Consider the following 57671-nt stretch of genomic DNA (forward strand, 5'->3'; position numbering starts at 1 on the left):
GCCGCCCCCCCCCCCCCCCCCGCCGGCGGGGCCCCCCCCCCCCCCCCGCGCCCCCCCCCCCCCCCCCCCCCCCCCCCCCCCCCCGGGGGGGGGGGGGGCGCCCCCCCCCCCCCCCCCGCCACATTGGGTGCGCTGGACGCACCCAACGCCACATTGGGGCGCATGACCGGCCGTCACCGCACATCGGCCGGCACTAGCCGGTCTTGCGGACCAGCCCCGTGTAGCCGACCAGCGCGAGCGTCGCCAGCGCCCAGATCGCGGCCTGGACCGCCCAGATCGCCACGGTGAACACCTGGCCCGCGTCGAGTCCGGTGTTGAGGTCGCAGCGGCCGCGCACCCCCGGTGACAGAGGCAGCCCTCGGTCCAGCCCGACGCCGATCAGCTCCACCGTCGTGCACGGCGTGCCCCTCGCGGCCGTGAAGTCCGCGACGCGCTCGGCGGCGTGGTGGCCGCCCTCGCCCACCTGACCGGCCCAGAGCCCGAGGGCGCCGGCGGCGGCCACCGCGAGCAGCAACGCCGCCGCCGTGCGGCGGGCGCGGTAGCCGTAGCCCGCGAGGGCGCCCCACAGCCAGTGGAAGCGCCGGGCCGGCCAGCCGCCGATCCCCTCGGGCGCCCAGCGCTGGAGGTCGCGCTGCTGGGCGATGAGGACGTGCCGGGCGTTGCCGTCGTGCCCCGACGCGCGTTCGACCGCGGCCAGCTGCTGGTACGGCCCGGGCCGGTAGTCGGCGGTGTGCCACCGGACCAGGTGCAGCCACTCCGGCCAGGTGGAGGCGCCGAGCGCGCCGAAGCGGAACCCGTCGAGGTCGATCGTCCCGGGGTGCGGGCCGCGGGCCGGTTTCGCGCAGACGACGTCGGCGGGGAGGAAGACCGCGCCGTCGACGACGGCGTCCTCCAGGCTCAGCAGGGTTCCCTCGCCGGTGTGGGCGAGCTGGGCGCCGAGGAGGTTCAGCTGGCCGGTGACGTGCGCGGCGAGCAGCCGGACGGTGGCCTCGTCGCCGGCGCCGGTGGCCCGGATCCCGCTCAGCGACAGGCTTTCCGCCACCTGGCAGCGATCCGCCTGCAGCGCGGGTCCGGCGTCGTTGGTGATCTCGGCGCCGTCGAAGCTGACCTGGCCTTCGATCCGCACGCCGGACAGGCTCACCGTCGCCCACCCGGCCGAGCAGGTCGCCTTCATCCCGGTGAAGTCGAGGTAGTTGCCGACGCGCGAGGCGTCCGCGAGGAACGCGGGACCGGACGCGTTGGCCAGTTCGGCGCCGTCGAGCAGCAGCTGGCCGGTGATCTCGGTGCCGTGCAGCCGGACCGCGCCCTCCTCGCCGGCGCCGGTGGCGGTCATCCCCGACAGGGCGAGGTTGCCCTCGACGTGCAAGCCGTCGGCGTACAGGGCCGGGCTGCCGTCGTTGGTCAGCCGGGCGCCCTGGAGGTCCACCCGGCCGCCGATCCGCGCGCCGATCAGCCGGACCGTGCCCGGCTCCCCCGACCCGCTCGCGGTCAGCTCGTTGGCGCGGAAGTTGCCGTCGACGCCGAGCCGGTCGCCGCTCAGCGCCGCCCCGGTGTCGTTGGAAAGTTCGGCGCCGTCGAGGTAGAGGTTGCCGGCGACGTGGGCGCCGAGCAGGCACAGCGCGCCGTACTCGCCCGAGGCCCGCGCCTCGAGGCCGTCGGCGTGGAAGCTGTCGCCGACCCGGATGCCGTCGGCGCTCAGTCCCCGGCCGCGGCGGTTGACGACCACCGCGCCGCCGGCGTTGAACTGACCGCCGATCCGCGCGCCGACCAGGCTGATCGCGCCGTCGTCGGTGGCCGCCGCGAGGGCGGTGACGCCGTCGAGCCGCAGGTCGCCGGCGTGCAGGCGGTCGGCCTCGAGCGCGGGGCCGGTTTCGTTGGTCAGCACGGCTCCGGTGAGGTCGGCTTCGCTGCCGATCCGGGCGCCGATCAGGCGGAGCGCGCCGTCCTCACCGGCCCCGGTGACCTTCGCCGAGGTCAGCCGCAGTTCGCCCGCCACGTCGAGCCCGTCGGCGTGCAGGGCGGGCCCGTCCCGGTTGGTGAGCACGGCGTCGTCGAAGGTGACCTGGCCGGTGAAGTGCGCGTTGAGCAGGCGGACCGTGCCCAGGTAGCCGTCGCCGGCCGCCCGCAGGCCCGCGCACCGCAGGTCGCCGCCCGCCAGCCCGTCGAGGTACACCGCGGGCCCGTCTTCGCCGGTGACGTCGGCGTCGCCGAGGTGGACGCGGCCGCCGATCCGGGCATCACGCAGGCAGATCGCGCCGAACTCGCCGGAGCCGGTCGCGCGCACGCCGGTGAGGTGGAGGTCGTGCTCGATCCGGACGCCGTCGCCGTCGAACCCGGCGATCCGGCTGCCGGACAGGTCGAGCCACGGGAGCCGGGCCCGCCGCACGCTGACCGGGTTCACGACCACGCAGCCGGTCAGGGTGAGGCCGGCCGCGGCGTCGACGTGGTCGAGGTCCAGCGTGCCGGCGATCCGGGCGTTCCCGACGCGGACGCCCCGCGGGTCGAGCGGGCCGCGGCGGCCGAGCAGCAGCTCCCGCAGCACCTCGGCGCGGATCGGGGCGTCCGGAGTCGCGACGCCGCCGCGCCGGGCGTGCTCGACCAGGTCCCGCTCCGCGTCGGTCAGCCGGTCGAGCACGGGCAGCGGCGGGAAATCGGTCACCCCGGCAAACTACCGGTCCAGCGGGCGCAGTGCGGCCAGGAGCAGATCCGCGTAGTGATCACCGATCTGGCGGGCGGTCAGCGACCCGCCGCGCCGGTACCACGAGCCGAGGTGGTGCACCGAGCCGAAGAAGAAGTCGACGACGACGTCGGCCGGCTTGTCCGCGCGGAACTCCCCCGACGCCTGGCCCTCTTCGACCAGTCCGCGGAAGCGCTCGTGGTACTTGCGGCGCTCGGCGCGCACGGCCTTCCGCTTGTCCGGCGACAGCTGGTGCATGGACTGCAGGAAGATCGTGTTGTCGTCGAGGTTGTCGATGCTGGAGACGACGACGTCGGACGCGGCGGCGGCGAGCCGTTCCCGCAGCGGCGCGCCGGAGTCGGCGACGCTCTCCAGCTGCCGGGTCTGCTCGCGCAGGACCCGGGCGTAGATTTCGTAGAGCAGGTCGTCCTTGGAGTCGAAGTAGTGGTACATCGCGCCCTTGGTGACGCCCGCGGCCTCGACGATCTCCTGGACGGACGTGCGGTCGAAACCCTTCTTCGCGAACAGCTTCGTGGCGTGCTCCAGCAACCGCCGGGGCACGGCGGCCTGGTCGTCACCGGCCGCTTCGCCGGGCTTGCGGGTGCTTGCTCGGGTCACGGCAAGATCCCCTCTCCGATCGGACGCACCAGGATAACGGCTCAGGACCCGGGCGCCAGGAACCGCCGGGGGTTGTCCACGAGCATCGTCGTGATGTCCGATTCGGACACCCCGCGCGCCCGCAGCGCGGGCAGCACGTCCCGGGTGATGTGCAGGTAGTGCCAGTTCGGCGTGAGCACCGGCAACTGGTCGGCGGGCAGCCAGTCGATGTAGCAGGACGCGTCGTGCGAGAGCACCATGCTGCCCGCGTAGCCGCGTTCGCACATCGCCGCGACGGTGGCGACGCGCTGCTCGAACGGCAGCAGCAGGTCGAGGCCGAACCGGTCCATGCCGAGCAGCGACCCGCGGTCGGCGAGCTCGGTGAGGTAGCCGAGGTCCGTCGAATCCCCGGAGTGCCCGATCAGCACCCGGCCCAGGTCGACGCCCTCGTCCTCGAAGATGTTCTGCTGCTCCAGCCCGCGCCGCGTGCCGGCGTGCGTGTGCGTCATGATCGGCGTGCCGGTCTCGGCGTGCGCCTTCGCCACCGCGCGCAGCACGCGTTCGACGCCCGGGGTCACGCCGGGTTCGTCGGTGGCGCACTTGAGGAGCCCGGCCTTGACGCCGGTGCCGGCGATCCCGTCCCGGATGTCCCCGACGAACATCCCGACGAGCGGGTCCTCGCCCTGCAGCAGCGTGCCGGGCCCGCGGAAGTGCAGGTAGTGCGGCACGTCGTTGTAGGTGTAGAGCCCGGTGGCGACGACGATGTTGACCTCGGTCTCCGCGGCCACCCGCTGCACGCGCGGGATGTACCGGCCGAGCCCGATCACCGTCGGGTCGACGATCGTGTCGATCCCGGCGTCCTTCAGCTCCTTCAGCCGCCGGATCGCCTCGGGAACGTGCTCGTCCTCGCGGAACCCTTCGTGCTCCGGGTAGTTCTCGGCGAATTCGGGGCTGAGCACGAAGAGGTGCTCGTGCATGAGCACCCGGCCCAGCGCTTCCGGCGCGATCGCGCCGCGGACGGTCTCGACCACGCCGCTACCCCCTGGCCCGCAGTTCGCGGCGGAGGATCTTGCCGCTGGTGGTCTTCGGCAGCTCGTCGAGCACCACGACCGTGCGCGGGTACTTGTAGGCGGCGAGCCGTTCCTTGCACCACGCCACGAGTTCCGCCGGATCGGCGGCCGCCCCCGGCGCGGGGCTGACGTACGCCTTGACCGTCTCACCGCGGTACTCGTCGGCGATCCCGACGACGGCGGCTTCGCGGACGGCCGGGTGCGTGTAGAGGACGTCCTCGACTTCGCGCGGCCAGACCTTGAAGCCGGACGCGTTGATCATGTCCTTCTTGCGGTCGACGACGTAGACCCAGCCGCGCTCGTCCATGAACCCGATGTCGCCGGTGAGCAGCCGCCCGCCGGGCAGGGCTTCGGCAGTCGCGTCCGGCCGGTTCCAGTAGCCCGAGACGACCATCGGGCCCTCGACGGCGATCTCCCCCGGCTGCCCGAACGGCAGTTCTTCGCCGTTCTCGCCGAGGATCCGGACGATCGTGTCCGGCACCGGCAGGCCGATCGAGATGGTGCCGGACTCCGGGTCGATCGGCGCTTCGAGGGTGCCGGGGACGACGACGCAGCCCGCGGTGGTTTCGGTCAGGCCGTACCCGTTGTGGATGTAGTGCCCGGTCTTCGCGCGGAACGCCTCGACGACGGCGGGCGGCAGCGCGGCGCCGCCGGAGTACAGCAGCGCGAAGGACGCGAAGTGGTCGCGGCTGAAGGACGGGTGGGCCATCAGCGCCATGTACGCCGTGGACGGCCCGACCGTGTACGACGGCCGGTGCTCCAGGAAGGCGTCGAGCACGACGCCGGGCTCGAAGCGGTAGGCCAGCGCGAGCGTGCCCTCGATGTCGATCGCGGAGCCGACTTCGCAGACCATGCCGGTGATGTGGAACAGCGGCGCGAGCCCGAACAGCGTGGAACCGGCGGGCAGGCCGCTGAACGAGCCGAGCCCGGCGGCGTTGGTGCCGATGTTGCCGTGGGTGTTGGTGGCGCCCTTCGGCGTGCCGCTGGTGCCGGAGGTGTAGCTGATCAAGGCGGTGTCATCGAGCGCGAACGCGGGTTCCGGGGGCTTCGGACCCGGCGTGTTCGCGGCTTCGAGGAGTTCGGTGGCGCCCGGGGTCTCCTCCTTCTCGACCTTGGCCAGCACGCGCTCGTCGTCGCGGGTCTGGAACTCGAGTTCGCTGGTGGTGAGCGAGATTTCGACGGAGCTGCCCTCGACGGTCTTGGCGATGTAGGCGTTCCAGCCGCGCTGCGAGCAGACGATCGCCTTGACGCCGGCGTCGGTGAGCACGTGGGTGAGCTCGCGCTCGCGGTACATCGGGTTGACCGGGACGACGATCCCGCCGGCCTTCCACGCGCCGAGCAGCGCGATCACGAACTGCGGGATGTTCTGCAGCACCAGGGCGAGCCGGTCGCCCCGCGCGAAGCCGTGGCCGGTCAGGTAGCGGGCGACGCCGTCGGAGAGCTCGTCGAGCTCCCGGTAGCTCAGCCGCGCGTCGAAGTACGCGATCGCGACCCGGTCCGGGACGTGCTCCACGGCGCGGCGGAACGTCTCGGGCAACGTCGTCGGTGTCGCCGGTCCCGCCTCCCGCACGCGCTCGTCGTAGCTCGCGAGCCAAGGCTTCGCGTCGTACCAGCTCATCCAGTGACCTCCTTTGGACACCGACCAGTCGGTATGCCGACGCTAGGAGGCGACGGCGGCCACGTCAAGACCCGGCTTTCGCCCCGAATCGCACAAGCCGCCTTTCACCGGAATACACGGATCCCGGTTCGGAATGGTTCAGCATCTCCCCGTTTTCCTTTTCACACTGGACAAATCCCTGCTGGAGCCGCCACGATGACCTTCGCGGCCCCGTCGGCCGCACCATTCGGAACAACCGCGCGCTGCCCGTGTGGACCCTCTCTGTTCACGCTAACTTGGAGTGATTCATGCCTGCTACCGGTGGACGGCACCGCCTCTCTCGGCGGACGAAGATCGCGACGGCGGCCCTCGGCCTCGGGATCGCGGCGGGAGCGCTGGTGATCGCGACGACCGTCGGCGACCCCGGCGCCGCCAGCGCGGCGTCGGGCGGGCAGATCAGCTGCCCGGACGTGGCGAGCCGGCTCCCCGCGGTCCCGGCCCAGGCGCAAGCCGAGGTCCAGCGCAACCTGGACCTGCTGAACACCCAGATCGCCGAGGCCGACAACCGGCTCGTCACGACCGAAGGGCAGGGCGGCCCCAACTTCGTCCAGAACGCGATCCTCGGTCCGCTGCAGGACAAACGCGCGTCGACGATCGACCGGATCGCCATCGCGATCGGCCGCCAGGGCGAGAAACCCCAGGGCCTGGGCGGCTTGGCGACGTGCGCACTGGGTGGCGCCGGATCCGCGCCGACCACTCAAGCACCCGCTCCGGCGCCCGCGCAGGGCGACGAGAACACCGCGTCGGGCCAGATCACCTGCCCCGACGTGGAAAGCCGTCTCCCGGCGATCCCCGCCCAGGCGCAAGCCGAGGTCCAGCGCAACCTCGACCTGCTGAACACCCAGATCGCCGAAGCCAACAACCGGCTCGTCACGACCGAAGGGCAGGGCGGCCCCAACTTCGTCCAGAACGCCATCCTCGGCCCACTGGAAGACAAACGCGTCGCGACGATCAACCGCATCGCCACGGCGATCGGCCGCAACGCCGACAAACCCCAAGGCCTGGACGCCCTCGCCCCCTGCACCCGCTGACCCGCTCGTGAGTGTTGAGTCGGGTTCTAACCCGACTTAACACTCACGAGCGTGCTGATGCGGAGGAAGGCGGTCGCGGTCATCGTCAGCCGGGCTTCCGCGGTCACCACGGGATCGAACTCGAGCGTCGTCGGGTCGTTCGAGCCGCTCCCCCACGTGATCCGGAGGTTGCGCACCGGCTCCCACCCGCGCGCGGTGCGGACCGCGACCTCCGCTGCCGACGGCAGCGCGTGCTTCGCGTCGACGACGAACCGGGCGGTGAGCACGCCGATCCGCCGCGGCGCGGGCCAGGCCAGCGACACCCAGTCCCGGGCCCGCGGCCGGCTCACGGCGGTCAGCGTCGCGGTTGCCTGCTTCAGGTAGAAGTTCGACCAGCCGGTGGCCGGGTCTCCGTCCAGCATCGCCGACGGCAGCGTGTCCGGCGCGCCGGAATAGCTCGCGTCCGCGGCCGCCGCCACGACCGGCGCGGGGGACTCCACCGCCCGCGCTCCCGGTCCGTTGCGCTGCCCGGAAGCAGTGCCCGGCAAAGTGATCCGGCCGGACGCCAGCCCCGGCGCGGACGCCGTCACGGTGATCGGGCCACGGCCGCCGGTCGCCGCGATCACCGCGACCGCGTGCCCCTTGAACGCCGGGATCGTGGGCTGCTGGTAGCTCTGGGCCAGCTCCTGCCTGCCGTTGTCCACCCCGGCCACCCGGCCCGGGCCGCGCACGCCGAACCGCAGCACCGGTTCGCCCACGGGCACGACCACGCCCCGGTCGTCCACAATGGACGCCGTCACGAACGTCATCGCCCCGCCTTCGGCCCGCTCCGGCGCGAACAGCGTGATCGCGTGCGCCGGCCCGGCGGTGACGACCCGGTCGCGGGCCACCTCACGGCTGCCGTCGCGGGCGATCGCGGTCAGCGTGCCCGGTTCGAACGGCACCGTCCACGTCAGGTGCAGCTTGCCGCCGCTGCCGTTCGGGCTGGTGTAGCTGCCCGAGGGGTCGTTCTTGTCGTCGCCGGACGGCTCGGTCGTCTCCAGGTACGGCCGTCCGTCCACAGTGGTCTTCCGGTCGAACTTCTTCACGCCCAGAGAGCGGCCGTTGAGGACCAGCTCGACAGTGTCCACAGTGGAGTAGACCCACACCGCGACCGGTTCGCCCGGCCGGTGGTCCGTCCAGTCGGGCGCCAGGTGCACCATCGGCCCGGTCGTCCACTGGCTGCGGAAGAGGTGGAAGGCGTCCTTCGGCAGGCCCGCGCTGTCGATCGCGCCGAAGAACGACGTCTTGACCGGGAAGACGTCGTACGGCGTCGGCTCGCCGAGGTAGTCCTGCCCGGCCCAGAGGAACTGGCCCTGGCAGAACTTCCGGTCCCGGTCCTTCTTCAGCGAGTACTCGCCGCTGAACGTCCACGAAGCCAGGTTGTTGTCGTAGGACGACGCCGCCCGCTTGCCCGGCGTGTGGTTCTCCCCGGTGTTGAGCAGGTCCGGGTCCTGGTACACCCCGCGCGTCGAGGTTTCCGACGACGATTCCGACTCGAAGAAGAATTTGTCCGGGTACTTTGCGTGCAGCCCGTCGATCGACTGGGCGGTGTTGTAGTTGACGCCAAGGCCGTCGAGCTGCCGCAGGATCAGGTCCTGCGGCGAACCCGGCGCGGGCACGCTCCGGTAGCGGTCGGACCCCATGATCACCGGCCGGGTCGGGTCGATCGCCCGGACCGCCGCGATCAGGTCCGCCGCGATCGCCGGCCCGCCCGCCATCGACGCGTCCGGCACCTCGTTGCCGATCGACCACAGCACGACCGACGGCGAGTTCTTGGCCGCGTGCACCATTTCCGCGATGTCCCGCCCGCTCCACGCGTCGAAGTCGCGGTGGTAGTCGTACTCGACCTTGCCGGTCCGCCAGCAGTCGAACGCCTCGACCATCAGGAGGATCCCGAGCCGGTCGCAGACCGCCACCAGCTGCGGGTCGGGCGGGTTGTGCGCGGTGCGCAGCGCGTTCACGCCCATCGCGAGCATCAGCCGCATCTGGTGCTCCAGCGCGGCCGCGTCGACGACCGCGCCGAGCGCGCCCTGAGACGAGTGCAGGTTGACCCCGCGCAGCTTCATCGGCACGCCGTTGAGCGAGAACCCGTCGTCCGGGTGGAACTCGAAGTGGCGGAAGCCGAAGTCCGTGATGGTCGTGTCGAGCACCCGCCCGGCCACGACGACGTCGGTGCGCACCGCGTACCGCTGTGGCCGCCCGGTCGACCACAGCTGCGGCCGGTCGACGACCGGCGCGCACACCGCCGTGGCCGTCCGGCCGGGGAGCACGGCCACGGTCGCCGAGCCCGTCGCCGCCACCCGGCCCGCGGCGTCGGTGACCGTCGTGCGCACCTCGGCCGCCACCGTGACGGCGGAGTCGTTCACGACGTCCGTGGCCACCCGCACGGTCCCCCGGCCGGCGGCGATGTCCGGCGTGGTGACGAAGGTGCCGTGCCGGGCCACGTGCACCGCCTCGGTCACGACCAGCCGGACACGGCGGTAGATGCCGCTGCCGGAGTACCAGCGGCTGCTCGGCAACGGGTTCACCGCCCGCACGGCGAGGACGTTCGGCGTCCGCCCGTCGGTGTGCAGTTTGCCGGTGAGGTCGAAGGCGAAGCCGGTGTAGGCGTAGGGGTGGTTGCCGAGCAGCTCGCCGTTCAGGTACACGTGCGCGTCCGAGTAGACGCCGTCGAATTCCACCGAGACGCGCTGGCCGCCGAGCGAGGGCGGCAGGGTGAACGTCCGGCGGTACCAGCCGAGCCCGCCGCGGAAGAAGCCGGACGCACTGCTCGTGCCGCCCCGCGTGGTCGGCGGGAGCTCGATGCTCCAGTCGTGCGGGACGTCGACGGTCTGCCACGCCGAGTCGTCGAAGCCGGGCCGCGGTGCGTCGGCGAAGCGGCCGTCCGGGTCGGTGACGCCGTCGGGGTTCGCGAGGGCGAACCGCCAGCCGGTGCCGAGATCGGTGCTGCGCCCGGTGAGCGCGAGGTCCGGCCGGGCGAGCGCCTCGGCGGCCCGGGCGACCGGCGCGATCGCGGAGGTGACGACGGCGGCGCCCGCTCCCCCCAGTACCTGGCGTCGGCTCGGTCGCGGCGAGTTCGGCATCGGGGCAGTCCCTTCCGGCGGCGGCGCTGACGGGGCGGAAGGCACTATCGCACAAGGGTTTCCACTCGATCAAAGGCTTCGATCATTTCGATCTCAGCACGTCCGCCGGACGTACCCGGCCGCCCCTTCGGGAACGACGTCGCGGTCGCGGCGGACGATGCTGAGCGAACCGCCCCAGCGGGCGCACGCGGTCGCGAGGCCCTCGTCGGTGTACTCGATCACGACGACTTGGTCGCCGAACGCGGCCGTGTACTCGTCGCAGTTCTCCTGCTCGCCGCATTCTTCGGCCACGGCGAAGTCGAGCCCGTTTTCCCCGCGCCGCCCGGCCAGTTCGGACGTGTTCTTCTGCCCGATGGCCAGGCCCTTCTCGTGCGCGTGCGCGGACAGCAGGCGCACGAAAGCCTGCGCGTCGGCGTCGGAGAGGAGGCCGTGCGAGCGCGTGTAGCTGTCGTAGTTGTCGGGCTCGACCGCCCGGAAGCCCTTGACCGCGCAGTCGTCCACCCAGCGGTTGACCTTGGCCGCGACGCGCTCGCGCTTGCCGGCCGTCCGCAGGTCGAGCAGGGCCTCGTGCCAGTCCTCGTCGATCACCGGCTCGCCGTTCGCGTCCCGGAGCACCAGGTCGCCCCACTCCGCCTCGGCACCCGGCTGCGCCTGGAACGCGTTGACGTAACAGATGGTGTAGCGCCCGGCGGCGGGTGCGGCGGTGTGGTCGCGGCTGACGACCTCGACGCCGTCGGCGGGCGGGTAGGCACCGCCGAGCTGGTAGTCGAAGCCCGCCCGTACCGGCGGGAGGCTCACGGCGGACGGCGTGACCGCTTGCCCGCCCGCCGACGGCGTGGCGGGCGAGCAAGCGGTGACGGCCGCGAGCAGGCAGAGCGTGCCGACGAGGGTTCTCACCACCCCGACTCTAGAAGCCCGCTCAGTTCGGGCCGAGCAGGGCCGCGACGTTCTTCCGGTCCGCGCCCAGCCGCACGTACAGCCCGGCCCACTGCCGGTCGGCCTCGGTGGGCGCGACGCCGTCGCAGTACGCCTTGCTCCCGTTGGCCGTGTAGTAGCGGAGCAGGGCGAGGGTGTCGTCGGTGCGCCGGACCGCGTCGTCGGTGTACCGGGGCCCGGGTGCCTCCGGCTGGTGCTTCAGGCAGCTCAGCTGCCGGGGGGTGCCGCCGTCGGTTTCGTCGTCGAAGCGCGGGCCGGGCCCGGGAGCCGTCGCGGTGCACGCCGTGGCGATGGCGGCGCAGAGCACCAGGACGGCGGCGCGGAACGCGTTCATCGGGTCCCTCCCAGTTTCGCCAGCGCGGCCCGCGCGGCCGGGGCACCGGTGGCGGAGAAGTGCGGGTTGATCCGCAGCGCCTCGGTCAGCGCCGCGACGGCCTCGGGCGTCCGGCCGAGCCCGGCCAGGATCATGCCGCGGTGGTAGGCGACCGCGGCACTGCGCCAGCCCGTGCTCGCGGCGCGGTCGGCGTAGCTGAGCGCTTCGGCGTCACGGCCGTTCAGGTGCAGGGCCCAGGCGACCGCGTCCGCGACGAACACGGGCTGCCGCCGCGCCCACTCCGCCTGGGCGAGTTCGAGGGCCTGCCGGGCGTTGCCGCGGTCGACGGCGACCAGGGACGCCTCGAGGTCGATGTTGGCCCCGGACTCGGCGTCGACCCGTTGCTGCCGCTCGATGACCGCGTACTGGCGGGCCGCCGGTTCCGGCGCACCCGCCGACGTCAGCAGCAGCGCGTACTCCTGCAGGTTGTCGAGGTTCGGCTGCCGGGTGACGAGGTCCTCGAACCCGGCCAGCGCCTCGCCGGTCCGGCCGCGGGCCGCCAGCACCGTCGCCCGCCCCTGCAGCAGCGGGCCTGCGTCGGGGACCGCGCGCAGACCCGCGTCGAAGTGGCGCTGCGCGGTGTCGAGGTCGCCGTTGTCGAACGCGAGCTTTCCCAGCAGGTGACGGCAGAACACGACGTCGCCGGGGTCGACGGCGTCCGCGAGCGCCCGCTCGAGCGCGTGGCGGGCGTCGTCGACGCGGCCGTGCAGCTCGAATTCGTACGCGGCGCGGGTGAAGGACGAGACGCCCGGCTTGAGGTCCAGCATGCGCTGCAACGCCGTCGTGGCGGCCTCGGTGTCGCCGAGCTGGGTGTAGGCGTCGGTGAGCACGCCGTACACCTGCGCGTTGTCCGGCAGCACTTCCCTGGCCTTGACGCCCCAGTCGCGGGCGGCGGCGAAGTCGTGGCGCGCGTTGGCGAGCGCGCCCAGGCCGGCCAGCGCGATCCCGTTGCCGTCGGGTTGCTGCGCCACGGATTTCCGCAGTGCTTCCTCGGCTTTGGGGTAGTAGGTGGGATCCGCCTTGGCGCGCGCCGCCTCGACGTACGCGGCACCGAGCTCGGCCCAGGTCCGCGGATCTTGGTCCCGCTTCGCGAGCTTTTCGCGCGCGGTCGTGATCGCCCGGTCGAGGGCGCTCGGCGCACCGGCCGCGACGACGGCCGGCTCCGGTGATCCGGTCGAGAGCAGCACGGTGGCACCGATGGCGAGCAGGCCGGCGCCGACGACGACGGCGACGCGGGCTCGCGGTCCCCGGCGCCCGGGCGGTGGGGTATCGGACATCGGATATCCCTTCCACGAAGAGGTGGCCGCGCGGGTCGTGAGTGGTAAGTCGGGTTCTAACCCGACTTACCACTCACGACCGGCCGCGGCGGACCGGCGGACTAGCGCCGTGAGTTGACCGCGGTGTTGTTGGGCAGCGCGACGTACGGGAACGTCGTGCCGAACGCCACGTTGTTCGCGTCGACCCGGTCACCCGCGGCGAGCGCCGCGACGGGACCGCTGACCGCGGCGCCCTCCAGCACCTGCAGGCTGATGTCGAGCACGTCGTCGGCCAGCCGGCGGCCGTTCGGGAACCCCTGGCGGTCGCCCCCGAGCAACCCGAGCCGGCTGGGCTGCGCGGCCGGCGCGATGGACGTGTTCAGCCGCAGCTGCTCCGACGGCGCGAAGTTCGCCGGGTTGACGTCGAGGTTGTTCAGCTGGGAGTTGAGGTCCAGGTTCCCGAGCTGGGTGCCGAACTTCGTGGTGATCCCGTACAGGAAGATCTCCACGAGGTCGTTGCGCGGCGTGGCCGGCGCGGGAATGCCGTAGATCCGCTGGACGAGCGCGGGCACCTCCGGGAAGTTGATCCGGTTCACCAGCGCGGGCACCGTCCGGTCCTGCTCCGGCAGCAGCGAGTTGAACTTGTCCTTCAGGCCCGCGGGCACCACGACTTCGTTGACCAGCGGGTTGCCCAGGCGCGACACCTGGACCTCCGAGCCGCTCGACTGCTGCACCCCGGGGGACCGCAGCGTGATCGAGTAGCGCTCGGTGTCGCTCCAGACCCCGATGTTCGGGTTCCGGGTGGGGTTGCCCCCGAGCGTCAGCGCGCTCTTGGGCACCTGCAGCGCGACGGTGTTCACGTTGTAGCCGGCCACCGTGTCCTGCCCGACCTCGGACAGGTTGCCGCCGTAGAGCAGGTCGAAGACCCGCAGGTCGAGGAAGAACGGGTCGTCGGCCTGCCCGGCGAAGCTCTGCCCGCCGCCGGGGATCGCGGTGATGGCCTGGTTGCGGAGCACGCCGTAGTTCGGCATCGACGCCGGCCCGACGTTCGACGGCGCGACCTTCGCCCCGCTGGCCAGGGTCACGACCCGGTTGTTCGGCCGGTCGAACAGCGTCAGCGTGTAGGTCTGGCGGAACAACAGATCCGGGTCGTCCAGCGACGTCACCGGGTCGTCGTTGTAGAGGAAGGTGTCGTTCCCCCGCCGGTCGTCGGTGCGGAAGTCCCACCGGTAGGTGAGGTCCGCCTTCGCGTCCCCGTTGTTGTCGATGTTGAGGTCGTAGTGGGCGTCGGTGGCCCACGGGTAGAACGTCGGCCCGCCGTTGGGTTCCTCGAACGGGAACCAGTTCGCGACGAGCGTGACGGTGTCCGGCTTGTCCGGGCTGACGAACGCGTAGACATCGGTGTTGTCGACCGGCGGATCACCGGAAATCAGCGGTGCTTCCCGATGGCTCGACGCGAGCGCCGGTCCGGCGGCTACACCGGCCAGCGAGCCCGCCAGCACGGTGCACCCGGCCGCGAGCGCGAGCGCCGCCCGGCGCCGGGTGGTGTGACGTGTGGCCATTTCCCTTCCTCTCCCAGGAAGACGTCGCCCGCGGACGCGGGCCGTCCGCCGATGGTCGGCGGCGCCGTCAGTGGGGAAGTTGTGGAAATGTTGCGATGGCCCGACTGCTCCACAGTGGACAGTGGGCCGGACTCAGCCGCGCCGGGACCAGGCGCCGGCGTCGGTGGTGTACCGGACGAGCAGCCGCGCGAACTGGACGCGGTCCGCCGCCGGCCAGTCCGCCGTGATGGCTTCGAACGCCTCGCGCTGCTCGGCGGCGAAGCGGTCTCGCTCCGCTTCACCGCGTTCGGTGAGCTCCAGCACGGTCCGGCGGCCGTCGGCCTGGGAAGCCGCGCGCCGCACCAGGCCGTCGGCGATGCAGGCCGCGACCGTCCGGCTGGCCACCGGCTGCGCGACCCCCATTTCGGCGGCGAGCCCGCCGACGGTCATCTCGCCCGGGGCGTCGGCGACCACGTTCAGCACCAGGTTGCGGGAGAGGTCACGGCCCGAGGCCGGGGTCCGCCGGCGCAGCCGGGACAGCGCCGGGCCGATCCGGTCCAGCAGCAGGTCCTCGGCGGAACGCGCGGTGCTCACGCCCCGATCGTAGTACCCCCGGCATTTGCATGCCAGTCGTTAACTGCATAGCATTGGGTATGTAACTGCGAACGAGGAAGCGAGGCCGCCATGGCCACCACCGCCATCACCGGAGCCCAGGTCTTCGACGGCGAGAAGCCGCTGGGAGTGCGGACCGTCGTGCTCGACGGCCGGAAGATCCGCCAGGTCGGCGGCGAAGTGCCCGACGGCGCCGAGGTCGTCGACGGCCGGGGCGCGACCCTGCTGCCCGGGCTGATCGACGCGCACGTCCACTCCGCGCCGGGCTCCCGGGCGCTGGCCCTGCGGTTCGGCGTCACCACCGAGCTGGAGATGCAGGGCCTCAACACCCGCGAGAACCGGGCGCACCTGTCCGAGGACGACACGGTGGCCGACATCCGGTCGTCCGGCTTCGCCATCACGCCACCCGGCGGGCACCCGAGCGAGCTGATGCCGGAGGGGTTCCGGCCGGGCGGCGACCGGCCGCCGGTCATGCCGCTGATGCCGTTCTCCACCACGCCGGAGGAGGCCGCGGCCTTCGTCCCGCGGCTGCTCGCCCGCGGTTCCGACTACATCAAGTTCATGATCGACGACGGCAGCGTCGAAGGGCACCCCGGGCTGCCGATGCTCGACCAGGCCACGCTGAACGCCGGCGTCGCCGAGGCCAAGAAGTACGGCGCCCTCACCGTCGCCCACACGCTGACCCTCGACGCCACCCGGATGGCCGCCGAGGCGGGCGTCGACGGGGTCGTCCACGTGTTCATGGACCGGCCTCACACCGCGGAGATCGTGGACCTGATCGCCGGAGCGGACATGTTCGTCGTGCCGTGCGTCGGCCTCGACGCGTCGATGATGGGCATCACCGGCAGCGACGTCGCCGACGACCCGCGGGTCGCCCGCCGCCTCGACGGCAACTGGGACAAGACGCTGCGCGCCAGCTACGACCGCTACCCGCAGGGCAAGCTCGAGGACGTGCTGGCCACCGTCAGGGCGCTGGCCGCCGCGGGCGTCGACATCCTGGCCGGCACCGACGCCTCCATGCCGGAGACCTTCTTCGGCGGCCTGGCGCACGGCGCCAGCCTGCACCGCGAGCTGCGCTACCTCGTGGCCGCCGGCCTGACCCCGGCCCACGCCTTGCGCGCCGCGACGGCGACCACGGCCCGCCGCTTCGGCCTCGGCGACCGCGGCCGCGTCGCCGAGGGACTCCGCGCCGACCTCCTGCTCGTCGACGGCGACCCGACGGCCGACATCGGCGCCACGCTCGACATCCGGGCGATCTGGCGGCGCGGCAGCCTGCTGAAGGACTGATCAGCCCGCCGACGCGCGCCGGCCGGCGGTGAAGCGCGCCTTCTTCTCCCGGTTGCCGCACGTGCCCATGTCGCACCACCGGCGGGTGCGGCTCCGGCTGGTGTCGAAGAAGGCGGCCTGGCAGGTCGGCGACGCGCACAAGGCCAGCCTCCCGTCCCGTTCGCCGGAAAGGATGCCGACCGCGTCGGCCGCGATCACGCCGAGGGCGTCTTCCAGCGCGGAAGCCGGGCCGAGCCGCCACCGCCGTTCGCCATCGGGCGTCAAGACGGCGGCGGCCCGGCCCTCGACGCTGCGGTCGTTGATGATCCCGACCGCGGCCTCAGGGAGGGGTTCCCCGATCGCGGCCGCGGTCGCGGCGGCGTGGATCGCCTCCCTCAGTTCCTTGGCCGACTCGAGCTGGGCGTCGGTGCACGAATCCACTTCGAGGCCGCTCACCGCCAGCCAGTCGACGAGCCGGTGCGGCACGGGGATGCGCTCGACGGCGTCGCCGCGGCGCTCGGTGAGGGTCGCCGTGAAGCTGGTCGCCAGCACGCTGCCGAGGCGGAATTCGGGGTATCCGGCACGCATGGAACCACCATAGCCGGTTGCCCTCGGTCATGTCGTCGTGTTAGAACCACCAATGCCGGTTCCACAACGACAGGAGGTTCTCATGTCCCAGCCCGTGCACGCGTTCGCAGCCCGCGCGACGGACGCCGAACTCGACGACCTGCGGGCCCGGCTGGCCGCCGCGCGGCTGCCGGAAGCCGAGACGGCGCGGGACCAGGGCGTGCCGCTCGCCGACCTCGTCGAGGTCGTGCACCACTGGCGCACCGGGTACGACTGGCGGTCGTTCGAAGACCGCCTCGAGGAGATCGGCCAGTTCCGCACGACCATCGACGGTCTGGGCATCCACTTCCTGCACCGCCGCTCCGCGCGCGCCGACGCCACTCCCCTGCTCATGACGCACGGCTGGCCGGGCAGCGTCGCCGAGTTCGTCGACGTCGTGGCCGAACTGGCGGATCCGGAGGACGCGGACGCGCCGGCGTTCCACGTCGTGGCCCCCTCGCTGCCCGGCTTCGGTTACAGCGACAAGCCGGCCACCACCGGCTGGGGCACCGAAAAGATCGCGGCCGCCTGGGTGGAGCTGATGGGCCGCCTCGGCTACCCCGAGTTCACCGCACACGGCGGCGACTGGGGCGGCAACATCACGACGGTGCTCGGCGGCCGCTTCCCGGAGCACGTCCTCGGCATCCACACGACGTTCGCCGAAGGCCCGCCCGGGCTGACGACGGACGGGCTGACCGCGACCGAGCGCCGGTGGGCCGAGGAAACCCGCCACTTCTGGCACCACCGCGCGGCGTACGCGAAGCAGCAGGCGACCCGGCCGCAGACCATCGGCTATTCGCTCGTCGACTCACCGGTCGGGCTGCTCGCCTGGATCCTCGACAAGTTCGCCGAATGGTCGGACACCGAAGACAGCCCGTTCGAGACGATTTCCCTCGACCGCGTACTCGACGACGTCACCCTGTATTGGCTGACGCGGACGGGCGCGTCGGCGGCGCGCATTTACTACGAGAGCCACAATTCGCTCGACCCCGACCTGCGGGTCGACGTCCCGGCGGCGATCACGATGTACCCCCGCGACATCGAGAAGTGCCCGCGCCCGTGGGCGCGGGAGCGGTACCGGCGGATCGTCCGGTGGAACGCGCCGGAAAAGGGCGGGCACTTTCCGTCGCTGGAGGTTCCCGGGTATTTCGTCGCGGATCTGCGGGCCGGCCTCTCGGCGGTCCTGGCCGCCGATCGGCGGTCTTCCGCCGTCGGCTGACCGGACAACCTGAACCGACCCGGCGTCCGCCGACGCGAAGCGGACGCTCAAGGAGCACTTCGAATACCTGCCCGACTGGCAGTGCCGGCCTTCAGCAGCCGCGGTGGTACGCGACCGCCCGTTTCCGGGTCGTGCCCGGCCAGGTGATCGTGGCGGCCAGCGTCCCGTCGTCGGTGAGGCCGGCGGGTCCCGGTGCCGCGTTGAAGTCGGGGTCGCCGGCCAGATCCGCGGTGGGCACGCCGTTCTCCCAGACCCGGAGTTCGTAGTTTTCCGGGTCGAACGTGTGGGCCACGCCGACCATCGTCGTGCCGGCGTCGAGGAACAGCGTGTCGGCGGCTTCGGTGGTCGTGTGCACGACGTGGCCGTCCAGGTCCGCCTCGATGGCGACCATGGTCAGCTCGGGTGTGACGACCGAAGCCGCGATGCGCCCGCCGTGGAACGCCTCGAGCAGGACCGAACCGCCGGGGTAGAGCGGCGGGAGCTGCCGGTAGCCGCCGCCGGCGGCGCGGACGAACACCTCGCCCGAGCGCTCGCCGATGTCGGTGTAGAGCAGGACGCGGCCCTGCTCGTCGACGTCGACCGGGTAGGTGTCGTACAGGTGCTGGGGATCCGGGTTGAGGACTTCGGCGGTGCCCGGCCGGGCGGCGGCCCAGAGCACCGGGTGGACGTCGCTGAACTCACCGTAGGCGACGCCGACGACGTCACCGGCGTTGTTGATGTGCGTGGCCTTGGCGGACCGGAACCCTTGCGGCATGGGCAGGTTCACGAACTGGCCATTGCGGTAGACAACCGGCTTGGCGGCCCACCAGTCCCCGGTTCCGCCGTCCCCCACGACGTCTCCGGAGGAGTTGATGTCGCGCGCCTCGGTCAGGTGGAACGACGAGACGATCTGGCCGCCGTGCCACCGCACGGTCGGGGTCGCGGTGTCGCTGCGCGCTTGCCCGAGGAACCAGCCGCCCTCCGCTGCCGCGAAAACGTAGCTGCTGGTGTAGGGCGACGGCAACGCCAGCGGCGTCATCGTCCAGGTGCAGCCCGCCGCGGCCGCCGGTGACACGCCGGGCAGGCAGGCGGCGGCGAGCAGCGCCACCACTGTGAGAGTTCGCTTGAGCATGGTTCCCCCTGGGATCGGCCGACGCCGCCCCCACGCCCAGCGGCCCCGGCCGGTTTAGCCTCGGACGTCAGGACAGGTCCAGTGCGCTCACGAACAACGCGGCGACGGCGGCCCGGTGCTCGGGGCTGTCCTCCCACCGCAGGCGGCGCCCGGCCTCCACGACCACGCCGAAGCCGGCGTGCACCAGCACCCGTGCCTGGCGCGCGTCGAGGTCCGGCCGGGCTTGCCGCAGGTGCTGCTCCCAGACGGCGATGTGCTCGCGCTGCGCCGCGACCAGGGGGCGGCGCAACCCGGCGGGCAGGCCGGCGACCTCGGCGTCGGCCACGCTGGTGAGGGCGTGCTGCTCGAAGCTGTAGGCCACGTAGGTCGCCGTCAGCGCGAGCAGGGCGTCGCGCGCGCCGGTCACCCCGCGCAGGTTGTGCTCGACCGCCTGGGCCAGCAGGCCGGCCGCCTGCAGGCACGCCGCCGCCAGGATGTCGGCCTTGCCGGGGAAGTACCGGTAGAGCCCGGACGGCACCAGTCCCACGGCTTCGGCGATCATCCCGTTGGTGACGGCGGCGAACCCCGCCCGTTCGAACAGCGGGACGGCGGCCGCGAGGATCTCCGACCGCCGCGTGCGCGGGAGGGGCACGGCGGGCAGTTCGACGAGCGGCTCGCCCGCGAGCGCCCGCCGGGTGTCGGTCGCGGCCACGCGCAGCGCGGACGCCAGCAGGAGGTCTTCGACGCGCCGCCGGGCGATCGAGTTGTGGTGCATCGTGATCGAGCCGATCGCGCCCAGTGCCGCCACCGCCCGCAGGTGCTCGCCCGGCCCCGGGTGCTCGCGCCGGATCGCGTCCGCCACCCGGCCGACGACGTGCGCGAACTTCCCCTTGAGCACACGGCGGTCGTCGCGCTCGAGGTAGCGGGCCTCCCACCGGTACAGGCCGCCCGCCCCGCGGTGGGCGACGGTGACCCGGGTGACGGCGGCCAGGACGTCCGCTGCCGTCCCGCCGGGCGGCACCGCCGCGACGAGCCGGTCCGCCATGACGTTCGCGCACTCGGCGAACAGCGCGTACTTGTTCGGGAAGTGCCGGTACAGCGCGGCCGCGGTGATGCCGACGGCGGCCGCGATGTCCTCCATGGACGCCGAGTGGTAGCCGCGCTCGCTGAACACCGTGGCGGCCGCTTCGACGATGAGCTGCTTGCGGTTGCGCGGCCGGGCCGCCGCGGCCGGCCCGGCGGTCACCGCGGCCGCCGGGCGGGGGTGCGCGGGAGCGGGGCCATGCCCGCCAGTCAACCACGAACCGGACCCGGCACTTGCCCGCCGCGCTATGTTAATGGAGAATCTCGTACTGGACTTGCTCGTAGCACGACGTTTGTCGAGGCTTCATCCAGGTACTGCCTACCGAGGAAGCTAGGTAAGTAAATGAGCAATCTCAGCCGGAGGAACGCTCTTTCGCTCGGCGTCGCACTGGGTCTGGTGAGCGCGGCGAACGCCGTCCCGGCCTGGGCGTCGGCCGGCGGTGCCGCCGCGGGCGCGGATCCGTGGTGGACGTGGGACGACGAGGTGGACCGCATCATGGCGGGCGTCCTCGGCACCGGCGGCGTCCCCGCGGTCAACACCGCGCTGCGGCCGTGGGTGAACAACGACGACCCGCTGCCCACCGGCCTGCCCGCCGACCTCGCCGGCTACCTGCAGCAGGTCAACCGGCTGCCGTCCTGGGCCGACGCGGCCAAGCTGCGCCGCGCCGCCGACTTCAACCGCCGCAAGGACACCTACCTGTTCCTGCTCTACGGCCTGGGCAGCGGCATCATGAGCACGGTGATCCCGCGGGAGGCCAAGTCGGTCTACTGGTCCGCGGGCGGGGCGAACATGCAGGACCGCGCGGCGAAGACGTTCACCTTCGGCTACGACCTGAGCGACCTGAACGCGTTCGAACCCGGGGGCCAGTTCGTGGTCACCGCGAACAAAACCCGCCTGGTGCACGCCGCGGTGCGCCACCTGCTGCCCCAGTCGCCGCACTGGAAGGCGGTCGCCGACGAGCAGATCCCGATCAGCAACGGCGACATCCTGGTGACCTTCCACAGCCTCGGCACCTACGTGCACCGGAAGCTGCTGGAATGGCGCGTCCCGATGTCGGCCGCGGACGAAGAGGCGTTCCTGCACCAGTGGCAGGTCGCCATCCACCTGCTCGGCGTCCGCGACGAGTTCATCCCGAAGACGTGGGCCGAAGCCGACGCGCAGTCGACGCGGGTGCTCACCCCGCTCCTCTCGCCGACGACGGAGGGCAAGGAACTGGCGGAGGACCTGCTCGGCCTGACCGCGCAGATCGACCTGGGCGTCACGCGGGGATTCCTCAACGAGTTCGTCCGCTACGCCCTCAGCGACGCGGTCGGCGACTGGCTCGGCCTGCGCCGCGACTACGCGGCCGCGACGCTGATCCGCACCGGCTGGCCGGCCTACATCGCCTTCCGGGAAGGGCTGCTGCCGATCGCGCCGGCCGGGTTCTACCTGTTCGACCAGTTCATCCGCGCCATCGCGATGCTGTTCCTGAACAAGGTCAGCTCGCCGACGACGACCCCGATCACGATCCCGACGGGCAACCGGCCGGGGGCCTGACCTCCGTCAGGGCCTGGCCACCACCGAAGCGACCGCTTAGTATGGTGGCCGACCCCGAGGAGGCGGCCTTGTCCACTGTGGATGGTGTGCGGTACGCGGCGGACGGCGCGGTCGCGACGCTGACGTTCGACAAACCCGCCCGCAGCAACGCGATGGACGTCCCGATGCAGGCCCGCTACGGCGCCCTGCTGCGGCAGGCCGACGCGGACGCCGCCGTCCGCGCGGTCGTCGTCACCGGGGCGGGCAAGGCGTTCTGCCCCGGTGCCGACCTGGGGCTGCTCGACGGCCTCGCCGCCGCTCCCCCGGCCGGGGGCGGCGGGCACGAGAACTTCCGGGACGTCCTGGCGGCGTCGTCGGTCGGGGTTCCCGTGGTCGCCGCGATCAACGGCGGGTGCGCCGGGCTGGGCTTCGTCATCGCCTGCTCGGCGGACGTCCGCTTCGCCGCCGCGGGCGCCAAGTTCACCACGGCGTTCGCGCGGCGCGGGCTGATCGCCGAGTACGGCGTCGCGAAGCTGCTGCCGGAGCTCGTCGGCCAGGGACGGGCCCGTGACCTGCTGCTGTCCGGCCGCACGTTCACCGCGGAGCAGGCCCTGGACTACGGCCTGGTCCAGGAGGTCGTGCCGGCCGGGGAACTGGCGCTTCGAGCTCACGCGTACGCGACCGAGCTGGCGACCTACAGCGCGCCCCGCTCGATGGCCGTGATGAAGCAGCAGTTCGGGCGGGAGGCGTCCCTGACGCTCGAAGAGGCCGCGCGGGAGGCCACGGCGCTGATGATCGAGTCGTTCGGCCGTCCCGAACTGGCCGAGGGACTGGCCAGCTGGAACGAACGCCGTCCCCCGGAGTTCCCGGACCGATGAGTTTCCGCGGCCCGGCCGGTCGGTACTCCCGACCGACGCCACCACGGAAAGCAGGTCCCATGGCCAAGCTGCTCTACGCCTTCAGCACGTCCCTCGACGGGTTCATCGCCGGCCCCGGCGGGGACATGTCCTGGCTGACGCCCTTCCTCGGGCCCGACCCGGTCGTCGACGAGCTCATCCCGCGGATCGGCGCCCTGCTCGTCGGGCGCCGCACCTACGGCGGCGACGACCCCCACCGCGGCACCGAAGCCGAGGGCAAGCCGTTCGGCGGGGGCTGGGACGGCCCGCAGTTCGTGCTCACCCACCGGCCCGCGGCCCCCGCGCCCGGCATCACCTTCGTCGGCGACCTGGCGGAAGCCGTCGCCGCGGCGAAGGAAGCCGCCGGGGACGAGTACGTCAACGTCCTCGGCGCCGACGTCGCCCGCCAGTGCCTCGAAGCCGGGCTGCTGGACGAGATCCTCGCCCTGCCGGTCCCAGTGCTCCTCGGCGACGGCGTCCGGATGTTCGACCGGCCCGGCGGCGAGCCGGTCGCGCTCGAACTCCTCGCGCCGAACTGGTACCGCGTCCGCTAGGGCCGAGTTCCGCAAGCCGGTTGATGTTCGGGACGAGCGCCCCAATGTGGCGTTCGGTGCGTCCAGCGCACCCAATGTGGCGTTCGGTGCGTCCAGCGCACCCAATGCCACATTGGGGCGCGTGCCCGACCGGCCCCGCGGCGAGCCGGTCGCGCTCGAACTCCTGGCGCCGAACTGGTACCGCGTCCGCTAGGGCCGCGTCCCGAACGACGGCGGGCCCGCCAGCCTCGGCAGCACCGCGTAGGCGTCGCCGATCCACTCGCACAGCCGCGAGCGGGTCTCGCGCGGGTCGATGACGTCCTCGACCGAAAAGCGCTCCGCCGTCCGGAACGGCGAGCGCACTGCGTCCAGGCGCGCGCGGATCTCCTCGATCCGCGCCGCCCGGTCCGGCGCCTCGTCCAGTTCCGCGCGGTAGGCCGCCTCGATGCCGCCTTCGACCGGCAGGGAGCCCCAATCGCCGGAGGGCCAGGCCCAGCGGCGGACCAGGCGGTGGCGGTTGACCTGGCCCGCGCCGCCGACGCCGAACACGCGCCGGACGATCACCTCGGCCATCGGCACCCGCGCCTGGTAGACCGCCGTGACCGCGCGGGCGCCGTGGCGGATCGCGCCCGCGCGCTCGGCCGCCGCGCCGATCACCATGCCCGCCTGGTCGGTCAGCGACACCAGGGGCAGGTGGAACGTCTCGCAGAGGTCGACCAGCCGGGTCATGACGTCGGCACCCTCGGGGGTCAGCGTCGCGCCGCGGTAGGGGTCGGTGGCCAGGACACCGACCGGGTGGCCGTTCAGCCGCGCCAATCCCGCGTACGCCGAGCCGCCCGACACGGCGTAGTCGAACACCGAGCCCGCGTCGAAGACGCCGTCCAGCAGCGGCCGCAGGCGGTACGGCCGGCGCCGGTTGCGCGGCACGAGCGAAAGCAGCCCTTCGTCGGCGCGGTCCACCGGGTCCGTCGTGGACCCCACCGGCGGCACGGAGTCCACGGAGGACGGCAGGTACGACAGGAACTGTTTCACCACCGCGAAAGCCTCGGCTTCGGACGCCACGATCCGGTCGACCGCGCCGCTGCGCCGGTGCACGTCCGCGCCGCCGAGCTCTTCCTTGGTGAGGTCCTCCCCCGTCGCGTGCTTGACCACCGGCGGCCCGGCGACGAACAGCTGCCCGGCGCCTTCGACCAGGACGTTGAGGTGCGACATCACCGCCCGCGCGGCCCCGAGCCCGGCCACCGGGCCCAGGCAGAGCGCGACCACCGGGACCGTCGAAAGGTTGTCCACCACGAGGTCCCAGCCCGGGTTGACCGGGACGTAGGTGAACCCGTGCTGCTCCAGCATCTTGACGCTGCCGCCGCCCCCGGTGCCCTCGATCAGCCGCACCAGCGGCAGCCGCAGCTCGTGGGCCAGCCGTTCGGCGTGGACCTGCTTCTCCATGATCGCGGCGTCGGCGGCGCCGCCTCGGACGGTGAAGTCGTCACCGCCGAGCGCCACCCGCCTGCCGTCGAGCCGGGCGGTGCCGAGCACGAAGTTGGCCGGGGTGAACGACGCCAGCTCACCGTCCACATAGGACGCCGTACCGGCCAGCGCGCCGATCTCGTCGAAGCTGCCGGGGTCGGCGAGCGCGGCGATCCGCTCCCGGACCGTCGAGCGCCCGGCGGCGTGCTGGCGGGCCACCTTCTCCGGTCCGCCCATGCGTTCGGCCAGCTCGCGCCGCCGGGCCAGCTCGTCGACCTCCGGCTGCCAGCTCATTCCGCCTCGAGCGCCGCTTCGACCTTGCGCTGCAGCTTGTTCATCCCGCCGAGCCAGCGGTCGGTCTGCGTCGCGCGCGCCGCGTAGTAGTCCGCGACCTCCGGGTGCGGCAGGACCAGGAACTGCTTCGACTCCATCGCCGCGAACAGCGCGTCCGCCACCTGCTCGGGTTCGATCGCCGACGCGCCCATCAGCAGCTGACCGGCGGTGCCGGTGCTCTCCAGCATCGCCGTGCGCACACCCTGCGGGCAGATCGCCTGCACGGTGATCCCGCGGTGCCGGTAGGTCGCCGACAGGTACTCGGCGAACGCGAGCGCGCCGTGCTTGGTGACCGAGTACGGCGCCGAACCGAGGCTGGTCAGCAGGCCGGCCGCGGACACCGTCGCGATGAAGTGCCCCTCGCCGCGTTCGAGCCACGCGGGCAGCAGCTGGTTCGCCGCGCGGACGTGGGACATGACGTTGACGTCCCAGGTGCGCGCCCAGACCTCCTCGGGGCTTTCCGCGCCGCCGAAGGGCGCGATGCCCGCGTTGGCGCAGAAGACGTCGATCTCGCCCAGTGCCGCGCGGGCGCTCTCGATCAGCTTCGTGACGCCGTCGACGCTCGCGACGTCGCCGGCGAACGCCGTGCCGCCGATCTCCTTCGCGACTTCGGCGGCCTTGTCCCCGTCGAGGTCGGCCACGACGACCTGGGCACCGCCGGCGGCGAAACGGCGGGCCAGCGCGGCGCCGATGCCGCCGCCACCCCCGGTGACGACGACGCCGGTCACAGGCCACCGCCGAGGGTCACGCCGCCGTCGAGCACCACGGTCTGGCCGGTGATCCAGCCCGCGTCGTCGGACAGCAGGAAGGCGACCGCGCCCGCGATGTCGGCCGGGACGCCGAGCCGCTTCAGCGGGTACGCCGAGGCGACCTCCTCTTCGCGGCCCTCGTACAGCGCGGTCGCGAACTTCGTCTTGACCACGGCCGGCGCGACGGCGTTGACCCGGATCTTCGGCCCGAGCTCGGCCCCGAGCTCGACGGTCAGCCGGATCAGCGCGGCCTTGCTGACGCCGTACATCCCGATGCCGGGCGAAGCGCCGAGACCGGCGACGGAAGCGACGTTGACGACGGCACCGCCGTGCTCGCCCATCCACGCGTCGCGGGCGCGCTTGGTCCAGCCCAGCGGTGCGAGCACGTTGACGCCGAAGATCTTGGCCGCGGCCGCCGGGTCGATGTCCAGGGTGGGCCCGTAGACCGGGTTGATGCCGGTGTTGTTGACCAGGTAGTCGAGCCGGCCGAAGGTCTCGATCGTCTTGGCGACCGCCTCGTCCTGGTGGTCGGTGTCGTCGGCCTTCCCGGGCACGAACATGGCGACGTCCGGGCCGCCGAGGGAGTTCACGGCCTCTTCGAGGGCCTCCGGCTTGCGCGCGGTGATGCACACCTTGGCGCCGCGTTCGACGAGCGTCTTCGCGATCCCGAGGCCGATGCCCCGGCTGGCCCCGGTGACGATCGCGACGCGATCCTTGAACGAGTTCACGGCAGTGTGTCTCCTTCGTGTGGTGCCCGGCACATACCAAGCAGTCGGTCAGTGGCCCATTATGCGCGATGAGGTCATCGCACACACCCCGCCCGGAATGTGACCTTCCCCCGCTACCTTCCCCCCGGACACGACTTCGAGGGGGCCCGGGTGCGCAAGTCCGTCCTGACCGTCGCCGCGGCGGCACTGGCGCTGACCGCCTGCGACCCGGCACCACCACCGCCCCCGGCCGCGCTCGCCCCACCGGCCGCCGACGTCCCCGCCCTGGTGCGCACCGCCCGGGCCGGCCTCGACCACGGCAGATCCGCCGGGTTCGCGACGACCGTCGTGCTCGGCCCCGAGACCAAGCACCTCACCGGCTCGCTCCGCGTCGACGGCGGGACGAGCGCCCTGTCGGTGGTGCTCGACGACAGCGAGACGCGGGTGATCGGCCCGCGGACCTTCACGCGGGTGCCGCAGGAAGCGCTCCCCGGCAAGCCGTGGATCGGCACGGACGCCGGCAGCGCCGACCCGGTCGCGCAGGCGCTGGGCGCCGGGATCCCGCTGGTCGTCAAGCTGCCGGACCTCGACCGCGCCCTGCGCGAGATCGAGCGGACCGGCCGCATCGTCTCGGCCGGCCAGACCAGGCTCGGCGACGTCCCGGTCAACCACTACCGGCTGGAACTCGACCCGGCGAAGGCCCCGGAGCTGTTCCCCGAGCTGGCCCAGCAACCGGCGGCGGCCAAGGTGCCCGCCCAGCTGTGGCTCGACATCGCGGCCCGGCCGGTCCGGTTTGCCGTCGACTTCCCCGGGTCCGTGCCGATCAAGGGCACCACCGACTACCGCGACTGGGGCAAGCCGGTCGACATCCCGGCCCCACCGGCCGACGAAGTCGTCGACGCGGCGGAGCTGCTGAAGAAGATGGGCCGCTGACGCGGTTCGCCCCCGGTGCGCAGGATCGATCAATGCGGAACCAGCGAGCGGACCGCGTCGATCACCTCCGGCCCGTCCAGCAGCACCGGGTCGTTGTGGCCGGCACCCGCGATCTCCACCACCCGCGCCGCCGCCGCGGCCGCCACCGCGCGGCTCTGGGACGGCGGCACGAGCGAGTCCGCGCCACCCAGCACGACCACCGACGGCACCCGCACGCGCGCGACCTGCTCCTCGACCGGGAAGCGGTCGCGCAGCAGCAGGCGCACCGGCAGGTACGGGTAGACCTCGGCACCCACCGCCGCGAGGTCGGTGAACGGCGAACGCAGCAGCAGCCCGGCCGGCGGGTGCGCCGTGGCCAGCTCGGTCACGACGGCGCACCCGAGGCTCTCGCCGAAGTACAGGAGCCGCTCCGGCGGGACCCGCCGCTCCGCCGTCAGGAACCGGTGGGCCGCGCGGACGTCGAGGGCCAGGCCCGCTTCGCTCGGGTCGCCCGGGTTGCCGCCGTAGCCGCGGTAGTCGAGCAGGAGCACCGCCAGACCCGCCTCGGCCAGCTTCGCCGCCAGCGGGGCGCGCCCGGCCCGGTTGCCGCCGTTGCCCCCGGCCACCAGCACCGTCGCCGACGGCTCGCGGCCGCCGGGCCGGACGAACCAGGCGCCCAGCTCCAGGCCGTCGTCCGTGCGGAAGCGGACGTCCTCGGCGCCGGGCAGCACGCTCGCGGCGGCCGGCACCGGCGTGGTGCCGGGCAGGTAGACCAGCCGGCGCTGGAACACCCACACCAGCCCGAGCACCAGCACCACGACCAGCGCCGCCACCAGCAGCACCCGCACGACCACGGTCCCGCTCAAGCGCCACCTCCTCCCCGGCGAGTATCCGGGTTTTGCCCGGCTTTAACCGCCGTCCGGCAAGATCGGCTGAGCCAGACGGCCGGAGCCTGGGGGCTGGGGTCCGGAACGCACCGGCAGGGGGGACGTGCCGGTGAACGGGAACCGGTCGTCTGGCACCAGGGGGCACACGGGGGAGCACATTTCTCGCGTCCATCGTGACGCGCGCCGCGGGCTGGGGGTCCGTGGCGCCCGCCCCCTTCCGTCACCGCAGGGAGAGAGGGGCAGACATGAACCGAGCACTGAAGCGGGCGGCCGTCGTGGGGGCGGTCGCCGCGAGTTCGCTCGCGCTCGCCGCGCCGGCCGCGCTGGCCACCGAACAGGGCGGCATCTCGAAGACGTGCCAGAGCAGTGGTTTCTGCCAGACGGATCCGGTCTGGTTCCCGGGCGGCACCCTCTCGGTCGACGCCGACGTGCACGGCAGCGGACCGGCCGAGTGGATCGTCCGCGGCCCGAACGGCGTCGTCTGCCGCACCGGGTTCGCCGCCGAGGCCCCGCCGTCCTCCTGGGTCTGCTTCAACGTGCCGGCCCAAACGCTCGAGGCCACCGTCGGCGGGCCCGCGGGCCCGTCGAACATCGGCCTCCGCTGGTAACCGAACACCCATCGAAAAAAGGAGTACCCGCATGACGACGATCCGCTTCTTCGCCCGCTCCGTGGTGCGCAGCATCCGGACCCGCGAACTGGGCGCCGCGTGGCGCCTGTACTACGAGATCTACTGATCACCACCGCGGCCGGGGTCAGCGCGACCCCGGCCGCGGCGTTCCCCAGGGAGACCGCTGTGCGACAGACACTCGCCGAACCGGACGGGTTCCTCACCGATCCGCTCGCCGCCCTCGACGGGTGGGTGGGCGACGGGATCGCGATCCGCCGCTTCGAACCGGGCCGGTACCTGGTGTCCGGCGACGAGCTCGTCCGCACGGCGCTGGCCGGGACCACCACGCCGTTCGCGGCCAAGGCCGCGACGTTCGGCGCCGTCGCCGGCTGGGTGCCCGGCTCCGAACGCAGCCGCCCGGTGAACGCCGCGCTGGCGCGGGAACTGGACCGGGCCTGGCAGGCCGTCCCGCCCGAGCGGATCACCGCCGAGCTCCGTCGCTCCGCCGAAGCCGGCGAAACCTGGCCGGGCGCCCTTTCCGGGTGCTACCTCAAGCTCTTCGGCGAACAGCTCTTCCCCGGACTACCGACGAAAGCGCGGCAGTCCCTGCAGGACGCCCTCGCCGCGTCCGACGGGCTCGACCGGACGACCACGGCCCTGCGGCGCCTGCGGGGACGGCTCGCGCACAGCCGCGCCGACGCCGCGCTCCACCGCTGGGCGGCCGGGCGCACCGGTCCCCTGCCGGACGCCATGCGGACCGCGCTCGGGTCGGCCGACGACGTCGCGCTCGCCCTGCACGGCCTGGTCGGCGCGGTCTGCCGGGCCGCGTCGATGGTGTTCGCCTGGACCGCGCTGCTCGACCGGGGCTGGCGGCCCGGCACCCCGGCGGGCACCACGCTGCCGCCGGTCGCCGTCACCGAGCCCGCCGCCCACCGCGTCAGCGAAGCGCTGCGGCTGTGGCCGGTCGCCTGGCTGCTGTCGCGCAAGGTCACCGCGGCCACCGAGCTGGGCGGCGTCCCGCTGGTCCCCGGCGACCGGCTGTACCTGTGCACGTACCTGCTCCACCGCGACCCGGACGTCTGGGCCGAGCCCGGCGAATACCGTCCCTCGCGCTGGGCCCGGCCGCCCGAGGGGCACAAGGCCCGTTACATGCCCTACGGCTTCGGCGGCGCGGCCTGCGTCGGCTCGCGGTTCGTCAACCGGGCGAGCGCGGCGGTGCTCGACTGCTGGACGGCCTTCGACGACGTCGCGCTGCGGATCGTCGAGCCCGGGCCCGTGTTCGGCTCGCTGCTGTCCCCGCCCGTCGTGCGGCCCGTGATCACGCGCTGAACCCGTCCCGCTACTCTCACCCGGGATGACCGGTTTGCCCGGTCAGCGGGGGCGGGGAGGACATGCTCAGCTTCGGGGTGCTCGGACCGCTGCTGGTCGAGCGGGACGGCGAGCCCGTGGCCGTCACCGGACCCAAGGTCCGTGCCCTGCTGGCGGCGCTGCTGATGCGGCCGAACACCCCGGTGTCCCTCGACCGGCTCACCGAGCTGCTGTGGGGTGGTGCCCCGCCGGACACCGCCCGCAAGAGCATCCAGGTCCACGCGGTCCGGCTGCGGCGCGCGCTCGGCGACGGCGTCGTCGAGACGCAGCCGACCGGCTACCTGCTGCGCGTCCGGCCCGCGCAGCACGACCTGCTGCGGTTCCGCGAGCTCACCGCGGCCGCGCGGGTGGCGGACCGGCCGGCCGCCGAGCGCGACCTGCTGGCCGGCGCGCTCGCCTGCTGGCGCGGCCCGGTGCTCGCCGACGTCCCGGCCGAAGTGCTGAGCCAGGACGACGTCGCCGAGCTCGCCGAAGAGCGGCTGCTGGCGCAGGAGCGGTACTTCGCGGTGAGCCTCGACCTCGGCCATGCGGCCGGAATCACCACCGAGCTGGGCAGGCTGACCCGCGAACACCCGTGGCGGGAAGCGTTCTGGGTGTCGTACCTGCGGGCGCTGCACCGCTCGGGGCGGCGCGCCGACGCGCTCGAGGCGTACCGCGCGGTGCACCGGCGGTTCACCGGCGAACTCGGCGTCGGCCCCGGCGAGCGGCTGCGGCAGACCCATCAGGAAGTCCTCGCCGACGAGCCCGGCGTCCCGGAGTTCCGCCCGCGGCAGCTGCCCCCGGACGTCGCGGTCCTGGTCGGCCGCACCGATCTCCTGTCCACTTTGGACGCAGCGCTGGGCCCGGCCCGCCTGCCGTCGACCCACCCGCCGATCGCCCTGCTGGTCGGCCCGGCGGGCGTCGGCAAGACAACGGCGGCGGTGCACTGGGCCCACCGCGCGGCCGGCCAGTTCCCGGACGGCCAGCTCTTCGCCGACCTCCAGGGCTACGCGGCGGTCCCGGCACTGGACCAGCTGGAGGTCCTGACCCGCTTCGCCCACGCACTCGGCGTCCGCCCCGGCGGCGTCCCCACCGACCTGGCCGACGCCGCGGCGCTCTACCGCTCGGTGCTGGCCGACCGCCGGGTCCTGATCGTGCTGGACAACGTGGCCGGCGCCGAGCAGGTCCGCGCTCTGCTGCCGGCCGCCCCGGGCTGCGCGGTCCTGATCACCAGCCGCGACCGCCTGGCCGGCCTGGCCGCAACGGTCGACACCCGGCTGGTGGAGCTGGCGGAGCTGTCACCGGACGACTCGCTCGCCCTGCTGTCGTCGGTCGCGGGCGCGGACCGGGTGGCGGCGGAGGAAGAGGCATCCCGCGAACTGGCACGGCTGTGCGCGGGGTTGCCGTTGGCGCTGCGGATCGTGGGCGCGAACCTGGCATTGTGGCCGGCCCGCTCGGTAGGCGGCTATCTCGCCGAGCTGGCCGCACCGGAACCCGAGCGCCACCACCCCACCGACGAGCCCCAGCCCACACCAACCGACGCCGACCACCCAAGCCGAACCACCCCACCCGACCGCCAACCGACCCGCCCGCACCTCGCCCCAAGTCCAGCCCGCGACCACCACCCCGCCGGCCCCGACCACCCAGGCCGAACCGCCGCACCCCACCCGGACCACGTGCCCGGCCTGGCCGAAGACCACCCCGCCGGCCCCGATCTCGTGGCCCGGCTGGCGATCCCCGGTGCCGAGCAGCTCGGCGTCCGGCGGGCCTTCGACCTCTCCTTCGACACCCTCTCCCCCGCCGCGGCGGGTTTCTTCCGGCTGCTCGGCCTGCTTCCCGGCGCCGACATCGACCTCGCCGGCGCCGCCGCGCTCGCCGGCGTGCCCGATGCCGGCCGGCTCCTGCGGGAGCTCGCCACGAGCCACCTGGTCCAGTCCCGCGGCGACGACCGCTTCGGGCTCCACGACCTCCTCCGCGCCTACGCCGCCGGGCGGGCTCGCGATGAGCTCTCCCCGGCCGAGCGCGCGGCCGCCGTCGACCGGCTCTTCGGCCACTACCTCCAGGCCGCCGCCGGCGCCGCGACCGCGCTCTACCCCGATCTGCAGCGGCTGCCCGACGCGCCCGAACCCGCCGGGGCCGTCGAGCCCGCCGAAGCGCGCCGATGGTTGCTGGCCGAGTACGGGAACGTGCTGGCCGCGATCCGCTGGACCGCGCGGCACGAGCCGGGGCCGTTCGCCTGGCGGGCCGCGGATCTGCTGCGCGGGTTCTTCCACTCGCACCGGCTCGACGCCGGCTGGCAGGCGGCCGCGACCGCCGGGCTCGCCGCCGCGCTTCGGGCCGGGGACGAGCGGGCCGCCGGGGCCATGCGGCACAGCCTCGGCGCCCTCGCCTGGAGCCGCGGCGATCTCGAGGCCGCGCTCGGCGAACTCGAAGCCGCGCAGGAGTCCTACCTGGCCGCCGGTGCCCTCGACGGCGCCGACTCGGTCCTGCACGCCCTCGGCGTCGTGCACCTGGACCTCGGCCGGCTCGACCGGGCCATCGAGCACTTCACCGCGGCCCTGGACGGCACGCTCCGGCGCGGCACCCCGATCCAGGCCGCGAACGGGCTGATCAACCTCGGCGCGGTGCTCATCGAACACGGCAGGCTCGCCGAGGGCGTCGAGCACAACGAACGGGCGCTCGACCTCTGCCGCCGGCTCGGCTCGCCGCACGCGGCCGCGATCGCGCTGTGCAACCTCGGCTACGGCTACCGCGTCTCGGGGGACTTCGCGCGGGCGCTGACCGTGCTCACCGAAGCGCTGGAAGCGTTGCGGGAACTCGGATCCCGCGACGACGAAGCCGACGCGCTGGTCCGGCTCGCCTCGGTGCACCGGGTCACCGGCGACCTCGAGCGGGCGTGGCCGGCCGCGCGGCTCGCCGTGTCGGTGGCGCGCGAAGCGGGCAACCAGCGGTTCGAAGTGGACGCGCTCGCCACGCTCGGCGACCTCCACCGCCAGACCGGCGACGCGCCCGCGGCGCTGACCGAATACTCGGAAGCCCACCGGCTGGCGGCGAAGATCGGCTACCTGCGCGGCCTGATCAGCACCCGGATCGGACTGTCCACAGTAGACGTCGAACCGGCCCGGCACGCCGAAACCGCGCTGCGCGACGCCGGGCAAGGCGGCTTCCGGCTCCTCGCCGAGCAAGCCAGGACCAGCCTGGCGAACCTCTCGATGGGCCGCCCGGCGGAGGCGGAAACCCTGGCGGCGCAAGCGGTCGAAGGCTTCCGCGCCACCGGGCACCGGCTGGGCGAGGCCTACGCGCTGGTCGTGCTCGGCAAGGCCCGGCTGCGGCTCGGCGATCCCGGCGCGGCCCGCGAATGCTGGCTCGCGGCCGAGGCGTCGCTCGCCGCCATCGGCGCGCAACCCGCGCTGGCCGCCGTGCGGGGACTGCTGGCCGGCTGAAAACGATTCGACGGCGTCACCCCGCCCTGCCACAGTGACGTTCCATGATCACCGTCGAAGACCTGCGGCTCATGCAAGGCTTGGCGCAGCGGGTCACCGCCGTCCGCCCCGAACTGGTGAACGGCGACGCTTCCTACGGCGAACTGGCCTGGAACTGGGGCAAGGACCACGCCGCCTTCGGCGCGAGCTGGCGCCGGGAGCTGTGGTTCGACGGCGGCGAACTCGTGGCGTGGGCCTGGGCGCGGCTCCCCCACCAGGTGCGGCGAAGCGACGGCACGGTCAAGGACGTCACCGGCGCTTCCCTGGCGCACCAGGTCCATCCCGGCCACGCCCCGCTGATCGACGAGGTGATCGCCTGGTACGACACCACGGCGAGCGGCCTCGAACGCGCGGCCCTGCCGGGCGCCGCCGACGAATTCGCCCTGCCGCGCTGGGCGGCGCACGGCTACCGGACCGACCCGGACGCGCTCGGCGACACCGGCTCTTGGACCCAGCTCAACGAGCGTGACCTCACCGGCGTCGCCGAGCCCGCGCTGCCCGCGGGCTACCGGTTCCGCACCGCACGCGAGGCCGGGACGGCGGCCGCGATCCAGGCCCACGTGGACGCCTGGGCCCCCACCACGTACACGGCCGCGAGCTACGACGGCCTCCGGCACGCCCCGGCGTACCGCGACGACCTGCACATCCTCGTCGAGGCCCCGGACGGGACGATGGCGTGCTCGGCGATCATGTGGCTCGACGAGGCCAACGAGACGGCCGAGTTCGAGCCGGTCGGGACCCACCCGGGCTTCCGGCGCCGCGGCCTGGCGCGGGCACTGCTCCTGCACGGCATGCGGCTGGCCCGCGCGGCCGGCGCTCGGCACGCGACCGTCGCCTGCCTGGGCGCGCCGGGCCACCCCCGGGCGCGCGAGCTGTACTACGGCGTCGGCTTCCGCGAGGTGAGCCGGGACGCCCCGCTCGTCCGGCCCCGATGAGGTCACCAAAACGCAGCCGCATCGCTTTGTCGGCGGTATTCAGGCCCGCTCACGAAGCCACGCGCGGGCGCCGCTCAACGTCGGGTACAGGGCGAAGGTGGTGTCCAGCTTCGTGATCCGCAGCGCGCGCAGCACCGCGCGCCGATCGGTGACCAGCGCGAACGGCACGTCGGCGGCCGTGGCCGCCGCGACGAGCTCGGCGATCACCTGAAGGCCGGCCGACCCGCAGAAACCGATGCCGCCGAGGTCGACGACGAGTGCCTCCGGCCGCTCCTCCAGCGCGGCTCCAGCCCGGGCACGCAGCACCGGCGCGCTGGCGAGGTCGAGCTCACCCGCCGCCTCGACGACGACGGCTTCGGGCACGCTGCGCACGCGCACCGCCAGCAGGGGCGAGCTCTCCTCGGGCACGGGATCTCCTTCGTCTCGATCCCGACCCTAAAGTGACTGAATCGATTTGTCATCGATTTGCCCGGCGGGAAGCGCCGTGCTCGCCCAGCGAGCACTCTCCCGGGCATGCCGCTGCCCGCACCCGTGATCACTCGGGTGCGGGCAGCGGAAACCGGACTACCGGACCGGACTAGCGGGCCTTGTGCTGACCCCGACCGGCCGGCTCACGGCCGTTCTTCCCGCTGTCAGCCGGCTTCGGGGCGGGCTTCGGCGGGGCCGCCTTGGGAGCGACCGGCTTTTCCGCCGGAGCCGACGCTGCCGGAGCCGGAGCCGCCGGTGTCGGCTTCGGGGCGACCGGCTTCTCCGCCGGCACCGCCACGGGCTTGTCGGCCGGCACCGTCGCCGCGTCGCCTTGCGGCTCCACAGTGGCCTCGTCGGCCAGCGGGTTCGGCCGGCGGATCTGCACGACGGCGGCGATCGCCGCCGCCACCGCGCCGAACGCCACCAGCCAAGGCCAGCGAGCCCGCTTGGCGCGCTCGCCGCGGGCCACGCCCTTCGCTTCCTGGAGCGCCACGGCCAAGTCGCGCTTCGCCGTCGCCACCGCCTTGCGACGGCGGCGGCCGGACTCGTTCGCCGAGCCCACCACCGCCGCGACCGCGAGGGCGGCCTTGCGGCCCGGGTCACGCAGCTTCGCCGCGCGGGCCAGCACTTCGTCGCGGGCGGCCGTCGAATTCGACCGCACGTCACGCCGTGATGCCCGCGTGCTCTTGTCCAGGTCCTTGGTCGCCGCGCGACCGACCTTGGCCAGTTCTTCCTTGCTCTCGGCCAGTTTGCGGTCGGTGATCTCCACCGCTCGCGTGGCCGCGGCCGCACCGACTCGCGCGGCCTCCGCGGCGAGATCCCGAACGCCGGCCGCCGCCGTCTTCACCGATCGCCCGACCGGGGCGTCGCCCTGGCTCATGTGATCACCTCTCACTCGTCGCAGGCCCAGCCTGCTCAGCTCACACCCCTGGGCTACCCAGTAAGAGGCCGTCCGGAACCTCGGCCACCCATCGGCGTCACGCCCGCACGTCCGCGACGCTCGTGCCGCGCAGCCGGCGCCAGGCACCGTCCCCGCCGTCGTGGTCGGTGGACCGGCTCAGCTCGGCCCACTTCTCGTCGGTGTCGACGCGGTGCCGCCACGCCTCCCGGCCGAACTCGTAGGCGTCGCTGCCGGCGAGCAGGCGCAGCGGCGGGTCGTCGAGCCCGGCGACGGTGAGCACGAGGTCGGCGACCTTCCGCGGGTCGCTGTTCGCGTGGTCTTCGAAGCCGGCCATCGCCCGCGCGGACGCGCCGACGGTCGCCTCGTACGGCTCGCTGATCGGCGGCGTGGTCATCGACGCCCCCGCCCAGTCGGTGCGCATCCCGCCGGGTTCGAGGACGGTGATCTTGATGCCCAGCGGGCCGACCTCGGTGGCCAGCGCCTCGCTGAACCCGCCGACGGCCCACTTCGCCGACTGGTAGGCGGTCATCCCGGGGCTGCCGACGCGCCCGCCCACCGACGAAACCTGGATGATCCGGCCGCCGCCCTGCCGCCGCAGCACCGGCACGGCCGCCTTGGTGACGTACACCGTGCCGAGGAAATTGGTCTCGACCTGGCGGCGGAAGACGTCGAGCGAGGTGTCCTCCAGCGCGACCTGGTCCCCCTGCCCCGCGTTGTTGACCACCACGTCGAGCCGCCCGAACGCGGCCGCCCCGGCGGCGACGGCGGCTTCGGCCGCGGCCGCGTCGGTGACGTCGAGCCGCTCGACGTGGACCCGCTCGCCGTACCGGGCGGCGAGGTCGTCGAGGGTCCGCGGGTCACGCGCGGTCGCGACGACCTGGTGCCCGGCGGCGAGCGCCTGCTCGACGATCCGGCGGCCGAGCCCGCGGGACGCGCCGGTGACGAAGAAGATCATGATTCCTCCTTAACGCAATGTCTTTGCGTTAACTCCACCGTAGGCGCGTCCCGCCGTTAAGTCAAAGCCGTTGCGTTAAGCTGGCCGCGTGCCCCAGCCCCGTCAGCGCGCCCGCTCCGAGCAGGACAAAGAGGCCCGCAAGACCGCCCTCCTCACGGCGGCGCGCGAGCTCGCGGCCGAGCGCGGTGTGCGGGAGGTCACGCTGACCGAGGTGACGAACCGGGTCGGGCTGCACCCGTCGGCGCTGCGCCGCTACTTCGAATCCCGCGAGGAGCTCCTCCTGGAGCTGGCCGAACAGGGCTGGGCCGACTGGCACGACCGGCTGGTCGCCGAGCTGGCCGGCCGCCGCGGGCTGACCGCCGCCGAAGTGGCCGACGTCGTCAGCGGCTCGCTCGAGCGGTTGCCGCTGTTCTGCGACCTGCAGACGCACGTGGTCCTCAGCCTGGAGGGTGCGGTCCGCCTGGAGCGCGCCCGCCAGTACAAGACCGCGGCGACGTCGGCCTACGAAGCGATGACGAAAGCCCTGACCGAGGCGGCGGACCTGACCGGGCCGGGCGCGCAGACCCTCCTGACGGCGGCCATCAGCGGCGCGGCCTACCTGTTCCAGCTGTCGCGGCCGTCCCCGACCCTGCGGCAGCTCTACGAGGAGGAACCGAAGTGGGCGCACAGCGCGCTGCGGTTCCGCGCCCAGCTGACGACGTTGCTGACGGCGGTCGCCCGCGGCGTCTGATTTGTTCACATACATGGACATCATTCACATACATTGACCAATGTCCGGAGTGTGACTTATAAAGGATCGGTCCGGGTGTCACGCCGCAACACCTCCGCCATCCAGCAGTCTCCGGAGGTTTCGGGTGACCCGAAACGGTCCCTTTCTTCGTGCCGTCCGCGCCGGCGCGGCCGCGTGCCTGACCGCGGCCGCCCTCGTTCACGCCGTCCCGCCCCGCGCCGATGCCGCGCCGGGGCCGGGCGCCCGCACCGATCTCGACCTCGGCGCCGCCAACCGGCGGGCGCCCATCGCCGGGCTCTACGACTGGAGCAAAGCCGGCTACCGGGGTGGTGCGGCGCTGCCCGGCGACGCCGACGTCAACCCCAGCGCGGCCTGCCGGATCACCCCGGCCGAGCTCGCTAGCCAGTTCAACGTCAAACCCGGCGACAACGCCGACGACACCGCCGGGATCCAGGCCGCCATCGACTCGATCAAGGCGACCTGCTCCCCCTCGGCGAGCTACACGAAGCTCAGCCTGATCACCTTCCCCGCCGGGCAGTTCGACGTCACGCGCGAGCTGCACGTCGACGCCGACTACCTGATCCTGCGCGGCGCCGGCCGGGACGCGACCAAGTTCTCCTACCGGCCCGACGCCACCACCCGCTACGACACGCTGACGCCCGACGGTTCCGACTGGGACGAAGACGGCATGACGTCCGGGGCGGGCAAGGGCGGCTGGCTGTGGCCGGGACGCGGCCTGTTCCGCGTGCAGTCCCGCGGCGTCGATCCCGCTTACCGCAGCGATTATTCGTCGGCGCCCGCCAACCGCAAGGACATCTTCGAAGGCACCGTCAACGTGCACTGGAAGTCCGGGGTGAAGCTGCGCGCGAAGCCCGGTGACCCCGGTTTCGCGGCACGCACCGGCGACCGCGTCGTGCACCTCGCCTCCAGCGGCTCGCTCGCGAAGCTGGCCGTCGGCGGGTACGTCAACGTGCGCGCGGCCAACACCACGAAGTTCTACCAGCAGCAAAACGCCACCGGCACCGAGTTCCCGCTGCTGAACATGCACATGCGCCAGCAGATCTTCCAGATCACCGCGCTCGACACCGCGAACCGGACGATCACGGTCGACAAACCGCTCGAGTACGACGTCCCGGTCACGTCCACTTCGGACGGTTCGGCCCCGATCGACGGCGCGACCTACGACTCCAAGGCGGCGCCGCTGGTGGATCCCGTGCTCGGCGTCGGGTTCGAGCACCTCGGCTTCACCCAGCCGATGCCCGGCCTCGACCCCGCGGCGGCCGACGACAACTACGGCAACATGGCGCCGGACGCGGAAATGCACGGCATCGTGTTCAAGTGGGCCGTCAACGCGTGGGTCCGGGGTGTCCGCACGGACATGACCGGCTCGCACCCGATCGTCACCGAGGAGGCCAAGAACCTTTCCATCGTGAACAACGAGCTGAACGGCGCCTGGAACAAGGGCAAGGGCGGCAACGGCTACTTCCGCGGCTCCCGCGTCTGGGATTCGGTCTACGCCGGCAACACCTCGACCCGGTTGCGGCACTTCACCTTCCAGTGGTCGGCGGCCGGCAACGTCGTCGTCGGCAACTCCTTCGACTCCGACCTCAACCTGCACGGCGGCTGGGAGCGCAACAACCTGTTCGAGCTCAACACCGTCCGGGTGTCCTACGCCCACCGGTCCGGCAGCTGCACCGCGAACTGCGGTGAGGAAGGCGGCGGTGGCCCCGACGCGTCGACGTGGTTCCCGATCTGGTGGGGTGCCGGCCAGAAGGCGGTCAAGTGGTCCGGCTCTTCGGGCTACCGCAACGTCTTCTTCGGCAACGAGATGACGAAGCAGGTCACCGCGGGTGCCCCGTACACGGCCTTCTACCCGGACCGCCACCGCGTCTACCAGTTCGGCTGGGACGGTTCGGCCTTCCGCCACCTCGACGCCGGCGGCACGCCGATCACCGACTGGGCGGGGAACGAGCAGCGCGACTACACCGGCGGCCACGGCGTCGACGCGTCGAAGACCGACGCGGCGGAGTCGCTGTTCCTCAAGTCGGTCACAGCGCGCCGGTGAACCGCGGTGAGCAGCGGCCGCGCCGGCGGCCGCTGCTCACCCGCCGTACAGCGCGGTCCGCCGGCCGGCCGCGATTTCCCGATCACCGCACCCGCACGGCCGTATACACGCGGTGCGGTGGTTGGTTAACCTCCGCCGGTGAGGTTCCTCAGTGCTGTGCTCACCGTGCTGTCGGCCGTCGGCTTCGCCGTTCCCCTCTCCCCGCCCGCGCAGGCCGCGGTGGCGCCCTGGGTGGGACCGCTGAGCACCCGGGGGCGCTACATCGTCGACGCCAACGGCGACCGGTTCAAGCTGAAAGCCGCCAACTGGCACGGCGCGAGCGGGACGTGGACCGGGTCGGGCGACACGAACGACCCCGCCAACCACCACGCCGGCGAAATCGCCTACCAGACCCCGCTCGGGCTGGACCGCGCGCCGATCGACACCGTCATCGACGGGCTGGCGCAGCTGGGCCTCAACAGCGTGCGGCTGCAGTTCTCGAACGCGATGATCCACGACCCCAACGCGGTCCCCGACCTGCCCGCCAACCCCGGTCTCCACGGCCTGACGCCGCTGCAGGTGTACGACCGCGTCGTCGAGCGGCTCACCGCGCGCGGGTTCGCCGTCATCCTCAACAACCACACCACGACTTCGCGCTGGTGCTGCGGGCTCGACGGCAACGAGCGCTGGAACACCGCGCAGAGCGAGCAGCAGTGGCAGGACGACTGGCTGTTCATGGCCCGCCGCTACGCCGCGAACAAGCGCGTGGTCGGCGCCGACCTGTACAACGAAGTCCGCCGCAACACCTTCGACGACCCGAACTGGGGCTGGGGCAACGGCACCGACTGGCAGCGCGCGAGCCAGCAGGTCGCCGACCGGATCCTCACCGAGGCCAACCGCGACCTGCTGATCATCGTCGAAGGCATCAACTGGACCGGCCTGCCCATCGACGGCTTCGCCCACGGCCGGCCCACGCTGGAGCCCGCGCGCACCCTGTCGCACACGCTCGTCGATTCCGGAAAGCTCGTCTATTCGGCGCACTTCTACGGCTACACCGGTCCGAACCACTCCGGCGCGACCGGCATCGGCGAGACGCACGACCCGCGCTACCGCGACCTCACGCCCCAGCAGCTGCGTGACACCCTGTACCGGCAGGCGTTCTTCGTCGAGGCCGACACCGGCAAGCACTACACCGCGCCGCTGTGGATCAGCGAGTTCGGCGAAGGCCGCGGCACCACCGACGCCGCTTCCCGCGCCTGGTTCGAGAACTTCGTGGACTACCTCGCCGAGACCGACACCGACTTCGCCTACTGGCCCGCGGTCGGCTTCCACACCAACGGCTCCGGCGACGGGTGGTCCCTGCTGGCGTGGGACGCGGCGGGACGGCGCATCGACGTCCTCGACGGCACCGACTGGCGCGGCCCGGCGTGGCAGCGGCTGGTGAACGCGCCGTCGCGCACCGGGCAGATCGCACCCGCCGAGCACTGGTCGATGCTCAACCTGGACTACGCCGACTTCCAAGCCTCCCGCGCGGTCCGCGCGAAGCCGGACTGGGACCCGGGCGCGCGCAAGGGCGCCTGCCCGGACGGCCAGCGCCTCACCGGCCTGGCGCACACCGGCAACCGCGGCCTCTGCACCGGCACGCTGCCCGCGCCCACGGCGTACGTCGCCGTCCGCGACGAATCCTATGTGGACACCGACTGGGCGTCCGGCTACACGAAGGCGCAGTGCCCGCCCGACCACGCGGTCGTCGGCTACAGCGTCAAGGGTGCGGCGGTCTCCGCGGTCCTGTGCGGCCGATCCCCGTCCCCGCTCGGCCGCACCGGCCGGACGGTCTGGTTCGACCGCGGCGACAACCGCCCCGCGGGTGACCTCGGCGGCGACTTCGCGTCGGGCAGCTACAAGGGGCAGTGCGCCCCCGGCGAGTACGTCGCCGGGGTGGCGTACACCGGCCGGATCGGCTCCAGCCGGACGCCCGACGCCCTGCTCTGCCGCTCCTAGGTGACGGTGAAGCTCGCCGTCAGCGTGGCCGCGGCGCTGGTGCCGACGTACACCTCGATCTTGCCCGGCTCGACGCGGAACGCGGCGGCGTTGTCGTAGAACCCGACGTCGTCCGGGGTGAGCGTGAACGAGACCGTGGTCGACGCGCCCGCGGCCAGTGTCACGCGCTGGAAGCCGCGCAGCCGCCGGACGGGCTGGACGATGCTCGCGACCGGGTCACGCAGGTAGAGCTGCACGACCTCGTCGCCCGCGCGCGAACCGGTGTTGGCGACTCGGACGCTCACCTGGAGCCGGCCGCCGCGGGAGGGCAGGCGCGTGTCCGAAAGCCGGAGGCCGTCGACGCGGAACGTCGTGTACGACAGGCCGTGGCCGAACTCGTAGAGCGGGCCGGATTCCAGGTCGAGGTACTTCGACGTGTACTTGTTGGCCGGATCGGCCGGGCGCCCGGTGTTCTCGTGGTTGTAGTAGATCGGGATCTGCCCGACCGCGCGCGGGAAGCTCACCGGCAGCTTGCCGCCCGGGTTGACCGTGCCGAACAGGACGTCGGCGATCGCGTGGCCGCCCTGCACGCCCGGCGCCCACGCTTCGAGCACGGCGGGCGCGTTGTCGTGCAGGTACGGGATGGTCAGCGGCCGCCCGTTGACGAGTACGACCACGAACGGCTTGCCGGTCTCCTTGATCGCGGCCACCAGCTGCTGCTGGACGCCCGGGAGGTCGATAGTGCTGCGCGCGGCCGCTTCGCCGCTCATCGCGGCGGTCTCGCCGACCACCACGACGGTCACGTCGGCCGCGCGCGCCGCCTGCTGCGCGGCGGCGAACCCGCTGGTGTCGCCGCCCTCGACGGTGCAGCCGGCGGCGTAGGTCACCGTGGCGCCGGGCGCCGCGGCCTTGATCCCGTCGACCACCGTGACCGGCGGGGTCGTCCCCGCGCCGGTGCCCAGGCCCGCCCAAGTGCCGTTGAGGTCGTAGGTCGCTGCGCCGAGCGGGCCGACGACCGCCACCGAGCCGACCGACTTCGCCAGCGGCAGCACCGGCCCGTCGTTCTTGAGCAGCACCATGCACCGCCCGGCGGCCTGCCGCGACGCGGCCAGCGCCGCCGGAGAAGGCGCTTTCACCTCGCCGGCTTCATCGACGTAGGGCCGTTCGAACAGGCCGAGCCGGAACTTGACCAGCAGGATCCGGCGGACGGCGTCGTCGATCTGGTCGCGGGTGATCCGGCGCTCGTCCAGCAGCCGCTGCGCGAACTCGGCGTAGTTCGTGCTGACCATCTCCATGTCGACACCGGCGGGCAGCGCGGCCGCCGCGGCGTCCGCGCCGTCGCCCGCCAGGCCGTGCAGGATCAGTTCCTGGATGCCGGTGTAGTCGCTGACGACGAACCCGCCGAAGCGGTAACGGCCTTTGAGGACGTCGTGCAGGACGTAGCCGTTGCCGTGGGCGGGCACACCGCTGATGGTGTTGAAGCTGGCCATCACGGTCGCCACGCCCGCCTCGACGCTGGCCTTGAACGGCGGCAGGTAGAAGTTGTGCAGCCGCTGCAGCGAGACGTCGACGGTGTTGTAGTCGCGCCCGCCCTCGGCCCCGCCGTAGGCGACGAAGTGCTTGGCGCAGGCGGCGACCCGGTCCGGTTTGCCGTAGTCGTCACCCTGGTAGCCCCGGACCTTCGCGACGGCGAGTTTCGTGGCCAGGTAGGGGTCTTCGCCGTACCCCTCGGCGATCCGCCCCCACCGCGGCTCGTGCGTGACGTCCATCATCGGGGCGTAGGTCCAGTGGATGCCGCTGCTGCGGGCTTCCTTCGCGGAGACGGTCGCGTCCGCGGCGGCCACGGCGGGGTCGAAGCTCGCGCCCTGGGCCAGCGGGATCGGGAAGTTGGTGGTGTACCCGTGGATCACGTCGAGCCCGAAGATCAGCGGGATCTTGAGCCGCGTCCCCTCGACGGCGAGGCGCTGCAGGGCGTTGAGCTTCGCCGCGCCGACGACGGAGAAGACGCCCCCGAGCCGCCCGTCCGCGAGCGCCGCACGAGCGGCGTTCTCGTCGCCGACGAGCTGGAGCTGACCGATCTTCTCGGCCAAGGTCATCTTCTTGAGCAGCGCTTCGACGCGTTCGTCGCGCTCCACCCGCCCACTGCTTTCGGCGGCGGAGGCGGCCGGGGCGAGCAGCCCCATCGAGGCGACGCCGCCGGCGAGCCCGGCGAGCACACTCCGCCGGTTCACCCCGTCCGCGGCCGAAGTTTCCTGACTGACCTGCTGCGACATGGCGGGGACCTTTCGCGAGGCACACGGAAGCGGGGAACGGACTCCTCGGGTCGGGATCGGGCGCGAACAGCGTATGCCGCCGCCACGCCCGCCGCAGTGCTCGTCAGGAGGCGGGTCAGCGCCGCGGGTTCCCGGCGATCAGCCGGGCCGTGAACCCCGTGTCGTCGCGGTGCAGCGTGACCTGGCTGCAGATCTGGTGGGTGATCCACAGCCCGCGGCCGCCGACTTCGCGGTCGGCGGGCAGCAGGCCGGCGAACGGGTCGACCGGGCCCTCGCCGGTGTCGTGCACCGTGACCACCATGCAGCCCGGCCCGGCCCAGATCCGCACGGTGACCGGCGGGCGGCCGTGGCGCAGCGCGTTGTCGGCGATCTCGCTGACCGCGAGGACGAGGTCGTCGATCTCGTCGGCGGGCAGCCCGGTCCGGTCCGCGGCCAGCACCGCCTGCCGGGCCTCGCTCGGCAGCGGATCGGTGAGCTCGAGCAGCGGCTGCGCGAGCTGGAGGGGGTGCGGGGTCATCGGCCGCGGGCCGGCCAGGAAGGCCAGCGGGTCGACGTAGCCGTCGTTGGTGTGGTGCCCGCCGCCGGGGGTGGCGACGAACGGGTGGGTGCGGGCGACGTCCTCGAGCACGTGGCGCGGGGTGGTGCGGGTGTCGTAGGCGCACATGCTGCGCAGCGGGAACTCCTCGTAGGCGTGGTTGACCGCGGCCTCGTAGCGCGCCCACCAGTCCCACGACGTGTCGATCACGGCGCGCGGGATCTCGCCGAAGATGCGGATGCCGGCCGCCCCGCCGCCGACGAACCCGGCCATCAGCTCGCGGTAGGACCGGATCGCGGCGGCGGGCCGCGCGTAGAGGTCGCCGGTCGAGAGGTAGTGCGTGCCCGCGTCCGGCGGGAGCGCCGCACGCATCAGTTCCGCGTGGTCCGGCTCCAGTGAGACGACGGTCGGTTCGCCCGCGGCGATGCCGGCCGCCAGGAACGGGACGCCGACGGCGAGCAGCTCGTCGTCGGACGCGTAGTGGACAGCGGCGTGGTCGTAGCCCCTGGCGGCGGTTCCGGTGCTCACCACGCCGCCTCGACGCGGACGCTGGTCAGGCCGGCGGCATCGATCTCGATCGGGCCCCCGGCGATCCGCAGGCCGGCGGGGTCGAGGACGGCCGGGGAGGGCCGAAGGGGCGGCAGCTGCACGAGCCGAGAATACGCCGTCCGTTCCGGACATCCGGGGTCAACCGGGAAAGGCGGCCGTCCGGGTGAGAGAGCCACGTCACCGGTTCGAGGCGCGCCGATGGGGTATCCCCGCCGCAGTTCACTCGCGCACTGTGGAGGCCCTGTGCAGCCTTGGCCCGGCTCCCCCTACCCGCTCGGAGCCGACTACGACGGTGTCGGCACCAACTTCGCCCTCTTCTCCGAGGTCGCCGAACGCGTCGACCTCTGCCTCTTCGACCCGGACGGGACCGAGACCCGGATCCGGCTGCCGGAGGTCGACGGCTTCGTCCACCACGGCTACCTGACCGGGATCGGACCCGGCCAGGAGTACGGCTACCGGATCCACGGGCCGCACGACCCCGCCCGCGGTCTCCGGTGCAACCCCGCCAAGCTCCTGCTCGACCCGTACGCCAAGGCCGTCACCGGCCGCGTCGACTGGGACGAGTCCGTGTTCGGCTACCGCTTCGACCGGCCCGAAGAGCGCAACGACGACGACTCCGCGGCGCACACCGTCCGCGCGGTCGTCGTCAACCCGTACTTCGACTGGGCCAACGACCGGCCGCCGAAGGTGCCGTACAACGAGACGGTCGTCTACGAAGCCCACGTCCGCGGGCTGACCAAGCTCCACCCGGACATCCCCGAGGAGCTGCGGGGCACCTACTCCGGGCTGGCGCACCCCGTCGTCATCGACCACCTGAAGACCCTCGGCGTCACGGCCGTCGAGCTGATGCCGGTCCACCAGTTCCTGCACGACCACGCCCTCACCGAGCGCGGCCTCGCCAACTACTGGGGCTACAACTCCATCGCCTTCTTCGCGCCGCACAACGAGTACGCCGCTTCGACCCGGCCCGCGACGCCGGGCAGCGAGGTGCACGAGTTCAAGGCGATGGTGCGGGCGCTGCACGAGGCCGGGATCGAGGTCATCCTCGACGTCGTCTACAACCACACCGCCGAAGGCAACCACCTCGGGCCGACGCTGTCGATGCGCGGCATCGACAACCAGGCTTACTACCGGCTGGTCGAGAACGACCCGCAGTACTACATGGACTACACCGGCACCGGCAACTCGCTCAACGTGCGCCAGCCGCACACGCTGCAGCTCATCATGGACTCGCTGCGGTACTGGGTCACCGAGATGCACGTCGACGGCTTCCGCTTCGACCTCGCGGCCACCCTCGCCCGCGAGTTCTACGACGTCGACCGGCTGTCCACGTTCTTCGACCTGGTCCAGCAGGACCCGATCGTCAGCCAGGTGAAGCTGATCGCCGAGCCGTGGGACGTCGGGCCCGGTGGCTACCAGGTCGGCAACTTCCCGCCGCTGTGGACCGAGTGGAACGGCGCCTACCGCGACACCGTCCGCGACTTCTGGCGCGGCGAACCCTCGACGCTCGGGGAATTCGCGTCCCGCATCACCGGCTCGTCCGACCTCTACCAGAACGACGGCCGCCGCCCGTTCGCGTCGATCAACTTCGTCACCGCCCACGACGGCTTCACCCTCGCCGACCTGGTCTCGTACAACGAGAAGCACAACGAGGCCAACGGTGAGGACGGCCGCGACGGCGCCGACGACAACCGGTCGTGGAACTGCGGTGCCGAAGGCCCGACCGAGGACGAGAAGGTCCTCGACCTGCGGGCCCGCCAGCGCCGCAACATGATCGCCACGGTGCTGCTGTCCCAGGGCGTGCCGATGCTGCTGCACGGCGACGAGTTCGGCCGGACCCAGCAGGGCAACAACAACGCCTACTGCCAGGACAACGAGCTGTCCTGGGTCGACTGGTCCCTGCTGGAGCGCAACCGCGAGCTGTTCGAGTTCACCTCGGCGGTGGTGGACCTGCGCCACCAGCACCCGGTGTTCCGCCGCCGCCGGTTCTTCGCCGGACGGCCGATCCGCCGCGGCGACGAACTGCGCGACATCGCGTGGTTCACCCCCGCCGGCGACGAGATGACCGACCAGGACTGGGAAGCCGGCTTCGGCCGCAGCATCGTGGTCTTCCTCAACGGCTCCGCGATCCCCGACCTCGACGCCCGCGGCGAGCGGGTGGTCGACGACTCGTTCCTGCTCTGCTTCAACGCGCACGACGACGACATCACGATGACCGTCCCGGACGGCGAGTACGGCGAGGAGTGGGCGGTCGTGCTCGACTCCGCCACGGGCGAGGTGTTCCACCGGTCGGTGGGCGACGTCCTGGTCGGCGGCGTGACCGGCGACCGGCTGACGACGCCCCGCACGGTGCCCGGCGGCGGCACGCTCGTGGTCGGCGCCCGGTCTCTCGCCGTCCTGCTGCGGACGGCGGGTCAAGAGGGATGAACCGGACACCTCCCCGCGCCCCGGACGGCTGAGCGGCCCCCGGCCGGCGGAAGAACCGGGCTCTCGTGTGTAGCCGTCACCCCACGGGGTACGCGCGCGAGGACCGCACTTCCGCCGGCCCCAGGTGGCGAATCCGATGACCGCGACCCGCACCACCCCGATCGCGCACGGCCCGGTACAGCGGGGCAAGCGCGGCGAAACGCTCCTCAAGACGATCCGCACCACCGACCACAAGACGATCGGGGTGCTGTACCTGTCGACGTCGTTCGGGTTCTTCCTGATCGGCGGCCTGACCGCGCTGCTGATGCGGGGCGAGCTGGCGCGTCCCGGGCTGCAGTTCCTCTCGCCCGAGCAGTACAACCAGCTGTTCACCATGCACGGCACGATCATGCTGCTGCTCTACGCCACCCCGAACCTCTTCGGGTTCGCGAACTTCGTCCTGCCCCTGCAGATCGGCTCGCCCGACGTCGCATTCCCCCGGCTGAACGCGTTCTCCTACTGGCTGTACCTCTTCGGCGGCCTGATCGTCCTCTCCGGCTACCTCACCCCCGGCGGCCCGCCGGACTTCGGCTGGACCGCCTACACGCCGTTGTCGAACGCGATCCACTCCCCCGGCGTCGGCGGCGACCTGTGGATCGCCGGGCTCATCGTCACCGGCCTCGGCACCATCCTCGGCGCGGTCAACATGATCACCACGATCGTCTGCCTGCGCTGCCCGGGGATGCTCATGTGGCGCATGCCGATCTTCACCTGGAACATCCTGTTCACGTCGGTGCTGATCCTGCTCGCCTTCCCGATCCTCACCGCCGCCCTGTTCGGGCTCATGGCCGACCGCCACCTCGGCGCCCACGTCTTCGACCCCGAAAACGGCGGCGCCATCCTCTGGCAGCACCTGTTCTGGTTCTTCGGCCACCCCGAGGTCTACGTCGTCGCGCTGCCCTACTTCGGGATCGTCACCGAGATCATCCCGGTGTTCAGCCGCAAGCCGTTGTTCGGCTACAAGACCATGGTCTTCGCGACGATCGGCATCACGGCGCTGTCGGCCGCGGTCTGGGCGCACCACATGTTCGCCACCGGCGCCGTCCTGCTCCCGTTCTTCTCGATCATGACGTTCCTCATCGCCGTGCCCACCGGGATCAAGTTCTTCAACTGGATCGGCACGATGTGGAAGGGGCAGCTGACGTTCGAGTCACCGATGCTGTGGTCGGTCGGCTTCCTCGTCACGTTCCTGCTCGGCGGGCTGACCGGGGTCATCCTCGCCTCCCCGCCGCTGGACTTCCACATCCACGACACCTACTTCGTCGTCGCCCACTTCCACTACGTCCTCTTCGGCACGATCGTCTTCGCGACCTTCGCCGGCATCTACTTCTGGTTCCCCAAGATCACCGGGCGGATGCTCGACGAAGGCCTCGCGAAGTGGCACTTCTGGACGACGTTCGTCGGCTTCCACACGACGTTCCTCATCCAGCACTGGCTGGGCGACGCCGGCATGCCGCGGCGCTACGCCGATTACCTGTCCTCGGACGGGTTCACGCGGATGCACATGGTGTCCACGATCGGCGCGTTCCTGCTCGGGCTCTCGGTGCTGCCGTTCATCTGGAACGTCGTGAAGAGCTACCGCTTCGGCCAGCCCGTCGGCGTCGACGACCCGTGGGGCTACGGCAACTCGCTCGAGTGGGCCACCACCAGCCCGCCGCCCCGGCACAACTTCCTCGACCTGCCCCGGATCCGCTCCGAGCGCCCGGCGTTCGAGCTGCACTACCCGCACATGGTCGAGCGGATGCGGGCGGAAAGCCACCTCACCAAGGGCCACCCGAAGCACGCGGCCTCCCCGTCCGAGATCGCGGCGGGCGCCACCCAGCCCGACGACCAGGGCGACAGCGACGACGTCCGCGGCCGTTGATCCCGGCCGCGCCTCGTTCAGTCCGCCCGGCGCACGGACATCGACGGCCCGGTGCCGCGGCCCGCCACCGGGACCGGGCCGAACCAGTCGAGGCACACGACCATCGCGTCGTCCTCGGCCTGGCCGCCGTGCCGGCGCGTCGTCAGCTCCCGCAGGACCGCGCCGGGGACGTGCGCCGCGGGCAGGTCGGCGGTCGTGGTGACCGCCTCGGCGAGCTCGCGGTCGCCGTAGCGCTCGTCGTGCGTGCCGGGTGCGTTATAGACGCCGTCGCTGACGAACACGAACCGGTCGCCTTCCGCGGCCTGGAAGCGTTCCACTTCGTAGATCGTGCCGTCGAACGTGCCGAGCGGCAGCTGCTCGTCGAACAGGACCCGCTCGGCCTTCCCGTCGCGCAGCCGCCAGAGCCGGGGCGAGCCCGCGTCGACCACGGCCACCGAACCCGTGGCGAGGTCGAATTCCAGCAGCAGGGCGGCCACGTGCTCGGCACCGCGGTGGTGCGCGTAGAGCGCTTGGTCGGCGAGCTCGGCCTGGGCGTCGAGCGGGATCCCGGCGCGGCGGGCGTTGCGCAGCGCGTTGATCGCGAGGTTGGTCAGCAGGGCCGCCTCGCTGCCCTGCCCCATGCCGTTGATCAGCGTGACGGCGAGCTTGTGCGCGGACGCCGACCAGTCGAAGCAGTCGCCGTAGATGGCGTAGGCGGGTTCGAGCTGGCCGCCGAGCGCGAACTCGGCGCGGGTGCAGGCGCGCCCGGGCAGCAGCTGCCACTGCATTTCCGCGGCGAGCGTCAGCCGCGACGACCGCCGGGCCTGGATGTAGAGGTCGGTGTCGCGGTCGGCGACGAACAGTTCGTGGGCGACGGCTTCGGCGAACCGCTCGAGCTCGCCCCAGACGGGCGGTTCGGGCTCGGCGGGCAGCGTGACCGCCAGCACGCCGAGCCGGTCCCCGCGCACGCTGACCGGCAGGTAGCCGGTGACGCCGTCACCGGACGGCTCGAAGGTGGCCGCCTGTGTGACGAACGCCGCGCCGGGGACGGTCCCATCGACCGGGATCGGCTCCGACGTGTAGGGCTGTTCGCCCACCTGGCACAGCTCGGTCAGGGCGTAGTCGGCCATCAGCAGTTCGACCGCCTCGGCGCCGAAGTGCTCGCGCAACGCCACGCGCAAGGCCCGGGGCAGGTCGTGCGGCGGTACGTCACGGAGGAGACGCTCCACCGCCAGGGATCTGTCCAACGCCTGCCTCCTGCTCACGGGTCCGCGCGCGACGGCGCGGGGAATTCTGTCGAGTCTGCGCCGCCCCGGCGCGCCGGTCTACGGCGATTCGCGTGAGCTGTGCTGCCGGTTCAGCATAGGGATGCCAGAGTGGGTGCTGTGGATCGATCCCGCGAGCAGGCCGCCCCGGACGGGGTGGCCGCTCTCGCGCGCCTCTTCGAATCGGTGCTGGAAGGGGTGCGGGACGTCTCGCCGCGGCCGCTGTCGGTGTCGCAGCTGCGCGCGGTCGTCGCGCTCGACCACCGCGACGGGGTCAACCTGCGGGAGCTGGCCGACCTGCTCGATTCGACCCCGCCGCTGGTGAGCAGGCTGTGCGACCGGCTGGAAGCGGTGGGGTTCCTCGAGCGCCTGCCCAGCGCGCGCAGCAGGCGGGAGCTCACGCTGCGGCTGTCCGACCGCGGCCGCGCCTACCTCCACGACCTGCGGTCCCGGCGCCGGGACCGCGTCGAGGGGCTGCTGGCGAAGATGACGCCGGCCGGCCGGGCCGCGCTCGCCGCCGGCCTCGAGGAGTACCAGGCCCTCGCGGACCGGACCCCGGATTTGCATCGCTGACACAACTGTTGTTATATGACAACAGTCAACCTGGCGTACAGCAGAGCGCGCCCGCAACACCAAGGGAGGGCTCGGTGCCGGGCACGGACGACAGCCAGGTCCGCGGAGTGCTGACGCGCGTTCTGGAGGAAGACCGGGCCGCGCTGGCCCGGGATTGGGCCGGTCAGGAACCCGGCGACGAGCTTCGCCGCGAAGCCGCCGGCCTGCTGGAAGCACTGCGCGCCGCGATCGCCGGCACCCTCCCGGTGTCCCGGATCGTGGACCAGGACCCCGCCGTGCGCGACGCGTTGACCTCGCTTTCGGAGCGCCGGGCCCGCGCGGGTGCCGAACCGAAGGTCACGGCGATGGCGATCCTCGCGCTCAAGCGCACGATGCTGGGCGCGATCGAACGGCACACCGAGGACTCCGCGCTGCGCTACCGGGCCGCGCTGCTGGTCGACGAACTGCTCGACAGCGCGGGCGTGCTGACCTTCGAGGTCTACGCGGCGGGCCGGGAGCGGATCATCCGCGAGCAGCACAGCCAGGTGCTCGAGCTGTCCACCCCGGTCCTGCGGCTGTGGCGCCACGTCCTCGCGGTGCCCCTGATCGGCACGCTCGACAGCGCCCGGACGCAGGTCGTGATGAACAGCCTGCTGGAGGCGATCCAGGCCACCGAGGCCCGGGTGGCGATCATCGACATCACCGGCGTCCCGACCGTCGACACCGCGGTGGCGCAGCACCTGCTGCAGACCGTCAGCGCCGTCCGGCTGATGGGCGCGGACTGCGTGATCAGCGGCATCCGCCCGTCGATCGCGCAGACCATCACGCAGCTGGGCATCGACCTCTCGCACATCGTCACGCGCGGCTCGCTCGCCGACGCGCTGGCGACCGCGATGCACCTCATCGGCGACGGCACCGCCCGGCCGGGCGTGACCGGGTGAACGCCGGGCTGCCCATCCTGCGGCTCGGGGACATCCTGCTCAGCGGGCTGCTGAGCGACCTGGACGACCAGACCGCCCTCGCGTTCACCGACGAGCTGACCACGCGGATCGCCGACGAGGACATCCGCGGGGTCATCATCGACATCTCCCGGCTGGAGATCATCGACTCCTTCGTCGCCCGCGTGCTCATGCAGCTGGCCGGCACCGGGCAGCTGCTCGGCGCGCGGATGATCGTGGCGGGCATGCGCCCGGCCGTCGCGCTGACGCTGACCGAGCTCGGCCTGCAGCTCACCGGGGTGCGGACCGCGCTGAACGCGGAACAGGCGATGGAGCTGCTGGGCTGGCGCCGTCCCGCCGAGGCCGCCGGAGAGGCGCCCCATGCTTCCTGACGAGCGGACGGTCGGGCCCGCCGAGCACCCCGTCCGCGTGGAGGAGGATCTCCTCGCCGCCCGTCACGCCGTGCGGGCGGCCGCGGTCGCCGCCGGTTTTTCGATCGTCGACCAGACGAAGATCGTCACCGCGGCCAGCGAACTGGTCCGCAACGCCTACATCCACGGCGGCGGCGGCACGATGACCGTCAGCGTGGAGCGGGACCCGGCCGGGCGGACCGGGATCCGGCTCCAGGTCCGCGACGAGGGCCCGGGGATCGCCGACGTCGAGCAGGCGATGACCGACGGGTTCAGCACCGGCGCGGGACTGGGGCACGGCCTCGGCGGCACCTGCCGCCTGGTCCACGAATTCGACCTCGAAACCGCACCCGGCCGCGGCACCACCGTCACGGTCGCGCGCTGGCAGCCGTGACCGCGACCGTCGCCGAGCCGACCCACCGCATCCGCGTCGACCACCCCAGCGCCGCGTACGCCGCCGCCCGCGTCGCCCGCGAAGCCGCGCACGCGACCGGGCTCCCGGACGTGCTGGCCGAACGCGCCGCGGTGGTGGCCGCCGAGCTCGCGGGCAACATCGACAAGCACACCGCCGGCGGCTCGGTCTTCGTGCAGCGCTCGCTCATCGGGCGTGGCATCGACGTGCTGGCCGCCGACGACGGTCCGGGCATGGCCGACCTCGACCATTGGCTGCTGGACGGCAACACGACCACCGCCACGCTCGGCACCGGCCTCGGCGCGGTGCACCGCATGGCGACCGAGTTCCGGATCAGGTCCTCGCCCGCGACCGGGACGCTCGCCGCCGCCCGCCTGCTCGTGCCGCCCCCGTACGGTGGCGCGATCGGGCACTTCCGCCTGGCGCGCGAGGGCGAGCAGCACTGCGGTGACGCCGTCGCGCTGGCCGACGTCACCGGCGGCCGGACCGCCGTCGTCGCCGACGGGCTCGGCCACGGGCCGGACGCCGCCGAAGCCGCCGATGCCGCGGTGCGCGTGTTCCTCGAGAACCCGGACCGCCCGCTGCCCCACCAGCTCACGAACATGCACCGCGCCCTCCGCACGACCCGCGGCGCCGCCGTCGCGCTGATCCGGATCACGCCGCGGCGGCTCGAGTTCTGCGGCGTCGGCAACGTCAGCGGCGCGAGCGTCGGCGCGGGCCCGTCCCGGCTGCTGCTCAGCACCCCCGGCATCGTCGGGTTCACCCTGCCGTCGGCCCCGGTCCGGCACGTGGAGCTGGCCGAGGGCGACGTGGTGGTCCTGCACACCGACGGCGTCGGCACCGGGTGGCGCGTGCCCGGCCGGGTCCCGGACCTGCTGCTGCTCGCCACCGAGCTCGCCCACCGGCACCGCAACCCGCGCGACGACGCGGCCGTGCTCGCCCTGCGCGTGGAGCGGGCCGCCTGATGCGCCCGGACCTGGCCCGCATCCGGCAGCGGCTGCGCACCGCCTGCGGCGAAGCCGGCGTCGACCCCGGCGACCGCGCGCGGCTGGTGCTCGCGGTGACCCTGCTCGCCGAACCGGCCCTCACCGCGGGTGAAACCGTCGACGTGGCCACGGCGGCCTCGGACCGGCGGCTCGCCGTGACCGCGCGGCTCGACCACCCGGTGAGCCAGAGCAGCCGCAACGCCTTGCCGCTGCTGCCCGAGCGGGGCGACGACGAGACCCTCACCTGGCACCTCGCCGGCGGCGGCCCCGCACTCCCCGCCGAACCCGACGACGGCCGGGCGACGCGCGAGGAGATGCTCGCGCTGATCGCCCGCGCCGACGCGCTCACGCACGAGCAGCGGCAGCTCAAGCACGAGCTGGCGGAGACCAACAGCGGCGTGCTCGCGATGTACGTCGACCTCGAGCAGCGGGACGAGCAGCTGCGCCGGGCGCACGCGGTCATCTTCCGCGAGCTGGAGGACGCACTGCGTCCCCGCGCGCCGGTCGTGGCAGGCCTGGAGCTGGGCGTCCACTACTCCCCGACCGACCAGGATTCCCCGACCGGCGGCGACCTCTACGACTGGTTCGTCCTGCCCGACGGCCAGGTCCACGTGACACTGGTCGACGCGGTCGGCCACGGCGTCACCTCGACCCGGCACGCCCTCACCGTCACCCACGCGATCCGCACCCTGGCGCTGGAAGGGCACCCGTTCCCGGACCTGATCAAGCGCGCGTCCCTCGCACTGGCCTCGATCGAGCCCGACCTGATGGCCACGGTCCTCCTCGCCCGCACCGACCCGTCAACCGGCCACACCCGCCTGGCCAGCGGCGGCCACCCGGAACCGGTGCTGGTCAAGGCGTCCGGCCCCGCCCGCCTCCTCCCCGCACCGGTGGTGGGCCGCGGCGTCGGCTTCCCCGACCCGGGCAGCGGGCAGCTGGTCGAGCTGGACCTGGCCCCGGGCGACACGCTGCTGCTCTACACCGACGGCTTGGTCGAAAGCCGCAAGGACATCGACGAAGGCCAGGCCAGGTTGCTGGTGCTGGCGGAATCCCACCGCGCCCATCCGGCCGCGACCCTGCCGCGCGAGCTGGTGACCCGCATGCACGACGTCGTCCTGCACGCCGACGACACGGTGGTCCTCGCCCTCCGCAGGCCGACTGCTCCCTAGACGGCCGGGGCCGCTCCCCTGGCACCGCGTGGGCTTCTCGCGCGGAATCCCGGCCCGCCACCGCGCGAACCCCACCGTCGCCGCGCTCTCCCTCGCTACTGCGGCCCGTTCGTCAACGACAAGTTGAACGTGTATCGCGACGCCCGGTAGACGTGCCAGCCGTACTCGACCACCCGGCCGGTGTCGTCGTAGGTCGTCCGCTGCATCGTGAGCAGCGCCGCCCCCGGTTCCTCGTGCAGCAGCTCCGCGTCCTCACCGGTCGCGAGCCGGGCACCGATGTTCTGCTCGGCCGCGTGCAGGCGGACCCCCGCCGCGCGCAGCAGCTGGTACAGGCCGCGTTCGCGCAGCTCGTCGTCGGTCGGGTCGAGGACGTCGGCGGGCAGGTAGTTGTTCATCAGCGCCAGCGGTTCGCCGTCGGCGGACCGGATCCGCGTCAGGCGGCGCACGTGCGCCAAGCCGGGCGCCTCCAGCAGCTCGGCCACCTTCGCGTCGGCGTCCTCGACCCGGTTGGCCAGCACCGCCGACTCCGGCTTGCCGCCCAGTCCGGCGAGGTCGTCGAACAGGCTGCTCAGCCGCAGCGGCCGGGCGACCTTCGTGCGGACGACCTGCGTGCCGACCCCGCGCCGCCGCACCAGCAGCCCCTGGTTGACCAGCGTCTGGATCGCCTGGCGGACGGTCGGGCGCGAGAGCCGCAGGTTCGCGGCCAGGTCGACTTCGTTGCCCAGCCGGGACCCCGCCGGAAGCCTGCCGTCCTCGATCGCGGCGTGCAGCTGCCGCGAGACCTGGAAGTACAGCGGCTCGGGGCTGCCCGGGTCCAGGACGATCTCCCGCCCGGGATCCCAGGAGCCGAAGGTGACGTCCGGCTTGCTCATCCCCGGATGCTACCGCCCCGGCGTCCCCTGTAGGGATGACGTGTTGTCCATATGTCTTGACAAAGTCCGAGAGTGCTGCAATCGTCGATCTCGGGACGACTCAGGGGAGGGCATCGATGACCACGTGGTTCGACCTCGTGACGATGGGCCGGATCGGGGTCGACGTCCACCCCCGGCAAACCGGCGTGGGGCTGGAAGACGTCACCTCGTTCGGCAAGGACGCGATGCCCACTGAAGACCAGGTAGTGCGGAAGCCGGGAGCCCACCGATGAGCGACCTGCAGCGGCGGATCGTCGCCCAACGCGTGCACCACCCGGAAGCGATCGCCGAAGCGGCCGCGAACCGGGTGCGGGCCGAGTCGCCGTTCAACGACAAGGGCCGCACGATGATCATCGCCGCGGACCACCCCGCCCGCGGCGCCAACGCGGTGGGCGGCAACCCGACGGCGATGGCCGACCGCGGCGAGCTCCTCGAGCGGCTGTGCCTGGCGCTGGAGCGCCCCGGCGTCACCGGCGTGCTGGCCACCGCCGACGTCATCGACGACCTGCTCCTGCTCGGCGTGCTCGACGGCAAGACGGTGCTCGGCTCGATGAACCGCACCGGCCTGGCCGGGTCGAGCTTCGAGATCGACGACCGCTTCGCCTGCTACGACGCCGAAACGATCGAGCGGATGCGCTTCGACGGCGGCAAGACCCTGACCCGGATCTGCCTCGACGACCCGGCCACGCCGAGCGTCCTGGAGAACACCGCGCGGGCGGTCAACGACCTGGCCGACCGCAAGCTGATCGCGATGGTCGAGCCGTTCCTGTCGGTCTGGTCCGGCGGGCGCGTCAAGAACGACCTCTCCCCCGACGCCGTGATCAAGTCGATCACGATCGCCGCCGGCCTCGGCCGCTCGTCGGCCTACACCTGGCTCAAGCTGCCGGTGGTGGACGAGATGGAGCGCGTGCTGGCGTCCTCGACGCTGCCCGCCGTCCTGCTCGGCGGCGAAGTCAAGGACGCCGACGCGGCCTTTGCGGCGTGGCAGCGCGCACTCGCGCTACCGACCGTCCAGGGCCTGGTCGTCGGGCGGTCGCTGCTCTACCCGCACGACGGCGACGTCGCCAAAGCCGTCGACACCGCAGTGGGGCTGCTGTGAACCCAGCGCCATTACCCGTAGGAGCGTCGTGAACACCATCGAACACTGGATCAACGGCACCGCCACCCCGGCGGGCTCGGTCCGCACCGCGCCGGTCTTCGACCCGGCCACCGGCCGGGAGCAGGCCAGGGTCCTGCTCGCCGAAACCGCCGACGTCGGCACCGCGGTCACGGCTGCGGGCAAGGCCTTCGAGGCGTGGGGCGACTCTTCGCTGTCCCAGCGCACCAAGGTGATGTTCGCTTTCCGCGAGCTGCTGGTGAAGCACGAGGACGAGCTGGCGCGGATCATCTCGAGCGAGCACGGCAAGGTGGTCGAGGACGCCCGCGGCGAGATCGTGCGCGGCCGGGAGGTCGTCGAATACGCGTGCGGCATCGCCGACGCGCTCAAGGGAAGCTTCTCGGACCAGGTTTCCCGCGACGTCGACGTACACGACTTCCGGCAGCCGCTCGGCGTGGTCGCCGGGATCACGCCGTTCAACTTCCCGATCATGGTGCCGTTGTGGATGCACCCGATCGCGATCGCCACCGGCAACACGTTCGTCCTGAAGCCGAGCGAGCGCGACCCGTCGGCCTCGAACTTCGTCGCGCGCTTGTACGCCGAAGCCGGCCTGCCGGACGGCGTGTTCAACGTCGTCCACGGCGACAAGACCGCGGTCGACGCGCTCCTCGACCACCCGGACGTCGCGGCGGTGTCGTTCG

50 protein-coding genes (1 of these 50 running past the window's edge) are annotated in these 57671 nt (G+C 72.7%); 25 read left to right on the top strand and 25 right to left on the bottom strand.

Going from position 1 to position 57671, the window contains the following annotated elements; genetic code table 11:
- Positions 1–193: 193 nt before the first annotated feature.
- The 4 genes from SD460_RS33190 to SD460_RS33205 are packed head-to-tail and all read right to left on the bottom strand — an operon-like array spanning position 194 to position 5962.
- Positions 194–2659: a translocation/assembly module TamB domain-containing protein gene (locus SD460_RS33190; protein ID WP_290058310.1), complete on the bottom strand. Its 2466-nt coding sequence runs from the start codon at positions 2657–2659 to the stop codon at positions 194–196.
- 9 nt (positions 2660–2668) lie between these two features.
- Positions 2669–3295 (bottom strand): TetR/AcrR family transcriptional regulator, encoded by a 627-nt coding sequence (locus tag SD460_RS33195; protein WP_290058311.1) that lies wholly within the window; start codon positions 3293–3295, stop codon positions 2669–2671.
- Between the two features lie 41 nt (positions 3296–3336).
- The gene (locus SD460_RS33200) at positions 3337–4305 is read right to left on the bottom strand and encodes a phosphotriesterase family protein (protein ID WP_290058312.1); all 969 of its coding nucleotides are present in this window, start codon (positions 4303–4305) and stop codon (positions 3337–3339) included.
- Positions 4306–4309: 4 nt separating this feature from the next.
- Positions 4310–5962: an AMP-binding protein gene (locus tag SD460_RS33205; RefSeq protein ID WP_290058313.1), complete on the bottom strand. Its 1653-nt coding sequence runs from the start codon at positions 5960–5962 to the stop codon at positions 4310–4312.
- Between the two features lie 287 nt (positions 5963–6249).
- Here SD460_RS33205 and SD460_RS33210 point away from each other — a divergent pair, with 287 nt between their 5' ends.
- The gene (locus tag SD460_RS33210) at positions 6250–7032 is read left to right on the top strand and encodes a hypothetical protein (RefSeq protein ID WP_290058314.1); all 783 of its coding nucleotides are present in this window, start codon (positions 6250–6252) and stop codon (positions 7030–7032) included.
- 26 nt (positions 7033–7058) lie between these two features.
- Here SD460_RS33210 and SD460_RS33215 read toward each other — a convergent pair whose 3' ends face one another.
- From SD460_RS33215 to SD460_RS33240, 6 genes are all read right to left on the bottom strand, one after another.
- Positions 7059–10136, bottom strand: a complete 3078-nt coding sequence (locus tag SD460_RS33215) for a glycoside hydrolase family 2 TIM barrel-domain containing protein (protein WP_290058315.1) — start codon at positions 10134–10136, stop codon at positions 7059–7061.
- A gap of 93 nt (positions 10137–10229) precedes the next feature.
- Positions 10230–11033 carry an endo alpha-1,4 polygalactosaminidase gene (locus SD460_RS33220; RefSeq protein WP_290058316.1) on the bottom strand — a complete coding sequence of 268 codons (804 nt, stop codon included), beginning with the start codon at positions 11031–11033 and terminating at the stop codon, positions 10230–10232.
- A gap of 22 nt (positions 11034–11055) precedes the next feature.
- Positions 11056–11406, bottom strand: coding sequence for a hypothetical protein (locus tag SD460_RS33225; RefSeq protein WP_290058317.1), 351 nt, complete (start codon positions 11404–11406; stop codon positions 11056–11058).
- Positions 11403–12722, bottom strand: a complete 1320-nt coding sequence (locus SD460_RS33230) for a tetratricopeptide repeat protein (protein WP_290058318.1) — start codon at positions 12720–12722, stop codon at positions 11403–11405. The genes SD460_RS33225 and SD460_RS33230 overlap by 4 nt, the downstream gene beginning before the upstream one ends.
- A gap of 101 nt (positions 12723–12823) precedes the next feature.
- A complete protein-coding gene (locus tag SD460_RS33235; protein WP_290058319.1) occupies positions 12824–14263 on the bottom strand; it encodes a DUF4331 domain-containing protein in 1440 nt (479 codons plus the stop codon).
- Positions 14264–14395: 132 nt separating this feature from the next.
- Positions 14396–14836, bottom strand: coding sequence for a MarR family winged helix-turn-helix transcriptional regulator (locus SD460_RS33240; RefSeq protein ID WP_290058320.1), 441 nt, complete (start codon positions 14834–14836; stop codon positions 14396–14398).
- Positions 14837–14926: 90 nt separating this feature from the next.
- On the opposite strand from SD460_RS33240, the gene SD460_RS33245 reads away from it, so the two are divergent.
- The gene (locus SD460_RS33245) at positions 14927–16141 is read left to right on the top strand and encodes an amidohydrolase family protein (RefSeq protein ID WP_318307228.1); all 1215 of its coding nucleotides are present in this window, start codon (positions 14927–14929) and stop codon (positions 16139–16141) included.
- Here SD460_RS33245 and SD460_RS33250 read toward each other — a convergent pair whose 3' ends face one another.
- Positions 16142–16708 (bottom strand): CGNR zinc finger domain-containing protein, encoded by a 567-nt coding sequence (locus SD460_RS33250; RefSeq protein ID WP_290058322.1) that lies wholly within the window; start codon positions 16706–16708, stop codon positions 16142–16144.
- An 82-nt stretch (positions 16709–16790) separates the two neighbouring features.
- Here SD460_RS33250 and SD460_RS33255 point away from each other — a divergent pair, with 82 nt between their 5' ends.
- Positions 16791–17945: an epoxide hydrolase family protein gene (locus SD460_RS33255; RefSeq protein ID WP_318307229.1), complete on the top strand. Its 1155-nt coding sequence runs from the start codon at positions 16791–16793 to the stop codon at positions 17943–17945.
- A 91-nt stretch (positions 17946–18036) separates the two neighbouring features.
- Here SD460_RS33255 and SD460_RS33260 read toward each other — a convergent pair whose 3' ends face one another.
- Entirely contained in the window at positions 18037–19056 is a 1020-nt protein-coding gene (locus tag SD460_RS33260; protein WP_290058324.1) for a hypothetical protein, read from the bottom strand.
- 67 nt (positions 19057–19123) lie between these two features.
- The gene (locus SD460_RS33265; protein ID WP_318307676.1) at positions 19124–20281 is read right to left on the bottom strand and encodes a TetR/AcrR family transcriptional regulator; all 1158 of its coding nucleotides are present in this window, start codon (positions 20279–20281) and stop codon (positions 19124–19126) included.
- A 180-nt stretch (positions 20282–20461) separates the two neighbouring features.
- Here SD460_RS33265 and SD460_RS33270 point away from each other — a divergent pair, with 180 nt between their 5' ends.
- From SD460_RS33270 to SD460_RS33280, 3 genes are all read left to right on the top strand, one after another.
- Positions 20462–21655, top strand: coding sequence for an oxygenase MpaB family protein (locus tag SD460_RS33270; protein WP_290063001.1), 1194 nt, complete (start codon positions 20462–20464; stop codon positions 21653–21655).
- Between the two features lie 68 nt (positions 21656–21723).
- Positions 21724–22512 carry an enoyl-CoA hydratase-related protein gene (locus SD460_RS33275; protein WP_318307230.1) on the top strand — a complete coding sequence of 263 codons (789 nt, stop codon included), beginning with the start codon at positions 21724–21726 and terminating at the stop codon, positions 22510–22512.
- Between the two features lie 59 nt (positions 22513–22571).
- Positions 22572–23084, top strand: a complete 513-nt coding sequence (locus SD460_RS33280) for a dihydrofolate reductase family protein (protein WP_318307231.1) — start codon at positions 22572–22574, stop codon at positions 23082–23084.
- A 189-nt stretch (positions 23085–23273) separates the two neighbouring features.
- Here the strand turns inward: SD460_RS33280 and SD460_RS33285 are convergent, their stop codons facing one another.
- From SD460_RS33285 to SD460_RS33295, 3 genes are read right to left on the bottom strand one after another with little or no spacing between them, the layout of a single operon-like run.
- On the bottom strand, positions 23274–24821 hold the full coding sequence (locus SD460_RS33285) for an acyl-CoA carboxylase subunit beta (RefSeq protein WP_318307232.1): 1548 nt from the start codon (positions 24819–24821) through the stop codon (positions 23274–23276).
- A complete protein-coding gene (locus tag SD460_RS33290) occupies positions 24818–25588 on the bottom strand; it encodes an SDR family oxidoreductase (protein WP_290062375.1) in 771 nt (256 codons plus the stop codon). The genes SD460_RS33285 and SD460_RS33290 overlap by 4 nt, the downstream gene beginning before the upstream one ends.
- Positions 25585–26337 carry an SDR family oxidoreductase gene (locus SD460_RS33295; RefSeq protein WP_290062376.1) on the bottom strand — a complete coding sequence of 251 codons (753 nt, stop codon included), beginning with the start codon at positions 26335–26337 and terminating at the stop codon, positions 25585–25587. Before SD460_RS33295 ends, SD460_RS33290 begins: the two co-directional genes overlap by 4 nt.
- A 150-nt stretch (positions 26338–26487) precedes the next feature.
- Here SD460_RS33295 and SD460_RS33300 point away from each other — a divergent pair, with 150 nt between their 5' ends.
- A complete protein-coding gene (locus tag SD460_RS33300; RefSeq protein WP_318307233.1) occupies positions 26488–27249 on the top strand; it encodes a hypothetical protein in 762 nt (253 codons plus the stop codon).
- A 29-nt stretch (positions 27250–27278) separates the two neighbouring features.
- Here the strand turns inward: SD460_RS33300 and SD460_RS33305 are convergent, their stop codons facing one another.
- Positions 27279–28094, bottom strand: a complete 816-nt coding sequence (locus SD460_RS33305) for an alpha/beta hydrolase (RefSeq protein WP_290062378.1) — start codon at positions 28092–28094, stop codon at positions 27279–27281.
- Positions 28095–28360: 266 nt separating this feature from the next.
- Here SD460_RS33305 and SD460_RS33310 point away from each other — a divergent pair, with 266 nt between their 5' ends.
- The 4 genes from SD460_RS33310 (at position 28361) to SD460_RS33325 (ending at position 34487) form a co-directional block, all read left to right on the top strand.
- Positions 28361–28723: a hypothetical protein gene (locus tag SD460_RS33310; RefSeq protein WP_290062379.1), complete on the top strand. Its 363-nt coding sequence runs from the start codon at positions 28361–28363 to the stop codon at positions 28721–28723.
- 186 nt (positions 28724–28909) lie between these two features.
- The gene (locus SD460_RS33315; protein WP_318307234.1) at positions 28910–30052 is read left to right on the top strand and encodes a cytochrome P450; all 1143 of its coding nucleotides are present in this window, start codon (positions 28910–28912) and stop codon (positions 30050–30052) included.
- A gap of 62 nt (positions 30053–30114) precedes the next feature.
- Entirely contained in the window at positions 30115–33513 is a 3399-nt protein-coding gene (locus SD460_RS33320; protein ID WP_318307235.1) for an AfsR/SARP family transcriptional regulator, read from the top strand.
- Between the two features lie 44 nt (positions 33514–33557).
- Complete coding sequence (locus SD460_RS33325; protein WP_318307236.1) at positions 33558–34487, top strand: GNAT family N-acetyltransferase; 930 nt, start codon at positions 33558–33560, stop codon at positions 34485–34487.
- A gap of 39 nt (positions 34488–34526) precedes the next feature.
- Here the strand turns inward: SD460_RS33325 and SD460_RS33330 are convergent, their stop codons facing one another.
- The 3 genes from SD460_RS33330 to SD460_RS33340 all read right to left on the bottom strand — a co-directional run bounded on the left by SD460_RS33330 (position 34527) and on the right by SD460_RS33340 (position 36811).
- Complete coding sequence (locus SD460_RS33330) at positions 34527–34895, bottom strand: STAS domain-containing protein (protein WP_290060289.1); 369 nt, start codon at positions 34893–34895, stop codon at positions 34527–34529.
- A 169-nt stretch (positions 34896–35064) separates the two neighbouring features.
- Positions 35065–35835, bottom strand: coding sequence for a hypothetical protein (locus SD460_RS33335; protein ID WP_290060290.1), 771 nt, complete (start codon positions 35833–35835; stop codon positions 35065–35067).
- A 97-nt stretch (positions 35836–35932) separates the two neighbouring features.
- Positions 35933–36811, bottom strand: a complete 879-nt coding sequence (locus tag SD460_RS33340; RefSeq protein WP_290060291.1) for an SDR family NAD(P)-dependent oxidoreductase — start codon at positions 36809–36811, stop codon at positions 35933–35935.
- Between the two features lie 88 nt (positions 36812–36899).
- Here SD460_RS33340 and SD460_RS33345 point away from each other — a divergent pair, with 88 nt between their 5' ends.
- From SD460_RS33345 to SD460_RS33355, 3 genes are all read left to right on the top strand, one after another.
- Complete coding sequence (locus tag SD460_RS33345) at positions 36900–37541, top strand: TetR/AcrR family transcriptional regulator (protein ID WP_318307237.1); 642 nt, start codon at positions 36900–36902, stop codon at positions 37539–37541.
- A gap of 124 nt (positions 37542–37665) precedes the next feature.
- A complete protein-coding gene (locus tag SD460_RS33350; RefSeq protein WP_290060294.1) occupies positions 37666–39606 on the top strand; it encodes a pectate lyase family protein in 1941 nt (646 codons plus the stop codon).
- 138 nt (positions 39607–39744) lie between these two features.
- Positions 39745–41586: a glycoside hydrolase family 5 protein gene (locus SD460_RS33355; protein WP_438860858.1), complete on the top strand. Its 1842-nt coding sequence runs from the start codon at positions 39745–39747 to the stop codon at positions 41584–41586.
- Here SD460_RS33355 and SD460_RS33360 read toward each other — a convergent pair.
- The 3 genes from SD460_RS33360 to SD460_RS33370 all read right to left on the bottom strand — a co-directional run bounded on the left by SD460_RS33360 (position 41583) and on the right by SD460_RS33370 (position 45023).
- Positions 41583–43838, bottom strand: a complete 2256-nt coding sequence (locus SD460_RS33360) for a glycoside hydrolase family 3 N-terminal domain-containing protein (protein WP_290060295.1) — start codon at positions 43836–43838, stop codon at positions 41583–41585. The two genes, SD460_RS33355 and SD460_RS33360, sit on opposite strands and share 4 nt — an antisense overlap.
- Positions 43839–43953: 115 nt before the next feature.
- A complete protein-coding gene (locus SD460_RS33365) occupies positions 43954–44901 on the bottom strand; it encodes an anti-sigma factor RsbA family regulatory protein (RefSeq protein ID WP_318307238.1) in 948 nt (315 codons plus the stop codon).
- Positions 44898–45023 (bottom strand): hypothetical protein, encoded by a 126-nt coding sequence (locus tag SD460_RS33370; RefSeq protein WP_290060297.1) that lies wholly within the window; start codon positions 45021–45023, stop codon positions 44898–44900. Before SD460_RS33370 ends, SD460_RS33365 begins: the two co-directional genes overlap by 4 nt.
- A 142-nt stretch (positions 45024–45165) precedes the next feature.
- Between SD460_RS33370 and glgX the strand changes: the two genes are divergently transcribed.
- Together glgX and ctaD are read left to right on the top strand one after the other, a co-directional pair.
- The gene (glgX, locus tag SD460_RS33375; protein WP_318307239.1) at positions 45166–47349 is read left to right on the top strand and encodes a glycogen debranching protein GlgX; all 2184 of its coding nucleotides are present in this window, start codon (positions 45166–45168) and stop codon (positions 47347–47349) included.
- Between the two features lie 136 nt (positions 47350–47485).
- Positions 47486–49252, top strand: coding sequence for an aa3-type cytochrome oxidase subunit I (ctaD, locus tag SD460_RS33380; RefSeq protein WP_290059363.1), 1767 nt, complete (start codon positions 47486–47488; stop codon positions 49250–49252).
- A gap of 17 nt (positions 49253–49269) precedes the next feature.
- On the opposite strand, the gene SD460_RS33385 is transcribed toward ctaD, so the two are convergent.
- Entirely contained in the window at positions 49270–50478 is a 1209-nt protein-coding gene (locus SD460_RS33385) for a PP2C family protein-serine/threonine phosphatase (protein ID WP_318307240.1), read from the bottom strand.
- Between the two features lie 138 nt (positions 50479–50616).
- On the opposite strand from SD460_RS33385, the gene SD460_RS33390 reads away from it, so the two are divergent.
- From SD460_RS33390 to SD460_RS33415, 6 genes are all read left to right on the top strand, one after another.
- The gene (locus SD460_RS33390) at positions 50617–51069 is read left to right on the top strand and encodes a MarR family transcriptional regulator (RefSeq protein ID WP_438860859.1); all 453 of its coding nucleotides are present in this window, start codon (positions 50617–50619) and stop codon (positions 51067–51069) included.
- Positions 51070–51143: 74 nt separating this feature from the next.
- Complete coding sequence (locus SD460_RS33395; RefSeq protein ID WP_290059369.1) at positions 51144–51989, top strand: STAS domain-containing protein; 846 nt, start codon at positions 51144–51146, stop codon at positions 51987–51989.
- On the top strand, positions 51986–52378 hold the full coding sequence (locus tag SD460_RS33400) for an STAS domain-containing protein (protein WP_290059370.1): 393 nt from the start codon (positions 51986–51988) through the stop codon (positions 52376–52378). The genes SD460_RS33395 and SD460_RS33400 overlap by 4 nt, the downstream gene beginning before the upstream one ends.
- The gene (locus SD460_RS33405) at positions 52368–52790 is read left to right on the top strand and encodes an ATP-binding protein (protein WP_318307241.1); all 423 of its coding nucleotides are present in this window, start codon (positions 52368–52370) and stop codon (positions 52788–52790) included. The genes SD460_RS33400 and SD460_RS33405 overlap by 11 nt, the downstream gene beginning before the upstream one ends.
- Positions 52787–53773, top strand: coding sequence for a SpoIIE family protein phosphatase (locus tag SD460_RS33410; RefSeq protein WP_290059374.1), 987 nt, complete (start codon positions 52787–52789; stop codon positions 53771–53773). Before SD460_RS33405 ends, SD460_RS33410 begins: the two co-directional genes overlap by 4 nt.
- On the top strand, positions 53773–54963 hold the full coding sequence (locus SD460_RS33415) for a PP2C family protein-serine/threonine phosphatase (protein ID WP_290059376.1): 1191 nt from the start codon (positions 53773–53775) through the stop codon (positions 54961–54963). The genes SD460_RS33410 and SD460_RS33415 overlap by 1 nt, the downstream gene beginning before the upstream one ends.
- 95 nt (positions 54964–55058) lie before the next feature.
- Here SD460_RS33415 and SD460_RS33420 read toward each other — a convergent pair whose 3' ends face one another.
- Positions 55059–55835, bottom strand: a complete 777-nt coding sequence (locus SD460_RS33420; RefSeq protein ID WP_290059378.1) for a GntR family transcriptional regulator — start codon at positions 55833–55835, stop codon at positions 55059–55061.
- 116 nt (positions 55836–55951) lie between these two features.
- Here SD460_RS33420 and SD460_RS33425 point away from each other — a divergent pair, with 116 nt between their 5' ends.
- The 3 genes in view from SD460_RS33425 to SD460_RS33435 are tightly spaced (at most 28 nt apart) and all read left to right on the top strand, a layout consistent with a single transcriptional unit that may run on beyond the window.
- Positions 55952–56107 (top strand): hypothetical protein, encoded by a 156-nt coding sequence (locus tag SD460_RS33425; RefSeq protein WP_318307242.1) that lies wholly within the window; start codon positions 55952–55954, stop codon positions 56105–56107.
- Positions 56104–56973: a Cgl0159 family (beta/alpha)8-fold protein gene (locus SD460_RS33430; protein ID WP_290059380.1), complete on the top strand. Its 870-nt coding sequence runs from the start codon at positions 56104–56106 to the stop codon at positions 56971–56973. The genes SD460_RS33425 and SD460_RS33430 overlap by 4 nt, the downstream gene beginning before the upstream one ends.
- Before the next feature lie 28 nt (positions 56974–57001).
- Positions 57002–57671, top strand: the beginning of a protein-coding gene (locus SD460_RS33435) for a CoA-acylating methylmalonate-semialdehyde dehydrogenase (protein ID WP_290059382.1). The gene runs 815 nt beyond the window's last position; 670 of the gene's 1485 nt are visible here — the first part of the coding sequence; the start codon lies at positions 57002–57004; the stop codon falls past the right edge of the window.

It is taken from the genome of Amycolatopsis solani (assembly GCF_033441515.1).
GTDB classification, from domain to species: domain Bacteria; phylum Actinomycetota; class Actinomycetes; order Mycobacteriales; family Pseudonocardiaceae; genus Amycolatopsis; species Amycolatopsis solani.

What these genes read in the sequence shown, in the direction of transcription:
- SD460_RS33425 (WP_318307242.1), top strand. Translation starts at nt 55,952, where the DNA reads ATGACCACGTGGTTCGACCTCGTGACGATGGGCCGGATCGGGGTCGAC.
- SD460_RS33255 (WP_318307229.1), top strand. Translation starts at nt 16,791, where the DNA reads ATGTCCCAGCCCGTGCACGCGTTCGCAGCCCGCGCGACGGACGCCGAA.
- SD460_RS33215 (WP_290058315.1), bottom strand. Translation starts at nt 10,136, where the DNA reads ATGCCGAACTCGCCGCGACCGAGCCGACGCCAGGTACTGGGGGGAGCG.
- SD460_RS33280 (WP_318307231.1), top strand. Translation starts at nt 22,572, where the DNA reads ATGGCCAAGCTGCTCTACGCCTTCAGCACGTCCCTCGACGGGTTCATC.
- SD460_RS33230 (WP_290058318.1), bottom strand. Translation starts at nt 12,722, where the DNA reads ATGTCCGATACCCCACCGCCCGGGCGCCGGGGACCGCGAGCCCGCGTC.
- SD460_RS33420 (WP_290059378.1), bottom strand. Translation starts at nt 55,835, where the DNA reads ATGAGCAAGCCGGACGTCACCTTCGGCTCCTGGGATCCCGGGCGGGAG.
- SD460_RS33245 (WP_318307228.1), top strand. Translation starts at nt 14,927, where the DNA reads ATGGCCACCACCGCCATCACCGGAGCCCAGGTCTTCGACGGCGAGAAG.
- SD460_RS33225 (WP_290058317.1), bottom strand. Translation starts at nt 11,406, where the DNA reads ATGAACGCGTTCCGCGCCGCCGTCCTGGTGCTCTGCGCCGCCATCGCC.
- SD460_RS33310 (WP_290062379.1), top strand. Translation starts at nt 28,361, where the DNA reads ATGAACCGAGCACTGAAGCGGGCGGCCGTCGTGGGGGCGGTCGCCGCG.
- SD460_RS33250 (WP_290058322.1), bottom strand. Translation starts at nt 16,708, where the DNA reads ATGCGTGCCGGATACCCCGAATTCCGCCTCGGCAGCGTGCTGGCGACC.
- SD460_RS33270 (WP_290063001.1), top strand. Translation starts at nt 20,462, where the DNA reads ATGAGCAATCTCAGCCGGAGGAACGCTCTTTCGCTCGGCGTCGCACTG.
- SD460_RS33210 (WP_290058314.1), top strand. Translation starts at nt 6,250, where the DNA reads ATGCCTGCTACCGGTGGACGGCACCGCCTCTCTCGGCGGACGAAGATC.
- SD460_RS33430 (WP_290059380.1), top strand. Translation starts at nt 56,104, where the DNA reads ATGAGCGACCTGCAGCGGCGGATCGTCGCCCAACGCGTGCACCACCCG.
- SD460_RS33415 (WP_290059376.1), top strand. Translation starts at nt 53,773, where the DNA reads ATGCGCCCGGACCTGGCCCGCATCCGGCAGCGGCTGCGCACCGCCTGC.
- SD460_RS33325 (WP_318307236.1), top strand. Translation starts at nt 33,558, where the DNA reads ATGATCACCGTCGAAGACCTGCGGCTCATGCAAGGCTTGGCGCAGCGG.
- SD460_RS33340 (WP_290060291.1), bottom strand. Translation starts at nt 36,811, where the DNA reads ATGATCTTCTTCGTCACCGGCGCGTCCCGCGGGCTCGGCCGCCGGATC.
- SD460_RS33285 (WP_318307232.1), bottom strand. Translation starts at nt 24,821, where the DNA reads ATGAGCTGGCAGCCGGAGGTCGACGAGCTGGCCCGGCGGCGCGAGCTG.
- SD460_RS33235 (WP_290058319.1), bottom strand. Translation starts at nt 14,263, where the DNA reads ATGGCCACACGTCACACCACCCGGCGCCGGGCGGCGCTCGCGCTCGCG.
- SD460_RS33405 (WP_318307241.1), top strand. Translation starts at nt 52,368, where the DNA reads ATGCTTCCTGACGAGCGGACGGTCGGGCCCGCCGAGCACCCCGTCCGC.
- SD460_RS33260 (WP_290058324.1), bottom strand. Translation starts at nt 19,056, where the DNA reads ATGCTCAAGCGAACTCTCACAGTGGTGGCGCTGCTCGCCGCCGCCTGC.
- SD460_RS33205 (WP_290058313.1), bottom strand. Translation starts at nt 5,962, where the DNA reads ATGAGCTGGTACGACGCGAAGCCTTGGCTCGCGAGCTACGACGAGCGC.
- SD460_RS33320 (WP_318307235.1), top strand. Translation starts at nt 30,115, where the DNA reads ATGCTCAGCTTCGGGGTGCTCGGACCGCTGCTGGTCGAGCGGGACGGC.
- SD460_RS33335 (WP_290060290.1), bottom strand. Translation starts at nt 35,835, where the DNA reads ATGAGCCAGGGCGACGCCCCGGTCGGGCGATCGGTGAAGACGGCGGCG.
- ctaD (WP_290059363.1), top strand. Translation starts at nt 47,486, where the DNA reads ATGACCGCGACCCGCACCACCCCGATCGCGCACGGCCCGGTACAGCGG.
- SD460_RS33360 (WP_290060295.1), bottom strand. Translation starts at nt 43,838, where the DNA reads ATGTCGCAGCAGGTCAGTCAGGAAACTTCGGCCGCGGACGGGGTGAAC.